45 protein-coding genes, 1 tRNA gene and 1 pseudogene (1 of these 47 running past the window's edge) are annotated in these 57,671 nt (G+C 46.9%); 17 read left to right on the top strand and 30 right to left on the bottom strand.

Translation table 11 applies throughout. The annotated features are described in order from the left end of the window. A protein-coding gene (locus QUB56_RS04895; protein WP_332953653.1) for an nSTAND1 domain-containing NTPase crosses the window boundary here: on the top strand, positions 1–3,743 show its 3' portion. The gene continues 1,048 nt to the left of window position 1, outside the view; only the last 3,743 of its 4,791 coding nucleotides appear in the window; its start codon lies beyond the left edge, outside the window; it ends in the stop codon at positions 3,741–3,743. 184 nt (positions 3,744–3,927) lie between these two features. Here QUB56_RS04895 and QUB56_RS04890 read toward each other — a convergent pair whose 3' ends face one another. From QUB56_RS04890 to rpmH, 13 genes are all read right to left on the bottom strand, one after another. Next, entirely contained in the window at positions 3,928–5,055 is a 1,128-nt protein-coding gene (locus QUB56_RS04890) for a DUF4419 domain-containing protein (RefSeq protein WP_332953652.1), read from the bottom strand. A gap of 167 nt (positions 5,056–5,222) precedes the next feature. Further along, positions 5,223–6,959: a hypothetical protein gene (locus QUB56_RS04885; protein ID WP_332953650.1), complete on the bottom strand. Its 1,737-nt coding sequence runs from the start codon at positions 6,957–6,959 to the stop codon at positions 5,223–5,225. A gap of 145 nt (positions 6,960–7,104) precedes the next feature. Then, positions 7,105–8,436 carry a hypothetical protein gene (locus QUB56_RS04880; RefSeq protein WP_332953648.1) on the bottom strand — a complete coding sequence of 444 codons (1,332 nt, stop codon included), beginning with the start codon at positions 8,434–8,436 and terminating at the stop codon, positions 7,105–7,107. Between the two features lie 142 nt (positions 8,437–8,578). Then, entirely contained in the window at positions 8,579–10,762 is a 2,184-nt protein-coding gene (locus tag QUB56_RS04875; RefSeq protein ID WP_332953646.1) for a lipoxygenase family protein, read from the bottom strand. Between the two features lie 639 nt (positions 10,763–11,401). Then, positions 11,402–11,539 (bottom strand): hypothetical protein, encoded by a 138-nt coding sequence (locus QUB56_RS04870; RefSeq protein ID WP_332953643.1) that lies wholly within the window; start codon positions 11,537–11,539, stop codon positions 11,402–11,404. A gap of 425 nt (positions 11,540–11,964) precedes the next feature. Next, positions 11,965–12,426, bottom strand: coding sequence for an SH3 domain-containing protein (locus QUB56_RS37115; protein ID WP_445243310.1), 462 nt, complete (start codon positions 12,424–12,426; stop codon positions 11,965–11,967). A gap of 315 nt (positions 12,427–12,741) precedes the next feature. Beyond that, entirely contained in the window at positions 12,742–14,250 is a 1,509-nt protein-coding gene (locus QUB56_RS04860; protein WP_332953640.1) for an AAA family ATPase, read from the bottom strand. A gap of 205 nt (positions 14,251–14,455) precedes the next feature. Next, positions 14,456–14,968, bottom strand: a complete 513-nt coding sequence (locus QUB56_RS04855) for a YceD family protein (RefSeq protein WP_332953637.1) — start codon at positions 14,966–14,968, stop codon at positions 14,456–14,458. Positions 14,969–15,082: 114 nt separating this feature from the next. Then, the gene (locus tag QUB56_RS04850) at positions 15,083–15,556 is read right to left on the bottom strand and encodes a R3H domain-containing nucleic acid-binding protein (protein ID WP_332953636.1); all 474 of its coding nucleotides are present in this window, start codon (positions 15,554–15,556) and stop codon (positions 15,083–15,085) included. A gap of 11 nt (positions 15,557–15,567) precedes the next feature. Then, a complete protein-coding gene (yidC, locus tag QUB56_RS04845) occupies positions 15,568–16,716 on the bottom strand; it encodes a membrane protein insertase YidC (protein ID WP_332953635.1) in 1,149 nt (382 codons plus the stop codon). A gap of 199 nt (positions 16,717–16,915) precedes the next feature. Beyond that, positions 16,916–17,308, bottom strand: a complete 393-nt coding sequence (locus QUB56_RS04840; RefSeq protein ID WP_332953633.1) for a PH domain-containing protein — start codon at positions 17,306–17,308, stop codon at positions 16,916–16,918. Beyond that, positions 17,280–17,684: a ribonuclease P protein component gene (gene rnpA, locus QUB56_RS04835; protein ID WP_332953631.1), complete on the bottom strand. Its 405-nt coding sequence runs from the start codon at positions 17,682–17,684 to the stop codon at positions 17,280–17,282. The genes QUB56_RS04840 and rnpA overlap by 29 nt, the downstream gene beginning before the upstream one ends. 42 nt (positions 17,685–17,726) lie before the next feature. Then, on the bottom strand, positions 17,727–17,864 hold the full coding sequence (gene rpmH / locus QUB56_RS04830) for a 50S ribosomal protein L34 (protein ID WP_193974120.1): 138 nt from the start codon (positions 17,862–17,864) through the stop codon (positions 17,727–17,729). A gap of 248 nt (positions 17,865–18,112) precedes the next feature. Here rpmH and QUB56_RS04825 point away from each other — a divergent pair, with 248 nt between their 5' ends. Then, a complete protein-coding gene (locus QUB56_RS04825; protein ID WP_332953628.1) occupies positions 18,113–18,490 on the top strand; it encodes a DUF433 domain-containing protein in 378 nt (125 codons plus the stop codon). After that, positions 18,487–18,879: an ACP S-malonyltransferase gene (locus tag QUB56_RS04820; protein ID WP_332953626.1), complete on the top strand. Its 393-nt coding sequence runs from the start codon at positions 18,487–18,489 to the stop codon at positions 18,877–18,879. Before QUB56_RS04825 ends, QUB56_RS04820 begins: the two co-directional genes overlap by 4 nt. A 181-nt stretch (positions 18,880–19,060) precedes the next feature. On the opposite strand, the gene QUB56_RS04815 is transcribed toward QUB56_RS04820, so the two are convergent. From QUB56_RS04815 to QUB56_RS04805, 3 genes are all read right to left on the bottom strand, one after another. Further along, positions 19,061–19,990, bottom strand: coding sequence for a type II toxin-antitoxin system HicA family toxin (locus tag QUB56_RS04815; protein ID WP_332953625.1), 930 nt, complete (start codon positions 19,988–19,990; stop codon positions 19,061–19,063). 210 nt (positions 19,991–20,200) lie between these two features. Continuing rightward, positions 20,201–21,886 carry an HlyD family secretion protein gene (locus QUB56_RS04810; protein WP_332953624.1) on the bottom strand — a complete coding sequence of 562 codons (1,686 nt, stop codon included), beginning with the start codon at positions 21,884–21,886 and terminating at the stop codon, positions 20,201–20,203. A 185-nt stretch (positions 21,887–22,071) separates the two neighbouring features. Beyond that, positions 22,072–22,542, bottom strand: a complete 471-nt coding sequence (locus QUB56_RS04805; RefSeq protein WP_332953622.1) for a MarR family transcriptional regulator — start codon at positions 22,540–22,542, stop codon at positions 22,072–22,074. Positions 22,543–22,730: 188 nt separating this feature from the next. On the opposite strand from QUB56_RS04805, the gene QUB56_RS04800 reads away from it, so the two are divergent. The 9 genes from QUB56_RS04800 to QUB56_RS04760 all read left to right on the top strand — a co-directional run bounded on the left by QUB56_RS04800 (position 22,731) and on the right by QUB56_RS04760 (position 32,485). After that, the gene (locus tag QUB56_RS04800) at positions 22,731–23,393 is read left to right on the top strand and encodes a class I SAM-dependent methyltransferase (protein WP_332953621.1); all 663 of its coding nucleotides are present in this window, start codon (positions 22,731–22,733) and stop codon (positions 23,391–23,393) included. A gap of 124 nt (positions 23,394–23,517) precedes the next feature. Beyond that, positions 23,518–23,754 carry a DUF433 domain-containing protein gene (locus QUB56_RS04795; RefSeq protein WP_332953618.1) on the top strand — a complete coding sequence of 79 codons (237 nt, stop codon included), beginning with the start codon at positions 23,518–23,520 and terminating at the stop codon, positions 23,752–23,754. Further along, entirely contained in the window at positions 23,754–23,972 is a 219-nt protein-coding gene (locus QUB56_RS04790) for a DUF5615 family PIN-like protein (protein ID WP_332953615.1), read from the top strand. Before QUB56_RS04795 ends, QUB56_RS04790 begins: the two co-directional genes overlap by 1 nt. A 158-nt stretch (positions 23,973–24,130) precedes the next feature. Further along, on the top strand, positions 24,131–24,841 hold the full coding sequence (locus QUB56_RS04785) for a M15 family metallopeptidase (protein WP_332953614.1): 711 nt from the start codon (positions 24,131–24,133) through the stop codon (positions 24,839–24,841). Positions 24,842–25,748: 907 nt separating this feature from the next. Then, positions 25,749–26,822 (top strand): glucose-1-phosphate thymidylyltransferase, encoded by a 1,074-nt coding sequence (locus QUB56_RS04780; protein ID WP_332953612.1) that lies wholly within the window; start codon positions 25,749–25,751, stop codon positions 26,820–26,822. 115 nt (positions 26,823–26,937) lie between these two features. Continuing rightward, entirely contained in the window at positions 26,938–27,516 is a 579-nt protein-coding gene (locus tag QUB56_RS04775) for a hypothetical protein (RefSeq protein WP_332953610.1), read from the top strand. Between the two features lie 101 nt (positions 27,517–27,617). Then, a complete protein-coding gene (locus QUB56_RS04770) occupies positions 27,618–29,756 on the top strand; it encodes a glycosyltransferase (protein WP_332953607.1) in 2,139 nt (712 codons plus the stop codon). 485 nt (positions 29,757–30,241) lie between these two features. Then, positions 30,242–31,312, top strand: coding sequence for a glycosyltransferase family 1 protein (locus tag QUB56_RS04765; protein WP_332953606.1), 1,071 nt, complete (start codon positions 30,242–30,244; stop codon positions 31,310–31,312). A 90-nt stretch (positions 31,313–31,402) separates the two neighbouring features. Beyond that, positions 31,403–32,485 (top strand): glycosyltransferase family 1 protein, encoded by a 1,083-nt coding sequence (locus QUB56_RS04760; RefSeq protein ID WP_332953604.1) that lies wholly within the window; start codon positions 31,403–31,405, stop codon positions 32,483–32,485. 244 nt (positions 32,486–32,729) lie between these two features. Here the strand turns inward: QUB56_RS04760 and petG are convergent, their stop codons facing one another. Further along, positions 32,730–32,849, bottom strand: a complete 120-nt coding sequence (gene petG, locus QUB56_RS04755) for a cytochrome b6-f complex subunit V (protein WP_015174208.1) — start codon at positions 32,847–32,849, stop codon at positions 32,730–32,732. 181 nt (positions 32,850–33,030) lie between these two features. Between petG and QUB56_RS04750 the strand changes: the two genes are divergently transcribed. Then, positions 33,031–33,411 (top strand): c-type cytochrome, encoded by a 381-nt coding sequence (locus tag QUB56_RS04750; RefSeq protein ID WP_332953601.1) that lies wholly within the window; start codon positions 33,031–33,033, stop codon positions 33,409–33,411. A gap of 90 nt (positions 33,412–33,501) precedes the next feature. Here QUB56_RS04750 and QUB56_RS04745 read toward each other — a convergent pair whose 3' ends face one another. The 5 genes from QUB56_RS04745 to QUB56_RS04725 form a co-directional block, all read right to left on the bottom strand. Then, the gene (locus QUB56_RS04745) at positions 33,502–38,541 is read right to left on the bottom strand and encodes a DUF4347 domain-containing protein (RefSeq protein WP_332953599.1); all 5,040 of its coding nucleotides are present in this window, start codon (positions 38,539–38,541) and stop codon (positions 33,502–33,504) included. An 820-nt stretch (positions 38,542–39,361) separates the two neighbouring features. After that, positions 39,362–39,721 carry an NIL domain-containing protein gene (locus QUB56_RS04740; protein ID WP_332953598.1) on the bottom strand — a complete coding sequence of 120 codons (360 nt, stop codon included), beginning with the start codon at positions 39,719–39,721 and terminating at the stop codon, positions 39,362–39,364. A gap of 148 nt (positions 39,722–39,869) precedes the next feature. After that, positions 39,870–40,748, bottom strand: a complete 879-nt coding sequence (gene cysW, locus QUB56_RS04735) for a sulfate ABC transporter permease subunit CysW (RefSeq protein WP_332953595.1) — start codon at positions 40,746–40,748, stop codon at positions 39,870–39,872. Continuing rightward, positions 40,738–41,598: a sulfate ABC transporter permease subunit CysT gene (gene cysT, locus QUB56_RS04730; protein ID WP_332953592.1), complete on the bottom strand. Its 861-nt coding sequence runs from the start codon at positions 41,596–41,598 to the stop codon at positions 40,738–40,740. Before cysT ends, cysW begins: the two co-directional genes overlap by 11 nt. A gap of 241 nt (positions 41,599–41,839) precedes the next feature. Beyond that, the gene (locus QUB56_RS04725) at positions 41,840–42,988 is read right to left on the bottom strand and encodes a sulfate ABC transporter substrate-binding protein (protein WP_332953591.1); all 1,149 of its coding nucleotides are present in this window, start codon (positions 42,986–42,988) and stop codon (positions 41,840–41,842) included. Between the two features lie 384 nt (positions 42,989–43,372). Here QUB56_RS04725 and QUB56_RS04720 point away from each other — a divergent pair, with 384 nt between their 5' ends. Together QUB56_RS04720 and QUB56_RS04715 are read left to right on the top strand one after the other, a co-directional pair. Further along, a complete protein-coding gene (locus tag QUB56_RS04720) occupies positions 43,373–45,532 on the top strand; it encodes a WD40 domain-containing protein (protein WP_332953589.1) in 2,160 nt (719 codons plus the stop codon). Positions 45,533–46,049: 517 nt separating this feature from the next. Next, positions 46,050–46,122, top strand: a tRNA-Thr gene (locus tag QUB56_RS04715). A gap of 475 nt (positions 46,123–46,597) precedes the next feature. Here the strand turns inward: QUB56_RS04715 and QUB56_RS04710 are convergent. The 8 genes and pseudogenes from QUB56_RS04710 to QUB56_RS04675 form a co-directional block, all read right to left on the bottom strand. Then, entirely contained in the window at positions 46,598–47,140 is a 543-nt protein-coding gene (locus tag QUB56_RS04710) for an EF-hand domain-containing protein (RefSeq protein ID WP_332953588.1), read from the bottom strand. A 386-nt stretch (positions 47,141–47,526) separates the two neighbouring features. Continuing rightward, complete coding sequence (locus tag QUB56_RS04705; RefSeq protein ID WP_332953587.1) at positions 47,527–49,425, bottom strand: aminopeptidase P family protein; 1,899 nt, start codon at positions 49,423–49,425, stop codon at positions 47,527–47,529. Positions 49,426–49,441: 16 nt separating this feature from the next. Then, a complete protein-coding gene (locus QUB56_RS04700; RefSeq protein WP_332953586.1) occupies positions 49,442–50,611 on the bottom strand; it encodes a pyridoxal phosphate-dependent aminotransferase in 1,170 nt (389 codons plus the stop codon). Between the two features lie 251 nt (positions 50,612–50,862). Then, complete coding sequence (locus tag QUB56_RS04695; protein ID WP_332953584.1) at positions 50,863–53,904, bottom strand: SMC family ATPase; 3,042 nt, start codon at positions 53,902–53,904, stop codon at positions 50,863–50,865. A 216-nt stretch (positions 53,905–54,120) separates the two neighbouring features. After that, complete coding sequence (locus tag QUB56_RS04690; protein WP_332953583.1) at positions 54,121–55,296, bottom strand: exonuclease SbcCD subunit D; 1,176 nt, start codon at positions 55,294–55,296, stop codon at positions 54,121–54,123. Positions 55,297–55,315: 19 nt separating this feature from the next. Continuing rightward, a complete protein-coding gene (locus QUB56_RS04685) occupies positions 55,316–55,444 on the bottom strand; it encodes a hypothetical protein (protein WP_332953582.1) in 129 nt (42 codons plus the stop codon). A gap of 3 nt (positions 55,445–55,447) precedes the next feature. After that, positions 55,448–55,759, bottom strand: a pseudogene (locus QUB56_RS04680) (DUF433 domain-containing protein). A gap of 91 nt (positions 55,760–55,850) precedes the next feature. Then, positions 55,851–56,744, bottom strand: coding sequence for an ion channel (locus QUB56_RS04675; protein ID WP_332953580.1), 894 nt, complete (start codon positions 56,742–56,744; stop codon positions 55,851–55,853). A 112-nt stretch (positions 56,745–56,856) separates the two neighbouring features. Here QUB56_RS04675 and QUB56_RS04670 point away from each other — a divergent pair, with 112 nt between their 5' ends. Further along, positions 56,857–57,201, top strand: coding sequence for a hypothetical protein (locus QUB56_RS04670; RefSeq protein ID WP_332953579.1), 345 nt, complete (start codon positions 56,857–56,859; stop codon positions 57,199–57,201). A 275-nt stretch (positions 57,202–57,476) separates the two neighbouring features. Continuing rightward, positions 57,477–57,671, top strand: a 195-nt coding sequence (locus tag QUB56_RS04665) for an RRXRR domain-containing protein (RefSeq protein ID WP_332953577.1), incomplete at its 3' end; no start/stop codon positions are given.

The following is a 57,671-nucleotide window of genomic DNA, read 5'->3' as shown; positions in this document are numbered from 1 at the left end:
ACGATATTGCTGTCCCGGCTCTGTTCAGTCGCTTAGGTGGGCGTCCCTTATTTAGCGATCGCCTCAACGATCGGGAGTTAACCGACGAGGAAATCGAGTATGGCATTGAAAAGCTGAGCAAACTCCTGGCAGAACGCGCCCCTAATGCCGACGTACTCAAGCAGAGGTTTAAAACGCAGGTAGAGATCCTCAAATATACCCAGGGAGCCGAATCACGCACAGCGCGCGAACAGCGCCAGCAGGCAATAGTAGAGATCGATAACCTGTGCGATCAAGTCCTGGAAATTAGCTTTGATGCTCTCTCCGCTTTGGGCAAAGAACCACCAGCATACAAGGCGGAGTGTCCTTTTCCCGGTCTATCATCCTTTGCCGAGGAACAATACCACAAGTTCTTTTTTGGGCGCGATGAGCTGATTAGAGATTTACAAAAGGAACTGGCGAAGGATAATTTCTTAGCTGTTATCGGCACTTCCGGCAGTGGCAAATCATCGGTGGTACTAGCTGGACTGATTCCTAAGCTTAAAGAGCAGGAGCCAAGCCTACAGTCGGTTCGCATCACACCGAGCAACGAGCCGCTGAAACAATTAGAAATACTGTTAAACGTATCCCAACAGCATTCAATATTGGTGGTAGACCAATTTGAGGAATTGTTCACCCTCTGCGAGGATAAAGCCAATCGGCAAGAATTTATAGACAAATTGTTTCACCTTGCCGAATGCCAAAAAGTTGTCATCACGATGCGGGCGGACTTTTTAGGAGAGTGTACCTTCTACCCCCCACTGAGAAAGCGGATTGAAACCCGACAAAAATTGGTTGGGCCGATGGAACCTGCGGAACTGATCACAGCTATGAAGATGCAGGCCGACAGGGGAGGGTTGCGCTTTGAAGCTGGCTTGAGCCACTCGATTCTCAATGATGTGCAAGGAGAGCCAGGGGCAATGCCACTGCTGCAATATGCGTTGCAGGAGCTGTGGAAGCGACGGCGGGGACGCTGGCTGTGCGGTGAGGAGTACCAAGCGATTGGTAAAGTCCAGCAGGCGATCGCTAAAACTGCTGATGACTTTTACAATAGCCTACCAGCTCAGAAACAAGAGCAAATCCAGAATATTTTCTTGCGCTTAACTCGCCTGGATAAGAATGCCATACAGGGAGAGAAGCGACGGGACACCCGCCAGCGAGTGGAGTTAGAGGATCTCGTGCCCAGTGGGAGCAATCTGGCAGAGACTAAGAAGTTGGTACAGCAACTAGCTGGTGAAGGGGTACGGCTAGTCGTCACCAGTCGGAATGAAACTACAGGGAAGGAAGAAGTAGAAGTCGCCCATGAAGCTTTAATCCGCTATTGGCCAACGTTGCAGGAATGGTTGAGCCAGAACCGCAACGACTTGCAACTGCGAGAAAACATAAATCAGGCGGCAGAAGATTGGCACCAGCACCGGGAGCAGCCAGACAAAAACAGCTATTTAATACATCAGGGGGGAAGATTAGAAGATGCACAAGTGTTGTTGAAACACCCCAAATTTGTTCATCTCAATCAAGAAGAAGCAGAATATGTCTTGGCTTGTTTGGAATTGCGCGATCGCATCCGCCGGCAAGAAAAACAACGCAGATATCGCCTGCTTTTCGCCGCTGTCAGCTCAGCTTTTGTCTTTGCTGGATTTGCTATCTTTGCTGGATATCAGTGGCGGCAAGCAGAATTTGAGCGAATTCAGGCATTAAGTACTTCCTCAGAAGCTAAGTTGGAAGTGGATCCATTAGAGGCATTAATAGGAAGTTTACAAGCTGTCAAAGAAGTTAAGCAACTGTGGCTGCCACAAACAACCTTAACGAATAAAGTAATGGGCAGGCTGCACAAAGTAACTTCTGAAATCAGAGAAATCAATCGCCTAGAAGGGTATGAAGGCTCTGTTACGGATGTCAGTTTTAGCCCAGACGGTAAGATGCTGGCAAGTGCTGGAGTTGATGGCACAGTTCGTTTGTCAGATTTACATGGCAAAGAACTAATTAAATTTGGAGTGATGAGTGAAGAGCGTGTGAGGAATATATACTTTAGCCCGGATGGTCGGCTACTGGCGACTGGTGGTGAAGATGGGACTACAAAATTGTGGGATTTGAAGGGAAAACTAATCAGGGAATTTCCTAAGCAGAAGGAGGGGGTATTTAACATCACTTTCAGCCCTAATGGTAAGACTATCGCCACTGGTTCTGGAGATGGCATGGTTCGCTTATGGAGTTGGGAGGGCAAATTATTAAAAGAATTTTCGACCCATAATACCAGTAAGAATAAAAAAGTGTGGGGCATCAGTTTTAGCCCTGATGGTAAGACTATCGCTACTGGTTCTGGAGACCGCACCGCCAAGTTGTGGGATTTGAACGGAAAACTATTAAGCGAATTTAAAGGGCATAAAGATACGGTATTTAGTGTTAGTTTTAGTCCCAATGGTCAAAAACTTGCCACTGCCTCTATGGACAGCACTGTCAAGTTGTGGGATTTGAACGGAAAAGAGTTGAGAGAATTTTCAGGACATAAAGACTGGGTGTTTAGCGTCACTTTTAGTCCGGATGGTCAGAACCTTGCCACTGGTTCAAAGGACGGGGTTGTTCGCTTGTGGGATTTGAATGGAAAAATCTTGAAGGAATTTAAAGGGCATAACGACTCAGTTAGGAGTGTTATTTTCAGCCCAAATGGCAAGCTTTTGGCAAGTGCGGGATACGACAACACTGTCCGCTTGTGGGATTTGCAATATCGCCCGCCGCTAACTGAGTTTAAAGGGCACAAAGGGGAAGTGTGGAGTGTCAGTTTTAGCCCGGATGGCGAGAGCCTAGCGACTGCGGGAGCTGATGGCACTGTCCGCCTGTGGGATTATTTATCAGGCGAGCAGTTGGAGGAATTCAAAGGTCATAAAGGTACAATTTGGAAGGTAATTTTTAGCGCGAATGGCAAACTTTTGGCTACATCAGGACAGGATGGCACAGCTCGCTTGTGGAATTTATTTGGTAAGCAACGGAAAGAATTCAAGGGTCATAAAGGTGGTGTTTTGAGTCTGAGCTTTAGCCCGGATGGTAAATTTTTAGCTACATCAGGAAACGATGGCACTGCTCGCTTGTGGGATTTGTCTGGTAAGCAATTAAGAGAATTAAAAGGTCATAAAGGAGCCGTCCTGAGTGTAAGTTTTAGCCCGGATGGCAAACTTTTAGCTACCGCAGGAGCAGATCGCATAGTTCGCTTGTGGAATTTATCTGGTCAGAAGGTAAGAGAATTCCGCGCGCATAGCGACTGGATCAACAGCGTCATTTGGAGCAATGACGGTCAAAAACTGGCTACAGCTAGTAGCGATCGCACTATCCGTTTGTGGGATTTGTCAGGTAATCAATTAAATGAATTAAAAGGTCATATAGGTGCGGTTCTGAAACTCCGTTGGAGTAACGATGGTAAGCTGCTAGCGAGTGCTGGAGCTGATTCAACTGCTCGTCTGTGGGATGTAGCCGGTCAAGAGGTAGCTGTATTCAAAAGTCATCAAGGGGAGGTCAAGAGCGTCGGTTTTAGTCTCGATGGCAAGCTTCTAGCTACGAGTGGTGAAGATGGAACGGTTAAGTTGTGGCCGGTTGAAGGATTAGATGAGCTGATGGTGCGGGGTTGCACTTGGGTACGTGACTATCTCAATAATCCTGATTCCGAACTTATGCCTGAAGAACGTCACGTTTGTGATGGTATTGGCACTGCTAGTAATTTACCAAAAAAGTAGGAAGCGTCAGACCTAAACGAGGACCCAAGTCTTCTGTTGCGATCGCCCTATAACAATAGACATCTCTAGAATGACAATAGCTAATTCCGTAAGGGTTGTGGGTATTTAAAATGGTTGGCTTATTTCCGCTCACCTGTAGCAGCATTTGTAGGGTGCGTGGAGACACACCCTACAAATACTTTATTCACTTCGTCGGGAATGCCTCCCTTTCTGCTTCCATTACTACCCAGCCAATTTCTGGTCGCAGACACAGAGATTCTGGTTCTTGACTGACACCAATTAATCCAGCAACAAACTCCATTTCGTAGACATTCCCGAGGTAATTCCACTTGAATGGAGCCTTAGACGGCAGGTTGGGAAAAGCACCCCGTGCTTCTATAGCTGGTGACAGATCAGAATTTAACCAGGGATTGCGTAGATATGGTGGTTCAGGAGTTTTGCCTTCAAACATTCGTTCCCACTTTGATGTTTGATTATTCAAAATGTAGGGGAATAGTTTAGCAACCCATCCAGTAATATAGGGCGAGCCACTTCCCTCAGGTCCTTGGTACTTGTAAATGGAATCCCAAAACTCGGTACTAACACTGCCTTCAGCGGCCGCTACAAATTCCTTTAGAATCGGTCGTAACGGCTCAACCCACCACTCCAAACCAAAGCGAGCAAACTCTTCCACCCTCTGTGCCATAGAACGCCAATCCTCTACCGTTCCCTCCAACTTAATCGTAGGTATACCACACAAGCTGATTACCTCGTACTGACAGTAAGACTGCATTGCATCTAGCAATACGACTTCCGAGGCAGCACGTTCAATAGGGCCTGTGGTTGAGAAGTTAGCCACAATTAACTCGTGTGCTTTGCCAATATGTTGGTGAATTTGTTCGGAAAATTCCCCAAAAACTTCTGCCCAAGGGTTGTCAGCCGAACCCTTCACAAAGTCATCACGGCGAACCTTAATCTTCAACTTTCCCGAATGCTGCACAAAGTGATGACGAAGTTCTTCGGCATTCATGTTAATGTGCTGTGCTAGTCCCTGTGTTAAGGTTAGCCAAATTATGTCAGGGGAAAGGCAAATTGGATGATGAAAGGCAAAAGCTGTATGTAGTGCGCCAATGAGTGGATGATACGAATCAACACTCTCCACCAACTGCCCGCGATATCGAGAACAAGCCTCGATCGGTCTACTTAAAAACTCTGCAACTGCTTCATAGTAAGGAATTTCAGGCAAGGGGGTTGTTGTGGGAGATACCTTTGAAACAGCAAAAGTTCTGGTCGCGGTGCTGGTAGCTTGAGAATTTGTGACTGGATTGTACATAGATCGTAAATCACTCGTATACTCCATATCTTAGACTCAGCTTCATATACCCAAGTAGCACTATGCGAACCAAAACCAGGACGGCAGTCTGCTGTTCCACCCTCCCTAACAACCTAAAAGCTGCGCGGGAAAAGTCCCGGCAGCCGTTCACTTAAGGGCGATCGCTATTAACTCAATCCCTTCAACATATTCAAGAGCTCAGTGGCTATTGACGTTGCTGTTTGCAGGCTTTCGGTGTTATTAGCTGGAGCTTTTTGGACGGTATCGACAAATTTCTCTAATGATGATAATAGTTGCGTCTGAACTTGCTTCAGAGCAGCTTCATCAACAACTTGCTCTGGAGTTTCCTCAGCCGAACCCTGTCCCGACTGGGCAGAACGGAAAAGTACAGGTGGTTCACAAGTGCGGCGAGTGGTACTGGCATCTTTACTACTACTGACCACTAGCCGCACTGCTGGATCGCCGATAATCGCATAATTGCGGGCGTCATTGTTAGCTGTCCACATCCCAGCCAAACTCTGATTATTGGGAACCGCGCCAAACTTAATCTCTTCTAGCTCAGAGCTGAGGTCGGAGGAGATTTCGGCATAGCGCTCGTCAAAATACTCCACTGCCGATCCTACTGGATGCCCTTCCAGCAGACGCTTCACGCTACTTTGAAAAACTGCTATCTGCCGTTTGTCGGCACTTGAACCGCGAATATCTGAACTAGAGAAAGAACAGCCCCAAGCTCGATCGACATGACCAATGACAGCCAGGGCACCTCCATTGGGATGACTCAGAAGTTTCTGCGGCAAGCGGGCAAGAAAGGGATACGGCGCAATATCGGGTCGTTCGGAAAGAAATTTAGAGTGACCGTCGAATTCATCCTTTTGGGGACAGCCAGCACCATAGCAGGCAAAATGAAAAGCAATCATTCCTAAAACCTCCGCTTGTTCGCCAATATCGTCCCCAGAAAAGTAAAAATCTTCCGGGATCGGCTTTCGTCCCCATTCGCGACCCGGCCAGTCTTGGCACAGCAGTGCGCCTTGGTGGGGCAACTGACGCGGATCGCCATTGGGAAAGCCCATGCCGTGACTGGCAGTGAAAAGCAAACTAGGTGTTTCAGTGCCTCCTAGCAATTGCCCCAAGCGGGCTTTGGTTGCTTCTTCTTTGAGAATCGTTTTCACATCCCAGTCGGGATGTTCCTCGACAACCCATTCAGATAAGGGCTGAATGAGGTCTTGAGTGCTGAGATTAGTGGCAGCGTCTCCTGGGTTGCACACACCGAAAAAGGCCGCGCTACGGGATAGGGATAAATTGCTGCTAGTTTCAGCTTCTACTACACTGTGAGCGTACTGCCTGTATTCCTGTAGCGTATCAAAGTAGATGCGACCCACTGCGTACTGAACGCTGAGCTGGGACTGAAAGCGATAGGGAATTGTTGCTGGATCTCCAACAATCAGCAGGTAATAGGGCATTTTGTCCGGATCGGCTGGACCTGGCCCTACTCCCTGACGTGCCAAGAAATTCTTTTTTGACTCGTACTGATTTTTTGCCTTGTCGTAACGATAGCCTTGGGGACCTTTGTATTCCTTATAGTAATTCTCGTGCTGTTGAATGGCTTCCTTTTTGCGATGGTCTAACAGCTCGCTGAGAGCCTCTCGAATTGCCGGATCGGCATCGTAAGCGAAAATTACCCCCCAACCTGTTTCTGCGAGGTTTTTGCGATCTACTCCCTCTATCGGAGCAAAGTCAGGCTCTTCTATTTGCCGCTTTTTTAGCCGGATATCTTCTAGATTGTCTGGATCGAATTCTTCGCCTTGGGCAATCTTAGATAATTGCTCGGCGCTCAATGGCGGTAGCAAATAATCACCGCTAGCGCCATTAATCCCATTGAAAAATAGCAAGTCTTCTTCGTTCATATTTTTGGTTCCTTGTTGGTTGGGCGAATAATCACAATTTGAGTTTTGAGTGAATCAGATAGAAACCCCACAAGCTTTTTTAACAGCGGCTTTCTGAGTCTCTATCTGTTCTCGCAGGCTAATAAATTTGGTCTAACTCTGACGGTTAACTGGGATAAGCTGCCGACCACACAGCATGGGCGACTTCCGGCTTGGCAATGTCGGAATGGGCACCCATTGTTGGCCCTCCCAGGTTCGCACAAATAAACTTGCTGCTTTCGAGGTTGTAAATTTTGCCCGGTTTAAAGTGATACGAGGCATCGCAGGGGAGCATATTTATGTTTTCCGCTGCGAGGTCATCTCCACCTAGACCAAAGCTGCCAATTCCGCCATATTTAGGCAATTGACCGGGGGCAAAGTCCACACTGCTAAAAGCCGTCTTTCCAGCTAGGGGGTACATCCGACCGACTGCATAGTCGAACTGCGAGTGAGTTGTCACGATCGGACCTGCGACTTTCCCTTGAGCGATGATTGTATTAAAATAACCGGGGCGATCGCGTTCGTATGAAATCTTTGAACAATAACACCAGAGCGATACAGCGCCTTGTACCAACGCCAGAGAATTCACAGGGCGGACTAACGTACCCTTCCCCTGCGGACCGTTGAGCATGGAAGAGACAACAACGCATCCGAAGCTGTGACCCATCAGGTGGAATCGCACCGTTTCAGCAGCATTCTCTTGCAGTGTTTTTAACAAGTTGAAGCCACTGTTCTCACCGATTTTGCGAGCGCGTTCTTTCATTTTCCAATAAGACAGTACCCGCAAGGGATCCAAAATCTTATCCCAGATTGAGCTGCTGTCGGTACTGAAACTTACTGGTTCATCTTTACTCGCTTCATAGATGGCTTCTGGATCGAAACCTTCCCAATCCGAACCTGGTGCCGCACCTTCACCTTCGCTACCCAAGTCCGCCTCTTGGTTCAACACTTGGTAGGCATTCAGTACCTCTGGTGGCAAGCTATCAAGTGTGTTGTCTTCGCTCGCCGCCCTGAGAATTGTTTGCAGGGCTTGGCGTGCTGCTTCAGTGTTAGCGATGCGCGAGGCATATTCATCAACTAACTGATCGAGTGGATCTTCGTCGTTCACGTCAAAGGACACCGAACTTGTCAAATCTTCATTGCCCCAAGGCTTGCTAGGCCAGTGCAGCCCAATCATTAAGGGACGAAATCCCGATCGCACCTCTTTGATTTTTTCAATATCGGCTGTTTGTTTAGCCATTGCGCCAATCCACTCGTTGTACTGCTGTCGCGCTGCGGGAACGTCACCCATCCACCCGTGGCTCATAAGAAATACATCTGTTATTGGCTCATTGGCTAGTGCTGAGAAGATTTGTTCGCTCAGTTTCTTCCCATCAGCTTCATCGCGTTCGTTACCATCCTTATCAAAGGCAATCAGGTAGTAATTCAAGGAAGTATTAGGTACTTTTTCAAGAGGCATGGCATTTACTCACTTAAGAAAAACTGGTTCAACGGTTGCATAAAGAAACCGGGGTTATAATGGCGGTGTTTTGTTTCCGCTTCGGGGTCTACGTTATCAGGCAGCTACTTTGGGTAACGCTGCCTGAATCAATAAAGTAGAGCTAAATATTGATACTTTGCGGAATCTTTGAAGGTAGCAAGAATTCGTAAGGCATGAGCCGGGAAAGGTTTCTCGTGTTAATCTCAACTTCAATCTGTTGTAGCTTATTTTGAAATTTCTCCAGATAGGGCAGGACTCGTTTATCCTTAAAGTATCCTTGGTCGTAGTGACCTAGCGTCGTGTAATGTACCGCACCAAGTAAACCAAGTACCTGAATTTGGTTTTGGGCGCGGTCTACAGAAGGTAGCATACTCATAAAGTTCCCTTTTTCCTCAGCACTTGTAGGTGCTGGAGAGTAGAGGGCCAAAGGAAAAGCCGGGGCATAGCTCATTAAATCGTATTGAGGGAAATTTACAGCCGCGTGCTGAACACTTGCCGTAAAAATGACACTAGAGACAGCCTCTATTAAATATTCTCGTGTTTTAATCGCACCTGATTTATCTTCTCCAAAGTTCTTTAAGCGGCCTCCTTGCTCGGAAACTAATTCCTGTGCCCATTGTTGTAACTGTTTGTCATTGACTATGTGTTTGTCGCTAGGGTAGTGAAACTTTAAATAATCACTAACCCAGGTTTTTATAGCATCCCAAAGCAGCAGTCCATCATCTCGATAAGGATAATCAGGTAACTGATGGCTGTCGCTGACACCGTGACTTGTCAAGGTTTTGGTAAACATTACATCATTGAAGTTCTGCAGATAGCTTTTTGCTCCTTCAATGGCAAGAAGTTGCTCGTTCTCAATAGTGCTAGCCAGAAGCTCATCTACTTGTCCTCCGGGAGCAATTAAGCTTTTATGAGTCCCGTAATTGATTAATATAGTTCCTTCAAAGTGAGGATCTAGCAAAATTCTTAAGGGGTGATGTTCTATCAAATTATTCTTCAATTTCCGCTTAGTAGCTAGAACAAAAGGTTCTACAAATAAATGAGTGCGACCTAAATGACTAACTAACTCGTGGTAGTTGCTATCTGCCATATTAACAATAGTTTTAGCTACCATCCAGTTGGATCCATCTAGCGGCGTAAATACTGGCGGATTTTCACTTCCAGAAGGTTGTTGGCATTGAATAGCTACTGGGATTAGAGAACGAGATGAACTATTAACTGGGGGAACCGCAAATAATGCTAAAGGCGCACCAGGGTATTTTGTGACCTGGTTTGGGAAACTCCCCTGTTCCATGTCTTTTAACATGGAATAATCGGCTTTATAAAGTCGGCCTTCTTGCAGAGCAGCTTCAAGTGAGTCGGAAAACTTAAATCTTTCGATTATTTGCTGATATTTTTCGTTGGTAACCTGCAAAGGTCGATCTGTTTCGGATAACTGCTGGAGCATAAGTGGGTTTGGCCCAGCAACTCGCATATAGGCAAAAATCAAATCTTCTTGAAAGCGTTTGCTAATCTGGGGTAAGGGGATATCTACAAATAAGCTATTGTAACTCTCCAAGCTGGGAGAAGCTTGAAATCTTGCTGTCGAAAAATCTACATTTGAACTTTGATCCCTGTTTAAATCTAACAACTTTATGTTTTCTTTAATAATTTCCTTGAAAGCTAAGTCAAACGATTCTCCTGACGTATCTTGCAAGTCAGAGCTAATACTAAACTCTAATGCCTGTGAAGTTTCACTAGATTGGTAGGCTTGAGCAAATTGCTCATCTATCTCTCTAAGCTGCTCATCAATTTCCGAACTTTCTACTGATTCACTACGACCTACGCTGAAAGATACTCCATCAGGAGAAAGCTCTTGCCTAATTTGTTTGGCAGCAGAGGCTATTTTCCAAGCAATATTTTTCAAATCTTCCTTACTATCAGCCGCGTCAACTTCTTGTTCAGTATTTTTTAATACTTCTATAGGGTGCTCTACCCCTGAATTTTCTTCTGTACTGAAACCAACGCTAAAAGATACGATGCCTTTCTGAGAATGTCGAGCTTTATTCGCATTCAAAAGTGTTATTTGGTTTGTGACTAGCAGGAGCCATTCTTTACTGGGTAGCTCTTGACCTGGTATGTAGAGATTAATCCAAGCCAATTCATTCGAGGTCGTCATAGCCAGGCCGGGAATATAATCATAATTATAATTATATTCCCCTGGAATAAAATTTAAACCCCATTTGACTAACTTATAAAGTGTTAAGAGAGTATTGATTAGGGTGTTGTCCGAAGGAGAATTTTGCTTTTGCGAAAATAAAGGCATATGCGCTCCTGTAGTGGTGAGAGACTTATTTAGCGAGCAAGCTCAAGCTTACCATATCGTTTTATGCCAGCGGGTAACTTTATGTAAAGTTGCTCATTTCACCGCGTGATATTGGAGTGCGGTTTGGTAAGCAGCGATCGCATCATCAAAGCGATTTTGCCGGCGCCAAAGCATTACCTAACTGCTAACGGCTTACAGCATCCTCTCGCTTAATTGTCAATGCCTAATGGTAAAGTTTCATGTAGTCGGGGTTGGATGCGATGCGAGAGCGATCGTAGCTCATTATCCCCTGTATTCCCTGAGTTTGTTGGAGATAAAATTTGAGTTGTGTTAATTACTCGGACCCGTTTCAATTAACACCTCATTCACCCTGAATCACATTGTCCGCGAGTCAATCTCTATCTTATATGCTTGAGTTCTATTTGAAAAAAAAAGCAGACTGCGATCGTGGAGCGGGGGATTCCCTACGGGATAGCTTCGCTCGCGCGAGCTTTTTTGCCACTGGGGGACGTGCGGTTTTTTAACGCCAGCGGGTTGTTGGCTGATATACTTGTGGGAATTCCTCCACTGTACTCACCGTTCTGGCGTGGTAACTTACTGTCAACTGAGTCACCTCTTTGGGCACAGTTTCTTGAAGTTTTAGGAGATGCGATCGCCAAGAGTGTGGGGTTTGTTAATGATTCCTAAAAATAGATGCAGTAAATAGGGGACATTCTCACGAGTTGGGTCGAACACAGCGATCGCCCCCATCAGGAAATTTCTCGATCGAACTTTCATAGAAATAATACTGATACCAAAATTCTGCTACTTCCAACAACAACAAGAACACAGATTCAGCAACGATACCCGAACCAGACTGCAATCCATAACGTTCTACATATTCTGCAGCTAGGGAAGTAAGCCGAATAGGGAAAGTTTTCCTCTACGAAACAGCGCAGCCCATACTCTAGCTTAAGTAAATCTTCAGTGCGGACAAAGCGCACCGTTGTCCATCTAAAATTGCGGTAGTCATCTCCTTGCAACCATCAATGTTTTTCAATAAGTTTCTGAGAGATTGCCGATTTTCGTAAAATTTTCTAAGTATAGCAACCGCTTTTGTCGCCGCCGGACGCCAGGAAAATAGTCGGCGTTGGTGAACAACCTGCACACTGCAATTGCTTCGCTGGCCTCACAATGAGAGGAGTAGATTTTTTGTCTAAGTCCTATTCGCCTTCAACTTTTTCTGTATTGCCGCCTTTGACCCAACCTTCGCGATTGCCATCCTCAACTCGAATTCGCTGCCACTCTTTATCCGGCGACTCTTCCAAAACCACGACTTTTTCCTTGTAACCAACACCACCAATGCGGTTCGAGTCTCGGCTACCAGTATCCCGGAGAATTAAGCCGATCGGCTGAGTCACCAGAGCTCGGTAAGCTCCCGGTTCCAGCGGTTTCGGAGACGGGGCATCGCTAGATGTAGAAACAGGGCTAGCCTGGGCTGTTGACTTCGGCGCAGTGCCTGCAATCTCAACAGGTGTTTTGTCGTTAGGAAAAACAGGTCTTTCTGGCACAGTCGTTAGCTTAGCGGCAAAGTAAAGTGCAGCCGCCACGCTAGCACCTGCCATCAGGACGATCGCTAGCAGAAAACCCACTAAAAATTTGAAAATGCTATATAGACTGTTCATAAAACCGCAAATGAAGGAAGAAGGAAGTTCGGCAACAAAGCCGGGTACAAGATTTAACGGATTTAAAGGATGGATTTTGAGATCCAAAGGAAGGGTCCGAGGGAGGGGAGAGTGGGAGAGGGGTCCGAGGGAGGGGAGAGTGGGAGAGGGGGAGAGTGGGAGAGGGGTCCGAGGGAGGGAAGAGTGGGAGAGGGGAGAGTGGGAGAGTGGGAAAATTTCTACTTCTTCCTTCTTCCTTCTTCCTTCTTCCTTCTTCCTTCTTCCTTCTTCCTTCTTCCTTCTTCCTTCTTCCTTCTTCCTTCTTCCTTCCAAAGCTTACCCTTGAATCCGGCGGCTCAAACTGCCGTATCTAGAAGCAAGGCGAGCTTTTCCAGCAGCGGCCCAATCTTGGAGAAACTGAATTTGTTCTTGAGCCGTTCTGGCTAAGGGCACCATCTGACTTGCTGATTCTAAAATATCATCTGTGGTAAAGTCTCGATTTTGGCTAAACCCAATGTGCATTGCTTCTATCAAAGTTTGCTCGATTTCGGCTCCTGAAAAATCGGGAGTTTCGTAAGCCAAGCGCTCTAAATCGTAACTTTTGATGCTGTGCGATCGCAACCGCAACAAATGTACCTCAAAAATCGCCCGCCGTTCCTCCTGGCTGGGCAAACCGACAAAAAATATTTCGTCAAACCTGCCTTTTCTGAGCATTTCTGGGGGCAAAGACTGGATGTTGTTGGCTGTTGCTACTACAAACACCGGGGAAGTTTTTTCGGCCAACCAAGTAATAAAAGTCCCGAACACCCGGCTGGTTGTCCCGGAATCTCCTTTACCGTCCAATCCCCCAAAAGCTTTGTCAATCTCGTCAATCCACAGCACGCAGGGGGCCAAAGCTTCGGCTAGCTGAATCATTTGCCTGGTGCGCGATTCCGATTCTCCGACTAATCCGGCAAACAAGCGCCCGACATCCAACCGCAGCAAGGGCAAATGCCAGTGGTGGGCGATCGCCTTTGCTGTTAAGGATTTTCCGGTTCCTTGAATTCCGACTAACAACAAACCTCTGGGATGCGGCAAACCGTATTGGCGGGCTCGTTCGGTAAAAGCACCGCCGCGCCGCAGCAGCCATTCTTTGAGATTGTCCAAACCGCCGATATCGGAAATATTTTCGCGGGCTGGGTAAAAATCCAGAATTTGAGTTTGGCGAATTGTTTGGCGCTTTTCTTCTAAAATCAGTTCCGCGTCGTCGGGATGGAGTTCGCCTCTGGTGGCGATCGCCTTTGCCAAAACTCGGCGGATTCGTTCGATCGACAGGCCTTGACAGGAGCGCACTGTTTCGTCCAGCAAACGCCCTTCAATGGCTTGTCCGGTAGCCCCTAACAGCCTTTCTACCTCAATTTTGATTTCCGCCGCCGCAGGCAGGGGAAATTCCAAAACTGTCATGACTTCGCTGAGATCTTCCGGGATGGAAATTAGAGGAGAGACGATGACAATATTTTTGGGGACTGATTTGAGGAGTCTCGCCAAATTCCGCAGCTTGCGGGAAATCGAGACATCTTCCAAAAACCGCTGAAAGTCGCGCAGAATAAAAATTGCCGGCGCGGAGGGGGGCAATTTTTCGAGAAATTCCAAAGCTTGCAGCGGGTTGCGCTTGCCAAAACCAGCATCGTTGGGATTGCCTTGGTAGCCATCAACAAAATCCCAGATGTATACGGCGCGAGAACCTTGTTTTTTGGCACTTTGGGCGATCGCCGCTTCTACGCGCTCTTCTTCCCGTGTGGGAATGTAAATTAGGGGGTAGCGCGATCGCAGCAGCAGTTCAAACTCGTCGCTAAAAATAGTCATTAGTCATTAGTCATTGGTTATTAGTCATTAGTCCTTAGTCCTTAGTCCTTAGTCCTTAGTTATTAGTTATTGGTTATTAGATGTTAGCCGATGTAATTTTTTTTCAGTCCTTATTCCACAGTTATTAGTTCTTAGCTACTGACTGCTGACTGCTGACTAATGACTAATGACTAATGACTTCTGACTATTGACTTCTGACTATTGACTAAGGCAATTGCCGTTTTAGTGCTGCCAGAGACGCCCAGCGACTGTCCCCTGCAGATTCTGACTTTTCTGTCTCTTCTGCATCATTTAAACTTATTCCCGGACATTGAGCATCGCATAGCTGTTTGTGCGGCAGTTCCAAACACATGTGCTCGTACACCCAATCGCCCGGAGAGAAATAGCCGCTAGGCGACAAATTTTCCACCAAATCTTCTAAAGCCACTTCTATTTCTGCTGAGCTTGAATCTGTCTGATTTGCTGTTTCCTCGAGCCAGATTAGTTCAGATGAGTTGAGTGCCAAACGGTGATTGTATTGTTTCAAGCATCTGTGGCAGGTGAGAGTAACTATTGTTTCTGCTTTCGCCTTCACCTCAAGATAATTCCCTTGGTGAGTCACTTGTAGTCGCCCCCGCACCGGAGTAAGAGTTTCTAAATCTGGGATAAATTCTTCAAAATCAATCACCTCTTTCCGCTCTGTTTTTGTGAGGAGATGAGGGATATAAATTGTCTCCATAATAATCTCTCGCCGTTTTATTATGTTTGTCTCAACGCACAAGTCAAAAGTCAAAAGGAATAGCTAATTTTTCGCTTTTTCCTTTTTCCTTTTTCCTTTTTTCTCTTTTTATTGTCAGCGCAGGCGGACTACCAAACGCCGATCGGGTTCTTGTCCTTGACTGTAAGTTTCTATGTCCTGACATTCGCTCAAAAAGCTGTGGACTTGACGGCGTTCTGCAGAAGACAGCGATTTGAGTTCAAATTCAACTCCCGTCGAGCGCGCTTGATCTGCTGCGTACTCTGCCATCGAGCGCAATTGGGCTTGGCGGCGGATGCGATAGCCATTGAGTTCAACGGTATAAGGAAGTGACTCCTCTACTTCCTGACCTATATTCTGAACCGTGTTGCAGAGGTACTGAATGGCATCTATTACATTACCCTCAGGTCCGATTAAAATTGCAACTTGTTCTGCAGTCAGATTGCTTTCATCTATTGTCATCCAATAACAATCTTTTTGTTGTTCGCATACCACTTTTGACGGAAGGGCGGACAGTTGTAACAATTCTTCTAACCATTTCTGTCCGCGCTGCATTTGAGAGTCTTTCATTGTTGTTAAAATCAAGCCTTTTTCTTGGCACGCTTTGGCTCAAAGGGCATGGCATCTAACCCCTGATCTTTTTTGGTTTTCGCCTCTGCTTCGTCTACTATTTTTTGAAGGTTTTCGGGCAGCGGTTCTCGCGACAAAATAAACGCCTGAACTGTCTGGAAGATGTTAGCAATCAGCATATACATCAACACGCCAGCAGGCAGTGGGAAGAACAAAAACATCCCCGAAAATATGACTGGCGTCAGTTTGTTGACTGTAGCCTGTTGGGGGTTGTCGTTTGGTCCTTGTGCTTGTCCCGAAAGAGTTTGGTTGATATACAAACTGATGCCGAAGCCCAAGATCATCACCAAAATATCCCAGTGGATTGTACCGTCTGAGTCGATCGCGCCAACGCGGCCTAGAGCTTCAATAAACAGGAATCCTTTGTTAGTAGCCAATCCGGGGATTGTGCCTTGAACTGTGGCTTCACCGGGCGCTAAAGCTACGATGTTGCCCTGTTCGTCTACCTTGACGATTTCTTCGCCTTTGATGACTTTCCAGCGGGGTTCAAAGTCGATTTCGCTCTTATTTTCTGCTGCTAAGGCTTTGAGAGGTTTGCCCTCTGGGGTTTGAAACTCAATCTTGGTTGTGTCGCCGACTGCGATTTTGTCGCCGCCTGGCATTACGCCCACAAGTGGAGCATGAAAAGTACCGGTGACGTAAATATTTTGGGGCGGTGTAGCAAAAGCTTGCGGTTGAACAGTTTCGATTTGTTCTTTCGGCAAAACTTGAACGTTGACGCTGTAATTTATGTCAGAAAACGGCGAACCCCGTAGGGTTGCAAACAGTGCAAACAGCACTGGCATTTGCAGCACCAAGGGGAAGCATCCTGCTAGAGGATTGCCAAATTCTTTGTATACTTTGCTCATTTCCTCCTGCTGTTTTGCAGGATTTTCTTTATAGAGTTTTTGAATTTGATCTACTCGCTCTTTCATCAACGGCTGCGCTACTTTCATGCGCCGCATATTGCGAAGAGAGCCTGCGTTGAGAGGATAAAGAGCAAAGCGAATCACGAGCGTCAGTGCTACGATCGCTAAACCGTAGCTTGGCACGATCCCGTAGAAAAAATCTAGGATCGGCAGCATGAGGTTGTTGGAGAGAAACGAGATACCAAAATCCATTCGCTTTGAGTTAATTTAGCTGCTCTATGTTTGCTGTTGAGAACTATTTTTACCCGCTGAAGGCGAGCCGCCTCAATTTTCAGGGTTTTGTCTCTATCTTAGGACATTACCCGTCGATCGACCGCCCGCTAGCGGTTTTTTGTTGAGTTTGCCAATACTCGCACTCACTTCACCCTGATTTGAGGGCGAAGCGGTTCGGTTATTTAGCTTGGGCCGCATTTGCTTTTTGAGCGGCTGCGGGCAGTTTTTCGTTAATGTAGTCATACACGGCTCGAAATTTCGGCATTGCTCTGAGTTCCAAGCGGCTGCCATTTTTCATGGTGAGTACCATGTCTCCGTAACTCCCGAAACCGCGGGGTACTGTGACGATTTTGACTATATCTGAGTAGATAACGTCTGTGCGATCGCCCCCCATCCAACCGCTAGTTACGGACACTCGGCGATTGGTGATCCGATACCGCAGCCACAGAGCCCGGACAATTCCTCCTACTGCGAGGGGGATGCCGACGACTGTCAGCCCTAGGAGTAAGTTGATAATCAAGTCTGCAGGGGCTGGGCCGCCTTCATAATACACTTCCTCTCGAATTCCCATCTAGCACCTCGGCTTCTACCAACAACTGCTCTAATTCTTGCAGAATTTCTGCATAATTGCACTGTTGTGCGATCGGACGCACGACAATTACTAAATCCCACCCTAATTTTAATCGGGGCAATAGGTGTCGCAAAGCTGCCCGAATCTGACGCTTAATCCGGTTGCGGACTACAGCGCGCTTGCTAACTTTCAGGCTGATAGAAATGCCTGTGCGAGTTGGCTGCAAGGATTTTTCGGCTGTCGGTTTGCTTAATTCGACGCTTTTGGGTTTACGCAGAGCTCTTAAGCTCAAATGAGCGGAGTTGCGACGAATTCCCTTGCGGTAGACGGCGCTGAAGTCTTTTCGGTGCTTGAGTCGGTTTGTCTCGGGCAACATGGCGTAGGGCGATCGTTGAGGCTTCTCAACCTTGATGCAGTGCTAGACTGCGAGGCGGTGGCGACCTTTGCTGCGGCGGGCTTTGATTACCAATCGACCGTTTACGGTGCGCATTCGGGCGCGAAAACCGGATGTTCTTTTTCTTTTGCGGCTGGTTCCGTGCAGGGTTTGCTGTGTCATTTTGATTTCTCCGGGCTTGTTACTTTACTTTTGATTAATATTCACAATCTTCTAGTTTACCATAGAGTTGTTCAGTTTACAAATAATTTTAAATTCATGATATTAGTTTGTGGGTAATTCCCAGAAACCCGGTTTCTTTCGAGATATTTCGTATCCCAATTAAGATTGTCCAAGAAAGCGGGTTTCTTAGCCTGTGGGTAATTCCCATAAAAAGGTAATATGGATGTAGTTTTTGGAGGGTTAGGGATATGACTCCACAACCTAATGGAAAAGTGACGATCGTCCGCACAGAAAGGGGGCTTACGATCGCGGGGACACGCATAACCCTTTATGATGTAATAGATCATCTCAAAGCCCAGTATCCCCCTAAATTCATTCGTGACGTATTTAACCTTACGGATGAGCAGTTACGCGCTGCCCTCTCCTACATTGAGGCGCACCAGACAGAGGTAGAAGCTGAGTACCAAGAAGTTTTGAAATCAGCCGAAGAAACCCGGCAATACTGGGAAGAGCGCAACCGCGAACGCTTTGCTCGCATCGCGGCAACTCCTCCTCGCTCTGAATATGAAGCTGTGCGAGTCAAACTTCAGGAACGAAGAGCGCAGCGGGAAGCCACAAAGCAATGATTATTCTGGCTGACTACAATTTGAATCGGCAAGCTCTCTTGCTTTCGGGAAGTCTGGTGGCAGGAGGGTGGTTAGATATTACTCCCATTCGGTTAGTGACATTTCAAGACATTGGCTTACCATCTAATAGCGACGATCGAGTCGTTTGGAGATTCGCTCAATCTAATCAGATGCTTTTATTGACGGCAAACCGTAATGCAAAGGGTGAAGACTCTATGGAACAGGTGATGCGGGAAGAGAATGAGCCAACTTCATTTCCAATTATTACCATTGGCGATCCAGATCGGGTTAACGAATATGATTATCGAGAGCGTTGTGTTGAAAAGCGTGTAGAAATCGCGATCGATATCCAATACTATATGGGAGCAGGTAGGTTATTTATTCCGTAAACATATCTATTAGACATCTCCAATAATTATTGTGGAACAGGCAGGATGCCTGTTCAAAGCTTGCTTTTCTGGAGATGTCTATTAGAGAAAACAGAACAACAGCACGACACGGATAGCACGGAATACACGGATGATATTGTAAGAGCGATCGCCCTTAACCGAAAACATCAGATCCTCGCAGCTAAGGCGCAGTCAGCGCGATCGTCAGCGCGAGTCCGGTAGTGTCGTGGTAGTACGTCCGGTTCCTCCCGAAGCCCACGGCGAAATCGATCGTATCGCCCTGAAGTACCGCCAGATTTCGATCGTATCGCACAGCGCTATCATCGCCAAAGCCCTCAACAAAGTTGTCGAAGATAGACTGATTGTTGTGGAAAATGTGGACATCAGTCGTTGTTGGCCCGACAAAATTTAGACCAGTGAATACTGAGGCGATCGAGATATTACCAGCTTCCGGTGCAGTCCAGCGCACCAAGCCATACTCACCGGCCGGCCCTGGATGTAAAGCTAATTGGCCGGGTTCAAAGCGGGTCGTAGTGCCAAGTACGATCGGGCTGCCAGTTGCGTTGTGATAGACACCGGGGTTGCCATCGGGGGCACGGTTGCCCCACCAGGAGTCAAGACCTTCCCGGACTCTGGGAGTGCTGCTGAGGATAAAAGGCGATCGCAGAGTTACCGCCCATCCGTAACTCCAAACCCCGTTGGGATTCTTAGTGCGAGAGAAATCGGCAGCAACATCCGCAGATTGCTGGGCGATTTTGATCATCAATGCTCTCAAAGTTCCATATTTCCCATCTCGATCGCGATGAGCAGGAATTGACAAAATTTGTTTGAATTTGAGGTTTTCATAGATATGATGACTGTCAGTAATGCTTCGCAAAAACCAACCTTTTTGCATTGATTCATCCTGCAATGCACTAACAACCAAATCTAACCCTGCGTTTCCATATTTCAGCGCTTCAGAAAGTGCGGCGATTCTGACGGAGAGTATGGTCGAAGCTAAGCGGCTTTTCACACCGGGGATGCCTCCTAAGACTGCTGCACCTATGGGAGGTTGATTTTGACCGCCGAGAACGGCATCATATTCTCTGGGTCGATTTTCGGGGTCTGGCATGGCATTTTGACCTTGACATGATTACCAATTGTGGCATTTTTTGGGGCGCTCGCCCTTAACCCAAAAAAATCAAATCCCCGGCTTCTCAAACTTCTCAAACTTCTCCAAGAAGTCGGGGATTTCCCATGCAAGTCGCACTCAACCGAAAAAAATCAAATCCCCGAGTTCTAAACTCATCCGTGTATCCGTGTCAACATCCGTGTTCTTCCCTTATTTCAGTTCAACATTTACTGTAGCAGACATCCCCGGTGCAATTCGCGATTCATAGCCTTTAATACTTTCGGGATCGAACACAACTTTTACCGGAATCCGCTGCACAACTTTGGTGAAATTGCCCGTAGCATTATCGGGAGGCAATAAGGAGAATTGAGCGCCAGAAGCTGGGGAGAAACTATCGAGACGACCCTCAAACTTGCGACCACCAAAAGCATCTAATTTGATTTCTACTTTTTGGCCTGGTTTCATGTTTGCCAGTTGCGTTTCTTTGAAGTTGGCAACTACCCACAAATCGTTACTGACGATCGCCATTAACGGAGTTCCCGGCTGCACCCGCTGCCCGACTTCAACGGATTTGCGGCCGATTTGTCCGGCGGCCGGAGCAGTAATATTCGTGTAGGAAAGTTGCAGTTGAGCGTCTTTAACCGCAGCTTCCGATTGTCCGATCGCAGCTTTAGCAGCATCATACTGCGATCGACTGACTTTAGTTTGTTCCCCCGTCGCTTGCGCCTGTTGCAATCCGCCCTTTGATGCAGCCAGTTTGGCTTCGGCGGTGCTGATACCTTCTTGTGCTAGGGCGACTTTAGCTTGAGCGCTGGCGACACCGACTTGGGCGCGCGCTACTTGGGCTTGGGCTTGTTTTACTCCTTCTTGAGCTTGGGCTACTGCTGCTTTGGCTGCGGTTACGCCTTCTTTGGCTTGAGCTAAGCGCGCTCTGGCTTGGGCAACTCCTTGTTGGGCTGCGGTGCTTTGGCCGGCGGCTACTTCGTAGGCGGCTTTGGCGGACTCTAGTTGCTGGCGGGCGATCGCACCTTCTTCCTGCAAGCTTTCGTACCGTCTATAATCAGCTTGCGTCTTGACTAGATTAGCTTGCGCTTGTGCTAGCTGAGCTTGCGCGGCGGCAATCCCGGCTTCGGCTTCCCTCACTTTAGCTTCAGCTTGGGGAATTCCGGCTTCGGCTTGGGCGACTTTAGCTTGCGCTGCGGGTACGCCGGCTTCGGCTTCTGCGACTGCGGCAACGGCTGCGGGTACGCCTTGTTGCGCTTCTCTAATTGCTGCTTGGGCGGTGGAAATGGCGGCGTTGGCGCTGCCGATGTCTCCTTGGGCTTGGGCTGTTTTGCCTTGGCTGGTTTGAGAGGCTAGGGAAATATTTGCCTCGGCTGCTTCGGCTTGGCGGCGGGCGTTTTCTAAGGCTGCTTGGGCTTGTTGGACTTTAACTTGGTAGTCGCGGGGGTCGAGTTCGATCAGCAGTTGTCCGGGTTTTACTTGTTGGTTGTCTTGTACTAAGACTTCGGCGACTGTACCGTTGACGCGGCTGCTGATTTGGTGGATGTGTCCGGCAACTGTGGCGTTTTCGGTTTCTTGGTGGATGGAGGCGTATTGCCAGTAGCGGTAGCCGAAGCTGCCTGCTGCGATCGCCCCTAGGCCCAGCGCTGCTAAGATCAGCGCTTTCGGCGCTTTTTTCTTCGGCGTTTCCCCAGGCGACAGGGGTGCTTGCAGTTCTGTTTCTGCGCCTGTTTTGACCTCGGCGGGGGCGCTGATTTCTGTTTCTGGGGCTGGTATGACCGGCACCATTTTAGCTTGGGTGTTGTCGTCGATCGGCTTTTCTAATAGGGCGACTGCTTTGCCGTTGCCGTTGCCGTTGAATTCTGCTGGGTTGATTTCGTTTGGGCCTTTCATGTTATTTGACTCCTGATTCTTTAGTAAGATGTCGTTTGTTTAGGGTACGTAGTTTTTATTTAGTAAGACGGCTTTTTTTAAGAGTGCGTAGTATTTTGCGGTTATTTGTGTAGTATTTTGCGGTTATTTGTAATGTAGTGGAGGTAGATGCGGCTGCACTTCACTCAAAAGATTGATTTGTCGGTTTAGGAAAGATTCAGGATCGCTCGATCGATCAGTTGGGAAAAGAGTTTTTGATCGGCCTCTGAAAAGCCCCCGACAGCTCGATCTCGGATGGCAGCTACCAGCGGGGGCAATACCTCTTGCAGTTCCCTGCCGGAGTCTGTCAGCCAAATGCGCCAAATGCGACGATCGCGAGTGTCTCTTTCGCGGCGGACGAGGCCTCTTTCTTCCATGCGATCGAGCACGCCTGTCAGCGTCCCGCCTACCTGTTGCAGTTTGTCGCCAATGCTGGAAGTCGGCAAACCGTCTTCTTGCCACAAGCAGCACAGTACCAGCCAGTGAAAAGCGGTCAATCCAAAGGGTTCAAGTACCTCTTGCAGCCTGCGAGTGCCTAGCTGTGCCAGAAGTTTGAGACGGTAGCCCAGGCTGTGGGGGGCGAGAACGTCGTGCCACTGAGCTAGATGTGTGCGATCGACAGTGGATGTAGTAACCATCGGCTTATTACTTAGCGTTCGTATTATTAGTGTAAAATGCTTTTTGGGAGCTGTCAAGGGGGTGCAAGCAGGTTTTTTGGCGATCGAATGCGACGCTAAAACCGGGAATCCGCCCTCTGCCGGAGATGTTAACAATTCTTAATTGTTCTTAAACTAGAAAGAGTAAATCTAGTTTGCGATCGTAATTTATGTTGCTTCCAGCCGACAAACGCACCAAGTTAGACGACACCGACGACAACTTGTTCTATTCCTATCCCCGGTTTGTGACTCACGTAGACGATGGATTCATTCAGCAACTAACCGATGTGTATCGGGAACGGCTGAAGCCGAATACTCGGATTTTTGATATGATGAGCAGTTGGGTTTCTCACCTCCCCGACGAGATGGAATTTGCCCATGTCGAAGGACACGGCATGAATGAAGAGGAGTTGGCAAAGAATCGCAGGCTGAATCATTATTTTGTGCAGAATTTGAACGCAAATCCCAAATTTCCACTGCCTGATGCAGAGTTTGACGCGGTTGTCAACTGCGTTTCGGTACAGTATTTGCAACAGCCCGATGTGATTTTTGCCGAGATTCACCGCATTTTGAAGCCGGGCGGCGTAGCAATTATCAGTTTTTCCAACCGGATGTTTTATCAAAAGGCGATCGCGGCTTGGCGGGAAGGATCGGAGGGCGATCGGGTAGAATTAGTCAAGGGTTACTTTGATTCTGTCAAAGGAGCGAATATACCCGGATTTAGCAAGCCGGAAGTAATAGTTCGCAAGGCTAACTTGCCGAGTTTTATGCAAATGCTGCGAATAGGAAGCGGCGATCCGTTTTATGCGGTAGTTGCTTACCGCCAAAGTTAGGATTTTTTGGCAGTAAGGACTTTAGGACTTTAGGTGGAAATTGAAAGCACTAAAGTCCTTACTACAAACCGATCGAAAGCTACGCTCTTTAGGTTAGGATATATTTAATATTTGCTCCTAAAATATGGAAAATCAGCTTTGGCAGCGCATCACACTCGATCCAAATATCTGTCACGGAAAACCATGTATTCGCGGTCTCCGATATCCAGTCGAATTAATTATTGAATTACTCAGTTCTGGTATGAATGCTAAAGAAATTATAGATGACTGTGACGATTTAGAAAATGAGGATATTCTCGCTGCTTTGCTATTTGCCGCGCGGCCAACTCAAGTGAAAAGCATATACCGAGTATTAGTGTAATGAAGTTTTTGGTAGATGCACAATTACCACTACGTCTGGCGCGCGTGCTGCAATCTGCTGGTTGCGATACTATTCATACTAAGGATTTACCTCGACGAAATGCAACTCCGGATTCAGAAATTAACTTGCTTTCCATCCAAGAAATCAGAATTGTTATCACTAAAGATAGAATTTTCTCGATTCATTTATGCTCGCTCTGCCACCTTACAAGCTGTTAATATTGACGGCAGAAACCATAAATAATAGCAAACTTATAGACGACTTATTTATGAATGAATTGCCTCAGTTTCCTGAAAAATTTTAGAAACATTACTTGATAGAAATAAATTGCGATATCATTGTAGTTAATTAGTAACAAAAAAGGTAAATTTTTGATATGAAACCATATCATCAAATAGTGATAGACGAATGCGGCGAACCTTTAGTCCCTATTCCAACAGAACATTTTGCCTTTCAAATACCCCACCCTTATCAAAAGTTGGGTGCTCCCTATCACAACAGCAAAGCGGATTCGCCTTACTATTTGCGACAAGGAGTTGTAGATAGTTTAATCGCAGCTCAAACTGAGCTACAGCAAAAATATCAAAATTGGAAAATTCTGATATTTGACGCTTATCGGCCGGTGGAAGTCCAGCAATTTATGGTAGATTATACTTTTAATCAAATTGCCCTAGCTCAAGGCTGCGAATTTCCAGTTTCCGAAGACAAACGCCAAGTGATTATAGAACACGTATATCAATTTTGGGCTGTACCGAGCCTCGATCGCGCGATGCCTCCCCCTCACAGTACAGGTGCAGCTTTAGATGTAACTTTAGTGGATGAAAATAATCGGCTAATTGATATGGGTTCTCCGATTGATGAAATATCAGAACGTTCTTATCCCGATTATTTTGGTAAGAGCAAGGAGCCGCAAAAACTGGAATATCACCGCCACAGGAAAATCTTAAAAGATGCGATGATAGCTGCGGGCTTTCAGCAGCATCCTAAGGAATGGTGGCATTTTTGTCTGGGCGATCAGATGTGGGCTTGGTTGACAAATCAAAACAATAGTGGTAGTCAATTTATGGCCCGATACGGTCGCTATTAAAAGGGTACGCAAGTGAAATACCTAGCACTGACCAAAAATTTCAAAGGTGGTACAAGCCCCCGGATTTATCCGTGGAATCAATCCCTTTTCGAAAATCTAAAATCCTCAAGCCCCCGCATTTATCCGTGGGGTCAATCTAAAATCTAAAATCTAAAATCTAAAATCGACATGACCTTCGGTGAGCGTGTAGGCTTCGTGTATCATCTGCCGTTGCGGGCGTTGGGTATCTCATTACTGAGATTCGTCACAGAAGACGATCCGAGTCTGACACCGCATAAGAAAGCTTTGCAGCCTTTATCCCTTCTTCGGGAACCCACGCAGAAGTCCTGTTTCCCAAGACCAAAAACTGTTTTCGTACAACAAACATGGTTTATATTTTACGGTAGGGCGTTACCTTGCTTTCCCAGCGGTCTGTTTTTTCCCTTTTTCTCTCGCAGTTATCCAAGGTCAAGCATACTACTGCTACTGTGACCTGTTGTTTTCTGTCGAGTGGGTGGGTCGCAACCACTTATATCTTACAGGTTTTTTTGCTAGAGAAACAGTAAATTGTCGCTCTTTTTCATATACATTGGTTGGCTTATATCGCAACGCCCAATTGAGTACAATTACAGCGTGGGACTTGCGCCAATTGAGTTAAATCGGGACTGGCGCACTCTCGACCTTTAGAAACCTGGTTTATTGACAAAAAAACCTCAGCTTTTAGCTGCTTCCTCCAGCAAAAAACCTGGTTTCTGAGACTCTGTGCGTCCAGGAATATAAAAGTTGGAGCCAAATAAATCATTTGTATCAGGATACACGGCAACTATTGCCAGCGGGGTAGCAGTGGTTTAGAATCAACGAGAGCGAACAAGTGCAGGCAAATCGAGCCAGCACCGCAAACCCTAAAGGATAACTCAGAGTTCACCCAATGAAAGCACTCATCCTCTCTGGCGGCAAAGGAACACGCTTGCGTCCCCTCACCTATACGGGTGCTAAGCAGTTGGTTCCTGTAGCAAATAAGCCGATACTGTGGTATGGAATTGAAGGAATTGTGGCGGCTGGGATTACGGATATTGGAATTATTATTAGTCCCGAAACCGGGGAAGAGGTGAAGACGAAAACAGGAGATGGATCTCGCTTCGGTGCAAAAATTACTTATATCTTGCAAGAAAAGCCGGCGGGACTCGCTCACGCGGTAAAAGTTGCCAGACCATTTTTGGGCGATTCTCCGTTTATTATGTATTTAGGAGATAATTTAATTCAGAATGAGTTAGGTCCGTTTTTAGAGATTTTTAACAAGCAGAAACTAGACGCTCTAATTTTGCTGCGTCCAGTCGCCAATCCCTCAGCTTTTGGTGTGGCAAAAGTTGATGATAAAGGAAGAGTTTTGCAGTTAGTAGAAAAACCACAAGTTCCGCCATCGAATTTAGCACTGGTGGGGATTTACTTTTTTGCTCCTACTATTCACGAGGCGATCGATCAAATTAAACCCTCGGCCCGCGGCGAACTCGAAATTACAGACGCTATTCAACAGCTCATGAATCAGGACAAACAGGTAGAAGCCTGCAATTTAGAGGGCTGGTGGCTGGATACGGGGAAAAAAGACGATTTGCTGAGTGCAAACCAAATCATTTTAGATAGCTGTATCGTAGCTTCAACTGAATTAAAAGTAGACGCCAAAAGTCAAATTATCGGACGAGTACAAATAGGTGAAGGAACGGAAATAATTAATTCTACAGTTCGCGGACCGGTGGTAATTGGGGAAAATTGCCGCATTGAAAATTGCTTTATCGGACCTTACAGCAGTATTGCCGATCGCGTGACGATGATTGATGCTGATATCGAACACAGTGTAATATTGCAAGGGGCGAAAATAGTGGGCATTCACCAGCGAATTGTTGACAGCGTGATCGGGCAACGAGCTCAACTCACAAATGCGCCGGCTCGTCCAAAAGCTCTGCGGTTTATGATTGGTGATGACAGTCAAATTGAGTTAGCTTAAATTGAGATTTGCACCATTCTCGCAGAGGTAATTCAGGGGATGGTGCGCCTCAGCGCACACTACATTTACGGGATGGTGCGCCCATAAGTACCCTACATTTAGAGGAGGCGGAAGATTGCAGTACGAAGAAATACCAACTCAACAGATAATAGATAAATTGCGGCAAACTTTGGAGCCGCGAATTGGTATTGCTGAGCCGTCGCTGCCGGGAAGAGAAAATAGTGCGATTCCCTACCCTTCGGGAACCCCCAGCGGGAAGATAGCTTCGCTTCACGCCCGAGATGAAGATGACGAAGACATCGCCCTTTTAAAGGCGGGTTTCGACATTTATAACATCCCCATTACCTCTTACCAAAGGCGGCTGGGTTCCGCAGTAATTGCCGTTAGGAAAATAGTCAGAAAATTGCTCAGACCCGTACTCGAACGCCAAGTTATTTATAATTTTGCTAATACCCGTGTAGTTCAAACATTGAGCATTCAATTGCAAAAATTGCAAGAAAATCAACAAAATCTAGAGAAAAAAATTAAATCGGAATTCATCAGCGGATTTCCCGAGGTTACAGCACAGCTTGAGACTCAACAAAAGGCGATCGCAGCTTTTCAGTCTGAAATAGAGCAAATTAAAGTAGTGCAGCAGCAACATACTGCTATTTTAGAGAAGATTACCGCTCAATTGCTCGATCGACAACAATAAAGCATTAAAGATCACCCAAAATAGTTTGGTCACAAGCCTGCCGATTTATGCGCGAGAGCAATTCTTCAATCTAAAATCTAAAATCTAAACTCCAAAATCCAATGACCGCACTGCCAATATGCTCGTTAATTATAGTCAACTATAACGGTCTGCGCCACACGAAAGATTGCTTAAAATCTCTACTAAAACTTGCGTATCCCGAACAGCAACTAGATTTAATTGTAATTGATAATTGCTCTAAAGACGATTCCGTTAATTCCCTGCGCGAACTCTTCCCAAAAGTTCGCATTTTTGTCAATACTGCCAACAACTTTGCTAAAGCCCTCAACCTCGGCATCAGCCAAGCGAAAGGGCAATATATCGGCTTTATCAATAACGATGCGATACTTGACAGTCACTGGTTAGAGATTCTTGTCAAACGGCTAGAAACTGATAATAAAATCGGTGCAACTAGCGGCAAATTGCTGTTTAAAGACGGGCGAATTAACAGCGCAGGCATTCAGCAATTACCTAATTTTTATTGGCGAGATGTCGGCTTTGGCGAGAAAGATTCGGGACAGTACGATACAGAAGGAGAAGTCGAGGGGCTTTGTTGGGCGGCGGTGCTTTTTCGGAGAGAATGTCTGGAAGATGTCGGGCCAATTGATGAAGATTTTGTAATGTATTTTGAGGATGTAGAGTTTGCAAAACGCTGCCACAAAGGCGGTTGGAAAATGCTTTATACTCCCGCAGCTATCGCCCATCACGAGTATCGGGGTTCGAGTAAAGGAAGCAAACTTACCGAGTATTTCTGCAATCGCAATCGGTTTTTGTATTTGGCAAAACATGAACCTTTTCAATTAGTTTCTTCAATTCATACTTCGGATTTTTTTACCCATAAGCAGTACGATTTGCTGTTTGAGAGTTTATTTGTAGCGATTAAAAAACTTCGAGATTATCAGAAACCAGCAATCATCGCTACTGTATTGCCGCAGTTGTCGGAAAAGTTGGCGGTGATTTACAGTCGCCTGAAGGTCGATCGCCTTTTGTCTCGATTGCAGGTGGTTGGGGGCGATCGCAAAATGTCGATCGCCATTTACGATCACGGACTGCATTTTATTGGTGGCGGTCAAAAATACGTCGCTACCATCGCCTCGCTGTTACAAAATGAATTTGACATTACTTTTATCGCCAACAAAGCAGTTGCTGTTTCCGACTTAGAAGCGTGGTACGGACTCAACCTTTCAGGATGCAAAATTAAAATTATTCCCTTGGGGTTTTACGAGAAACGCGGAATGCAGTGCATCGATTCCAGCATCATTGTGGAGGATATGGACAATCCCTTTGATGAAATTGCCAGAGAAAGCAAAAACTACGATATTTTCATCAACGCAAACCAACTGGAAAAAGTAAAACCGCTGTCGCCTATCTCAATATTTTTCTGCCACTTTCCCAATACATTCCGCAACCGTCATTTTGCGGTTGATGACTACACTTTCATTATTGCCAATAGCCAATTTACTGTCAAGTGGTTGGATAAACGCTGGCATCTAAAGCCAACTTTTTTGCTTTATCCGCCCGTGGAAATGGCAACAGTTAAAGTGCCGAAAGAAAACATAATTTTGGCGGTGGGACAGTTTGAAGCTGGGGGAACAAAAAAGCAAATTGAATTAATTCAAGCTTTCCGCAGTTTGCTAGCGGATTATCCCGAAGAAGTTCAAGGATGGCGGCTTGTTTTAGTGGGAAGCAGTATTCCCCGCAATCCTTATTTAAAGACTGTTCAGAATTTATTGAAGCAAGATTCAAGGGCGATCGAGGTAAAAGTTAATGCTGACTTGGATGAGGTAAAATCGCTTTATGCTAGAGCGAGCATATTTTGGCACGGCTGCGGTTTGGGTGAAGTCAATCCTCAAAGATTTGAACATTTCGGGATGGCGACTGTGGAAGCAATGCAAAACTGTTGTGTTCCGATTGTTTTCAACGGCGGCGGCCAACCGGAAATTGTCGAACATGGGCGATCGGGTTTTTTATTCAATACCGTTGAGGAACTTTGCCAGCATTCACGTCAACTAATTGTTAATCCCGATTTGCTAGCAGAACTTCAAGCTGGTGCACAGCAGCGCAGTCAGAACTTTAGACTTGCACGTTTCGAGGAAAAAGTCAAGAGTTTTTTTGAGATTATTTACCAAGAATATGCTACAATTCGGCTGCCAAATCCGGCGGATGTAGCTCAAATGGTGGAGAGCGATCGCGATCGATAAATTGCGTAGGGGGGCGTTTTACTAACAAAATTTGATGATGAAAAACAATTTATATAAACCCGCCCCCACAGCACTAATAACTTACATTAACTTTGACTTCTATGCAATCGGAAAAATGTACATTTTGATTTTTCGTTTGGTGGGGGCGGGTTTACCAGATGATTCGTTTGAGATGTAGATGGTTGGTACAACCCGCCCCTACAATAGGGATAAATTTTTGTTTGGTGGGGGCCGATTTACCAGATGATTCGTTTGAGACTTAGATAGTTGGTAAAACCCGCCCCTACAATAGGGATAAATTTTCGTTTGGTGGGGGCGGGTTTACCAGATGATTCGTTTGAAACTTAGATAGTTGGTAAAACCCGCCCCTACAATAGGATAAATTTTCGTTTGGTGGGGGCGGGTTTACCAGATGATTCGTTTGAGACTTAGATAGTTGGTAAAACCCGCCCCTACAATATAAATAAATTGTGTTCTAGCCCATCATGTCTAACCCACTTTTAATCAATTTATCCTTCTTAAGCCCTGAACCAACGGGAATCGGAACTTATGCAGCTAATCTTTTCCCGCAACTGCAACCGCTAGAACCCACATTACTTGTTTCCCAGCCAATTGACAATTATACTTGCTATCAAATCCCCGAAACTCTGACACCGGATCGAGGGCCGAAAGGACAAATTAACAGGCTGCTGTGGACTCAATTCAACTTGCCAAAAATTTACAAAAGATTGCAGTCAACCCTGATATTTTCCCCAATTCCAGAAGCACCTTTGTATTCTGGCTGCCGCTACATCGTCACAGTCCACGATTTAATTCCTTTGCGATTTCCCCAACGGTTTTCTCGTTTAACAGCTTATTTCCGCTACTACATACCGCAGGTTTTGGGGCAAGCAGAACACATTATTTGCGATTCTCAAGCAACGGCGGCGGATGTTGCTAACTTTTTCCAGATTCCGCGTCAGAAAATGACTGCAATTCCCCTAGCTTGCGATAATATTAATTTTAGATATCTCGACTTGCCAGCCAAAAATTATTTTCTTTATACCGGCAGACACGATCCTTACAAAAACTTGGAAAGATTAATTGCGGCATTTGCGAGTTTGCCCGATCGCGCAAATTACGAATTGTGGCTAGCAGGGCCTCCCAATGCCTACACGCCGCAGTTGACAGCACAAGTTGAAGAATTAGGTTTAGAATCTTTGGTAAAGTTTCTCGGTTACGTTCCCTATTCTAAATTGCCCGTACTAATGAATCAGGCGATCGCCCTAGTTTTCCCTACACTGTGGGAAGGATTCGGCTTACCAATTTTAGAAGCAATGGCTTGCGGCACACCCGTCATCACATCCAACCTGTCATCGATGCCAGAAGTAGCCGGAGATGCCGGATTATTAGTCAATCCTTACAGCGTCCCAGAAATAGCAGAAGCCATGCAAACAGTAGCCACAGATTCAAAAGTGCGATCGAACTTAAAAACTGCTAGCTTAGCCAGATCATCTCAATTTAGCTGGAACAAAACCGGAAAAGCAACCGCCAACATCTTACAACAATACCTTTAAATCTTCCCTCTCTTCCTCTCTGCGCCCTCTGCGCCCTCTGCGGTTCAATAAAAAAATCCCACCAAAAAACCGCAATCTACATATTATCCCATGCCCAATCTCCAATCCAACCTGCTAATCAACCTCTCCTTCCTAATTTCCAAACCAACCGGCTTAGCCATCTACGCCAAAAACCTATTTCCCCACCTAAAATCCCTCAACCCAACATTACTAACAGCAGAAAAATTTCCCAATAGCAACTGCTACCAAATCCCTGCCAACCTAACACCAGAACAAGGAACCAAAGGACACATCAACCGATTGCTGTGGACACAAACCCAACTACCCAAAATTTACAAAAATCTAAAATCTAACCTGTTATTTTCTCCAATTCCCGAAGCTCCTCTATTTGCAGGTTGCCGCTATATCATTACGGTACATGACTTGATAGCGCTGCGATTTCCGCGTCGCTTCGATCCTCTGACACCTTACCACCGCTATTACATTCCCCAAGTGCTGCGGCAGGCTCAACACGTCATCTGCGACTCTGAATCAACTGCCAAAGATATCGCTAATTTTTGCAAGATTCGTCCTAATTTAATTACGCCAATTTTCCCCGGGTACGATAGGAGTTTTTTCCGTTTTTTAAACTTACCAACCAGCAATTATTTTCTTTATATCGGTCGCCACAATCCCTATAAAAACGTGCAGCGAGTTTTAGCAGCCTTTGCTGCTTTGCATCATAATTCCGAGTGCGAATTGTGGATAGCAGGTTCGGAAGACAAACGCTATACGCCGCTGCTGAAAGCGCAGGTTCAAGAATTGGGATTGTTCGATCGAGTAAAATTCTTAGACTACATTCCCGCGGCCGACTTGCCCAAAGTCATCAACCAAGCGATCGCGGTGGTTTTTCCCAGTCTGTGGGAAGGATTCGGCCTCCCCGTGCTCGAAGCAATGGCCTGTGGCACTCCTGTCATCACCTCTAACCTGTCTTCAATGCCAGAAGTGGCGGGGGGTGCCGCAGTATTAGTCAATCCCTACAGCGTCGAGGAAATTGCCGCTGCTATGCAAGAGCTTGCAGTCGATGCCAAAGTTCGATCGCACTTGCGGGAGCTCGGTTTAGCCAGAGCAAAACTATTTAGCTGGGAAAAAACAGGGCTGCAAACTGCTGCTATTCTCGATCGATATATCTAATTTTTCTATGCTGAGGGCACAGAGAATCGTATTTAGGGTGCGATCGCATTTAGGGTGCGATCGGCACCGGTATCAGCAGACATCTGGGAAATAGAAGCTAAAAGCCCGATCTGGTGTCTGGCGAATTAACAGCAATTAACCTCAGGGACGGGTTTTGTAGAGGCGGGTTCGCCAATATCTACGATTGAGATCCAGGGTATTTGTCAACCCGCCATCCCCGCCCCTGGGGGCAAAATTCGCGCTTTTACTTGTTGATACCCAACTGATCGCCGCGCTTGTATTGCTGATAAGCAGCAAAAAACAGCCCCGACAGAGTAACAAAGATTAGACCCAGAACAATACCTGAAAGTAGCGGTTCTACCATGAGATCTCCTTAACGTTAAGATTTAACAACCTATTTTTAATATTACCAGCACTTACACAGATGAAATTTCGCATTCATAGCCATTCAGGGGGTCTGTAAGCTTGCTCTCCCCGCTGCGAACGATTAAGCTATGTTATGAGAAATAAATTTTCTTGTAGATAGTTTTTTAAATTGAAATCCTTTGAATCACCAACTTGCCAGGAATGAAATTAAAAACCCGATCGAGCGACTTGGCATATTTGCGCTAGCGGTATTGCTTGCCATCATGTTGGCGAGTATGACAATTCGTCAGTTTCAAGTCGCCGATCCTTACGTCAAAAGCGTACTATCGCTCACGGGCAACCCGTTTCAGGGTTCCGCCATCTTTCAAATGAACTGTGCCGGGTGTCACACATCCGTTTCAGATAGTCAAGTCGGGCCCAACTTGCACGGAGTGTCCGATCGCAAATCCGAATTCGATCTGATCCGGCAAGTCACCAGCGGGCAAACCCCACCAATGCCCCAGTTTCAGCCGAGTCCGCAAGAAATGGCCGACTTGCTAAAGTATCTCGAACAAATTTGACCAAAGAAGGAGAAGGGAAGTCGTTCCCCTTCTCCCCATTGTCCAGGTAAGAGTAAGGTGCGCCACAAGCACCCTACTGCTTGTGGCGGACTAACCGAGCAACCTAAAACTGCTCGCCGATAACTGGCTAGGCTGCACGCCGGCAACTATGGCCAAAATCTCGTTGCTGTTGGCGATGCCGATCGCAGTTGAGCCATTAGTTTCGGTCAATGACAGTTGATTGAAGTCCAAGCCTCCCGCCAAGGCGATCGCATCAACCCCTAGAGTGAAGTTAAAAATGGTGTCGATTCCCCCGCCCGCTGCCAAGACAAAGCCATTGCTGCCAATGCCGCCAACGAGGGTATCGCTGCCAAGGCCGCCAAATAGCAAGTCAGCCTCGGTGTCACCAAAGAGCAAATCATCGCCACTGCCGCCAATTAAGGTATTTCTACCGTCGCCGCCGCAGAGAGTGTCATTGCCTTGATCGCCAATTAGCACGTCGTCGCCAGCGCCTCCCAACATTACGTCATCGCCTTTGCCGCCGTACAATAGGTCATTGCCTTCGTCGCCCGAGATCGAGTCGTTGCCGCGATTGCCATAAATCGTATCGTTAGAGCGATCGCCAAAAATCAGGTCAAAGCCTTTGCCGCCGAAGAGAGAATCGTTATCTATGCCTCCGTAGATAGTATCGTTGCCCGTATTGCCATTGATGTAGTCGCCGCCGCCTCGGCCAAAGATCAAATCGTTGCCGCCCAATCCGAAGATAGAGTCAGTGCCAGCAGTACCCACGATCGTATCGTCGCCGTTAGGGCCGTTGATCACATTACCCCCTGAAGGAGTGCCGGGCTCATTGGGAGTAGCAATCCTGGGGAAGTCCTCAGGGCAAACCAAATCAGTCAGCGTCGGTGTCGGCGGTGTCGGCGTCGGCGTCGGCGTCGGTGTCGGCGTCGGCGTCGGCGTCGGCGTCGGCGTCGGTACAGGTTCCGGTGTCGGTGCAGGCGTCGGTGCAGGCGTCGGTGCACCCGGTGTCGGCGGTACGGGTGTCGGCGTCGGTGTCGGAGTCGGCGTCGCCGTCAGCGTCGGGAAGTTCCCGAAGTTGATGTCGCTGACAATAGCGCCCGAAGCGAGGGCGATGTCGGCGGGGTCGGGGGTGCTTTGGGTGAACCCAGTTTGGTTGACCTCCCGGACGCGGTAGGTTCCCGGCGCTAGGTTCGCAAACAGGTAGTTGCCGCTGCTATTTGTAGTCGTAGTAATAGGAGTAGCACCCACTACTCCGGGCGTGACGTTGAGTAACCGAATTTCGACATTGGGCAAACCCGGTTCTCCAGCATCCACAATGCCGTTGTTGTTGCTGTCTCGGAACTTCAGTCCTTGGATCGTCCCGGGTTGGGGCAGGAAATTGCCGAAGTCAACGCCCGTGACGTTATTTGAGAGAGTAACGGTAACGGGGGCGGGGTTGGGGGTGGTCTGGATCCAGCCGTTTTGCTGGACTTCCCTTACCTGGTAAGTACCTGGGGGTACCTCGGCGAGAGTGTAGTTGCCGTTGGCGTCGGTGATGGTAGTCAGTTCGCCCTGATCGAAGACTCCATTTGGTGGGTTGCTGTCGATGAAGATTTGCCAATTTTGCAGCCCGACTTCCCCGGCATCCTTGATTGTGTTTTGGTTGAGGTCATTGAATTTTTGACCGCTGATGGTGCTCGACTCTAAGAAGTTGCCGAAGTTGTTGTTTTGGGAGTCGAGGCCGCTGGTGACGGCGATCGTAAACCCGCCGGAAAGAGTAGGCGTGGCTGCATTGACGGGGGGCACAGTTTGCCTCCAGCCAGTTTGTGGCACTTCCCGCACTGTATAAGTGCCGGGTGTAAGGTCGTCGATCTCATACCGACCCGTAGCATCGGTGATTTCGCTTTCTTCATCAGCATCGAAGGTGCCGTTATTGTTGGCATCCACGTAGATTGTCCAGCCTCCTAGGGGTTGTTCTGCTGGCAAATCTTGGGTGCCATTTTTGTTGCGATCGTTAAATTTTATCCCGCTGATCTTGCCTAGCTGGAAGTTGCCGAAGTTTAGACCCGTAATGTTGGTGCCGCTGGCCGGGTTAATTGTATAAAAAGCCGGCCCGGCGGTTTGTGAGAATTCCTCCTGCACGTCTTCTCTCACAAAATGCCGACCGGAGCCGACGTTGGTAAAGCTATAAGTACCAGCCGCTGCTGGCGCTGCCCCGGTAACTTGAGAGGCGATTTCCGCATCACCGCTATCTAAAGTGCTGTTATTGTTAGTATCTTTGAACAGGCGAACGGTGGTGCCGTTGAGGGGGGTGTCGTCAGCAGAGAAGCCGTTGCCTGTGAGGTCGGTGAATTTGGTGCCGCTGACGGTGATGTTTTGGAAAACGCCGAAGTTTTGGGCGGTGACCGCAGTACCGCTTGGGGCGGTAAGGAGAATTGGGGCAGCGGGGAAAGAAATACTGGAGTTGGCTGGGGGAATGGCTTGTATCAGGTAATTGCCCGGGCCGATATCGGAGAAGAGGTAATCTCCTGCTCCCGCAGTCGTTTGCGGAGTGCCCACTGCAGTATCTGTGCCGACATCTAGGGTGCCGTTGGCGTTGGTGTCTTTGTATAAGTTAACGGTGATGCCGTTTAATACGGTGTCATCGGGGGTGAAGCCGTTGCCCCCGATGTCGCTGTAGGTTTTGCCCGCGATCGATGTTTTCTGGAAATTACCGAAGTTGGCACCGGTGACATCAACAATACCCGTATTTGCCGGATTCGGACCGACAGTCTGCACCCAAGCTGTCGCAGGGGTTCCAGTGGGCGGCGCTTCTGTAATCGGAGTAGCTGTTTTTACGTCGCGGATGGTGTAAGTGCCGTCGGCTGCGGTAGTAGCGCTCTTGGTGCCTACAGAAATCACCCAGCCCGATAGACCTGGTTCAGTTGTCTGCCGAACGCCGTCACCGTTAAGGTCGTTGAATTTAACGCCAGTGACGCTCGGGCCGTACTCGTAGGCGCCGATATCCACAGCAGTGCCGATCGTCCGAGGAAAGCCAGCACCCCGCTGGTCAGTCGTCCCCGCAGCCGCAGCCGCAGCGTTGCTGCCGCCGTTGATGGCCGGATTAGTGACGGTGGCAGTGCTGTCCGCCAAAGCATAGGTAACAGGAACGCCTGTAGCTCCGTTCAATGCGGGTTGGTTAAGGGTCACCAAGACATTTGTTAGAGGAACGGTCAGTTGCTGGGCGATAGGTAAATTGCTCTCAATACCAACGCTCCCGATCAAATTGTTGGTGCTGGTGGCAGTGAAGGATGTCCCGTACACGTCGGGACGGACGCCACCAATATTGCCTGCGACGATCGAATTTCTGAGATTAACAGTACCGCCGTTAGTACCAATTCCCCCCCCGTAAGCAAGAGTAGCAACAACAGGAGCAGGAGTAGGACCAGCACGGTTGGCCGTAATGGTGTTGTTAGTGAGAGTTGCAGTAGCGCCGAAGTTGACAAAAATCGCGCCACCCGCCCCAAGACCCGGCGTAGCACTGCCTGTTGGGTCCGTGCCGACCGGATTGCCCCCTATTGCTGTGTTGTTGAACAAAGTGCTGTTGTTCAGGGTCAAACTGCTGCCAGTATTTACAAAAATTGCGCCTCCCAAACCAGCACCGCCGCCGCCAGTGACTGGGCTACCAGTGCCACCTGGGGTAAAACCTCCGAGGGGCGTGCTCTGTAATACTGCTGCACCGCTGCCGCTACCTCCACCGAAGCCACCGACACCGCCAGCACCGATCGCACCTGCGACACTGCCAGTACCGCCACTGCCGCCACCGCCGCCACCGCCACCGAATCCGGCAGCGCCGCCAGCGCCACCAACGCCCCCAGCGCCTGCTGTGCCCGAACCTGCTGTGCCGCCGGGGCCGCCAGCCCCACCGCCACCGCCACCGCCACCCAAGCCTCCAGTGCCACCGCTGCCGCCGAGGCCTCCAACTCCGCCATTAGTACCGCCCGGTGTACCGCTGCCACCAACCCCTCCCGCGCCACCAACTCCGCCGTTGAGACCGGTTCCTGGCAATCCGCCAGTGCCAGCGCCACCACTGCCGCCGGGGCCGCCAGGCCCACCTGCCGCGCCGTTATTTACCAAGCCCGGGAGGCCTGCTTGACCGGCGCCGCCGGAGGCAACGAAGGGAAACAGGCTTGCAAAATCGGTGTTGCCGCCAGCGCCTCCGGCGGCGTTCGCCAGGCGGGCGCTGCCATTGCCACCCGTAGCGCTGTTGTCACTGAAGGTAACGCTATTAACTGTGACATCACCGCTGTTGATAAATAGTGCGCCGCCCATGCCGGCCGCACCGCCACCGCCCCCCGTACCGGCACCGCCTTGCGCTCGACCACCGGTCAATGTCAAGTTGGAAAAGCTGACTGGGGCAGTCGCGCTGTCTACAAAAAAGCCCCGGTTATTACCGAAATTTAGGGTGAAACCGCCGCCAGTAAACGTGATGGGGGTGGAAATTCTGGGCAGGACCTGTCCGGCGGCTAAGTTGATGTTGCCGGTGATGGCGATCGTGTCTGCATTCGGCAAAGCGTTAGCCAGAGTTATCGCATCTCGCAGTTGGTCAAATGTGGCGACTAAAACTTCGCTGTAAGCTTCCCTCGCCTCTGCAGAAAATGCTAAAGGTGTTTCTATTTTGCCCGTAGTCACTTTCAGCACCCAGTCTCCACCCAGTGCCGCACTGCCGGTCAAGTTATCGGAAGCGGCAATATTTGCCCCGGTGAGCTGGCTCAGCCTTTGGACGAAGGCGACACCGGCTTCTGTGGCGGCGACGTTGCAACCGTAAAGTAGAATTTCCGGTTTAGCGGTCATTGAAGTGTTCGAGTTTGCTTCGGCTGCTGGCAAAGCAAACCATTTTTCTAAATAATTGCGGTAGCTTTCAATGTTGCACAGATTTAGTTCTGTGCCCCCCAGTTGCAACGTGGCTGCTGCGCCGTGAGACAAAATGTGGACGGCTGCAATGTTTTTCCGCTGTTTAAGTGTTTCGGCGATTTGCTCGATGCCGTCGCGATCGGCTTTGAGAATAACAATTTCTGTATCGGGATGGGCTGTTTCTGTTAAACTTTCGCAATCTTTAACTTGTGAATCTGCAAAAACTATCTGGTGTTTCCGTTCTTTATAGAGTTCCACGCTCAAATTCTCCTGGTACACGCACACAACAAATTCATAGCACAAACCAACCGCAGCAGCGATCGCTCTTTTTCCGGTGCGGCTGAGAGTCGATCGCCCCTCACTTTCACTTTACCTAACTTTTACCTAAATTGAATATTGACAAAAACGTTTCTTTATGATCGCCTAGCCTAACTGAGTTAGTTTGATTGTTGAGAAGTTTTAAAGGGGGATATTGTTCCTGCTGTTACAAAAATGTTGGAGAAGACTTGGGTGCTGTTTTCTGAGCTACCAGAGATGGAGAGAATACCAGATTTTATCAAAATAGTCAATCTAATAATTAACCGATGGCGATCGATATTTGTTAGTCAAGAGTCATCAGTCACGGTTATTAGCTGTAAGCTAATATTATTTAGTAGTGCTTAGCTGCTGAATGATAGGGATGTGCGATAGAACAACCGCTCTCACATAGGTTTCTAGTGAGCAATGCAAGTCCTCATAAAACTCAGAGGACTTGCATTTTTCACTAGAAACGTGATAACGGTTATTTTACAGGAATAGATATGATATCAATTCCGGTTGCACCGGAATTATTGTTGACTGTTGACTGTTGACTGTTGAAGGAGGGGTCTAAAAACTGAATGATAGTTGAGTATTGACTGTTGATTCGATTTTACAATTCCTCAGAAGCGCGGAGTTGATATGACTGATGAATGCTGACTCATGACTAACATTTCTGGAGACTATTAGACTCAATAAACCGCGAATAGGAAAGAAAATTCTGCTTTTGGGTTCAAAATCTTAACTCCTATTCCCGGTTTCTGCCTCCTAGAGTGACTAATTACCAAGTTTCTTCATCGGGCTTATTGGAATTGCTCCAGATTTCTACATCTAAATCATTGAGATAAATCAGACCACTTTCAATCTGTTGACTTGAACCGTTAAGTTCCAAATCAAACCAACCGTCATCTAAAGTTTTGACACCCAACAAAGCAGCATTAAAATTAACCGTCAAACCGTATTCAGAAATCAGATTAGAAATGACAGGTTCCTGATGGTATTCTTTAGGAACACGAATGCGAATGCGGGTTTGAGTTGGTCTGCTGTCGCCAATCTCAGATTTGGGAATATCTGATTCTTGGGTTTTGTGAAAATTGTCGATCGCCTCAAATTCAGATTCGCTAGTGTTGTGAGCTAACATTTGGGCCTCCTAATGTTTGTTTCAGTTTAGATTTTTCACCAATATCTTGTAGAGTGCGGATCGGCGAGATTTTCCAGATTCCAAGCAGATTGTCGATAGATCCGCACCCTACTAATGACTAACAACTGCGCACCCTAATGACTGATGATTATTCTTCAACTTCCTTAATGCTCGTTTTTCGTTCCAAAATCTCCTTAAGCACGAGGGTAACAACTGCTAAAAGACCTAGAACTACCGCCGCTGAAAATGCGGCTTGCGTCGCGTACTGCTTGTAAGCATCCTCTACAAACAAAGGCAAAGTTTGCGTTTTTTTAGCAATATTTCCCGACACCACAGAAACAGCTCCAAATTCTCCCATTGCCCTAGCATTGGTCAAAATTACTCCGTAAAGCAATCCCCAGCGAATACTGGGAAGCGTGACATTCCAGAAAATTTGCCAGTCATTTGCTCCCAAAGTTTTCGCCGCCTCTTCTTGATCGGTTCCCACTTCTTCCAAAACAGGAATTACTTCGCGGGCAACAAAAGGCAAGGTAACAAAAGCAGTAGCCAGCACCATTCCAGGGAAGGCAAAAATAACCTTAATATTGGCCCCCTCCAGCCACGACCCGAACCATCCCAGCCGACCGTAAAGCAGTACAATCATTAAACCTGCAACTACGGGAGATATGGCAAAAGGTACGTCTAAAAGGCTGATTAATAGCGTCCGACCCGGAAATTTGTTGCGGCCAATTACCCAGGCAGCACACAAACCGAAGACTGTATTTACAGGCACAACAATCAGAGAAATTATCAGGGTTAGTTGCGCTGCGTGCAGAAAATCGGGCGAGGTTAAGTTAGAAAAAAATGGCTCAAATCCCTTTCTGAAAGCTTGGTAAAAAACATTGAGCGCGGGGATAAATAAGACAAGAGCGAGATAGCCGATCGCAATTGCGATTAAAGTTGGTTTTACCCAAGCTTTTTCCTGACTCCGACTAGAACCTGCGGGCGGAAATTTGTAACCAGCGGGTGAATTGATATTAGCCGTCATAGCGTCTTCTCCATGCTTGTAAGAGATTAATTGCGAACAGCATTGCCAGGGAAATAGCTAACATGACAGTACCGATAACTGTTGCTCCTGCATAGTCGTACTGTTCCAACCTTTGGAAAATTAAAACCGGGGCGATTAAATCTTTGAACGGTATGTTAGAAGCTACAATTACAGTAGACCCGTACTCGCCAACCGCTCGCGAAAATCCGAGTGCTACTCCGGTTAAAATAGACGGAAATAGCGGCGGTAAAACTACTCGCCAGAAGGTTTCAAATTGAGAAGCACCTAAGCACCAAGCTGCTTCTTCGATATCTTTTTCCATCTCGTTTAAAACGGGCTGTACGGTTCTAACGATAAATGGCAAGGAAATAAATATCATCGCTATGCCTACGCCCAATCGAGTAAAGGATATCTTGATTCCCAAAGGTGCAAAAAGCGAACCAATCCAGCCGTTATCGCTGTAAACTGTGGCGAGAGTTAAACCTGCAACAGAGGTGGGCAGTGCAAAAGGCAAATCGACCACTGCATCTACAATCCGTTTTAAGGGAAAGTCGTAGCGGACTAATACCCAAGCAATTAATGTGCCGAATACTCCGTTAATTAAGGCCGCAATTAATGCCGTAAAGAAGGTGACATCGTAGGCGGAAAGGGCGATCGGACTGGTGGCAATTTTCGCAAATTCGACGGGGTTTGCTGTGCTGGCTTTCAGCAGCATTGCTACAACTGGGAGGAATAGCATTAAGCTGAGGTAGCCTAGAGTGATTCCCCAAGGTAATGTTATTTTGCCGATCGCCTTTTTGATATTTTTGATCGGAGGTTGAGGATTACTGATTGCAGATGATCCAGCCATAAGTCAATAGTTTTGAGTTAGAAAGAATAATTGCTGTCGGGGCGGGTTTTACCAAAAATAATTGCCTAAAACCAATCATCTCGTAAACCCGCCCCGACCGATTAGATAGATGTAGGGTGCGCCGCCCTCCTAGAATCTGCAAGGCGCGATCGAATATCTAGCAGCGACGCACCATACCAGAGACGGGTTTTACCGATCGTATGTGACTAAAAGCAATCATCGCGTAAACCCGCCCCGGCCACTACTGTTTAATTGAACCTTGGATTTTGTCAAAAACAGCTCCGTCATCGAAGAATTTCTTCTGAATATCTCCCCAACCTCCTAAGTCTTGAGCTGTAAATAGGGTTTTGATGGGCGTATATTTTTGGACAAATTCTGGTTCCGCCGCTACTGTCGCATCTACTGGGCGGAAGCCTGCTTTGGCAAATTCTCGCTGAGCTTCTGGGGAGTAGAGAAACTTGACAAATGCTTCAGCGACTTCGCGAGTACCGTGTTTATCAACGTTTTTATCGACAACGGCAATCGGATTGTCGATCGAAACATTGACTTCGGGAATAATATAAGTCGGTTTTTCGCCTTTCTGACCCGCCAAAATAATCTCGTTTTCGTAGTTAATTAAGGCGTCACCTTGCCCTTGTTTGAAAAATACATCGGTGGCTTCGCGGGCATCTTTAGTCAGGATGGGGACGTTTTTGTAGACTTTAGTAGTAAAGTCTAATGCTTTGGTTTCGTCTCCTCCTGTTTTAACAACCGAGCCCCAAAGTGCGAGGAAATTCCAGCGTGCAACGCCTGAGGTTTTAGGATCGGCGGTGATCAATTTCACTCCGTCTTTGCTTAAATCTTCCCAGGTTTTAATGCCTTTGGGATTGCCTTCGCGGGTGACTATTGCTCCTACGGATTTGCTGACTATGCCTTCGTTGGGGACTTCTTTTTCCCACCCGGGCTCAATGAGTCCGGCTTTTTCGATTTTGGCAGTGTCGAGGGCGAGGGCTAGGTGTACAATGTCTGCTTCTAAACCGTCAATTACGGCCCGAGTTTGGGAACCGGAACCGCCGTAGCTTTGGTTGAAGGTGACGGTTTGACCCTTTTCTTTTTGCCACTGTTCTACGAATTTGGGAATTATCGCTTCGTGGGCGGCTTTGGTGACGGCGAAGGATACTAGGGTTAATTCTACGTTGCCTTTGTTGGCTGCTGGGGTAGCACCGTTTGGAGTGGCTGCGGGATTGTTGTTGCTGGTTCCCTGGCCGCAGGATGCAACGGCTAGACTTAAAGTTATTCCCACTAAAAATAGCGACACAAATCTTTTCAGCGCAGTCAATGATTTATTTGTACCGACTGGTGGCTGCTGCGGCCAGTGAAGGTGTTGAGTTAGGCGTTGCCACGGACTCATTATATTTGTTCCTCTAGAGAAAGTACGGTTTTTAGGTCGGAATACCGTAATTATGGTTGTGAAGTACGATTATAGACAAGAGCGAGTCAAATGGCAACAAAAAAAACGAATGGGGGGAACTCAGGGTCGATCGAATATCCTAAAGTCTTTTCCTTCGGTGCTTTCGAGTCAGATTGGCGCTAAAATGTGGACTATCTATAGAGATACTATTATTGAGTTAGGGTGCTAAGCAGGCGCGGCTGCACGATAGGCTTGCACGATAGGCCTGCACGACTACCATCGGCAGATCGCCCAAATGTAATATACCTGCCAAGAGAGCCCGCCTAAGCGGGCCTATGCCTGACTCGCGCGATCGCCCTTAAGTAAGAAAAAGTTTTAACTGGTATGATGTCCTTACCCCGCCCCGTCTCAGACACCCTAATTGAACTGTTGAAGCCTGTAGCCTGCGAATTGGGAGAAAGATTGGGAGCAAGCGCTGTCAACGAACGCTATGGAGAAATTGAGCCGTCTGGTTCTGGTGCTTTGAACCAGCAAATCAAAAAAGACCCCCGCTGGATTAAAGCACAAGTTAGATATTTGCAGGGGCAGCAGACCAGAGAACAAGAATTAATCGCGCTCGTCGATGCAGAAGAAAGGGTAAAGGAAGAACGCGCTAATCGAATTAAATCACAAGAATTGAGAGATAAGCGGGCAATTAGCAGGCTTTGCCGCGACTTAATGCGGGAGTTTCAATCAGAAGCAATTCGAGTTAAGCTGACCGAAATTCAAGCTATTTGGGACAGGGACAACTGGTTTTCTAATTTGAGCAGGCAGGAAACTGAACAGATTTTGCAGCAGCAGCAGCACCGATTGCTGCTGTTAGTTGCTCCGGCAAAGATTAGCCAAGATTGCCCGTCTTCGTTTCGCCACAATCTGAATATCGAGCTGCCGGCTAAGTTGAGAGCTTTTTTGAACCAGCACTACCCCCAGCACGGAGAATTGTGTCCGGTTCAGTTTTACGGAGACTATTTCAAAAAGGCGATTTCTGATATTGATGTGGAGCGGTTGCAGAGCGTTTTGTCTCCCGTACCTACAGCTATACTGTACAGCGATATCAGCGATTATGAAGTTAATTTTCATGTCGGTTTTTGGGGAGTCATAAATCAAAACGTTTCTTTAGTCGCGATGCAGCCTTGGAATTGGGAAGAGGTTTATCACCAGTTGGAGGCCGAGGGGAAAGACCAAAAGGTGAGCCTGCGGATTATTCGGCAAATAATTGTGACAATTCATAAGTTATTGGCGGCTTTTTTAGCTGATTTGTATTATTTAAATATCGATTTTGCTCACGAACCTCAGCTATTTAATTTAGAGGCGGAATTTTCTCAGGAATGGTTTTCTAAAGATTGGGCCATACCGTATATTGAAACTCTTAAAGAAATTCAGGAGCAGCAGCGAATAGTCTATAAGGGAGAGATGCGGCGGCTGGCGCTTCGAGAGGCGAAAGCTAGGGCGGAACGCCAGCGTTTGGAGGAGGCTGAACTCAAACGGAGAGAGGAAGTTAAGGCGGCATCTCAGCGGGCGAAGGAATTAGCTCACAAATTAACACATCTGAACTGGCGGTGTGTATTTACGCTGCCGGGACATTCATCGTTTGTGAATTCTCTGGCGATTAGTCCTGACGGCAAAATTCTGGCTAGCGGCAGTTGGGATAAAACTATTAAGATTTGGAATTTAGAAACAACGGAATTACTTGGCACTCTGACGGGACATTCCGATCGCGTAAATTCGGTGGCTATTAGCTATGACGGAAAAATGTTGGTCAGCGGCAGTTCGGACGAAACCATTAAGTTTTGGAATTTGCACAACGGTGATTTGCTGTGTACTTTTCCGGGACATTCTATGGAAGTGAATTCGGTGGCGATTAACCCGAAGCGCCAGATAATAGCTAGCTGCGGCGGGGCTGATAATACGATTAAGCTGTGGAATTTGCGGACTGGTGAGTTGCTGCGGACTTTGAAGGGTCATTCGGACAATGTGAATTCGGTGGTTTTTAGCCCGGACGGTAAAATATTGGCGAGTGGCAGTAGTGATGCGACGAGCAAGGTTTGGGATGTGGAAAGCGGCAAGTTGCTGCGGACTCTTTCGGGGTTGAAGGTTGGGGTGAATTCGGTGGCGATCGCGCCGGACGGTCAGATTCTTGCTAGCGTCAGCAATGATTATACGATTAAGCTGCGGAATTTGCATACGGGCAGTTTGTTGCGGATTTTAAATACTAATTCTGCCAAGGGAAAGGGTGTAGCGAATTTAGGAACGAATGAGGCGCTGCATATTTTGAAGAATTATGTGAGTCGGGGCGAGTCGGTTGCTATCAGTGGGGACAGTTTGACTTTGGCGAGCGGGGGCGATGATAATACGATTAATATTTGGAATTTGCAGACGGGGGATCTGTTGAGGAGTCTTAAGGGACATTCGGGTACGGTGTACTCGGTGGCGATCGCACCAGAAGGCAAGATACTTGTCAGTGGTAGTGCGGATGAGACGATTAAGATTTGGCGCTGCGATTAGTTAGTCATTAGTCATTAGTCATTAGTCAGTAGTCAGTAGTCAGTAGTCATTAGTTAGTAGTCATTAGTTAGTAGTCATTAGTCTTATCGTGTTGGGTAAATTAACCACAATACTTGTAGGGGCGGGTTTTACCAACAATCTATAATTCCCACTAACAATCTACATAAACCCGCCCCCACCGAGCGACTAGATCTCAGATAATCTGCTTTTGCCGCGAGTCTGGCTGGTTTCAACCCCACAGCGAGAAACTAAACAAAACTTACGGATGGAAGCGCTTATTCCCGGTTTCTACGAAAACTTGGGTTGAGCAATCAGAAATATAGGAAGAAACCGGGTTTCTGAGATCGAGGTGCGTAAGTCCTGCCCAACTCCTCTAAAAGAGGAATGCGGGATTTAACTAGACATGGAGGATAATTCCGGTTTAGCCCTTGCCCCGAGGGGTTTTGGGCGAATTTGAAAAAAAATTGGCTGGGGGGGTTGCGCTAATGACTATAAGTTTGCTATATTAAGTTTCACTGCTGGTGTAACTCAGTTGGTAGAGTAGCTGATTTGTAATCAGCCTGTCGCAGGTTCAAATCCTGTCACCAGCTTTATAGCAGTTTTCAATCGGATTAAATACACTTTGAGTTGGTCAGTCAAGATAGAATCTTGGACTTTCCTAAGCTGCAAACCTAGGGAAATTGCTCGCAACTGATTTAGGATTGGTATATTTGACATCCAATTTCTGGGCTTGGACTCGATCGACTGCCGTTTAACCCTTGACTCGAGCGCGACTGATGAGAATGACTTGAATATCTCTTTGTGCCAGGAAAGCGGCACGTTTCCAAACCTAATCCGCGATTAGCAGCCGTTACAACTGCGAGCTTTTTCATAAGTCTAAGCTTCTCTTGCCTTAGTAAAAAAATCACGCTTGTTGCTTGACCAAGGCAGGGAATTTCTATTCTGTAAAAATCCCCTACCTCGATCTAAATAAAGATGTTGCTTTCAGAAGAACTCTCTGAAACGGTTCCTATTTCTGCCAATTCTAACCGAGAGACGGCCCAAGACTCTGAAGCCGGGTGGCGATTAATACGAACCAAAAAACCAGTTGGCGGGCGCTTGGGGATCGTTACTTGCGTGATATTCGTACAGGGCGATGGAAAATTCATCTCGGGAAAGTTTCCCATCTCCGTTCGTGTCTATTTTGGAAAAAGCGATTTTAGCGTCTTCTTCTGAGCGGCCTAATGACTTCAAATAGATTGTATACTCTTTTAATGAAATCTCTCCATTCCCATCTATATCGACACAATCAAAACAGCCTTTATCAACCCTAAATTGTGTTTTTTCGCCTGTATTTGCCGCAATCAAGATATCGGCGGACTTCAGGTATTCATCCAATGTGACTTTATTGTCTCCATCTGTATCAGCAGGTTTCCAAAAAGTTTCCCAGCTAGCGACAGAGGCGGAGAGGATTTTCTCATAGTCTGTTGAACCGGGTTGAATCCCCCTCAGTTCAGCAAGCTTTTGACCATGTTGTTCAAAGTCTGCTAATTCTACGATTCCATCCTTCGACGTGTCAAGCATATAAAAGCGCAAGGCGAGCTTTCTTTTTTGAAATTCACTCAGCATAAATAATCTTCCTTGTTTTGTGGTTTAATGTTTTTTTCAACTGTTGCAATTGCTGCTGATTATAATACACCATCGATTGCATTTTTTTTTAAGGTACAATAATATTTACAATCCCAAATTTTACTGGCAGCTTAAAATCAGCAAATGCGTTTCAGGTCCGGATTGAAAACCGCCCGCTTTAACTCACGAGGGTCGGGGTTCGACTAGATTAACTCATTCAAGTCGGCTAGCATAAATAACTAATTCCCAGAAAACTGCTCCCTCTATATTCTCACCACTGATTTATGATTGCTATATGTGCTATTTTGTATCTTGGGGGCGGGCTCGCGTGTCCACCCCACAAGAGTTTCCCGAAAAATAGGTACACAAGTTAAATCTGCGACAAATTACAAGGCTTTACCTAAGGCAGTGCAGGCTTTTTTCAACCATTCAATTGCTGCTGCATCAAGTACGGGTTCCAGTTTCTCGACTACAGCAGCATGATAATTATTCAACCATGCTAGTTGAGCCTTTGAGAGCCGATCGACATTTATCAATTTGCGCTCAAACGGAATATACGTCAGCGGTTCAAATCCGTACCAAACCGAACCGTTTTTGGATGGCATTTCCCTGACAACATAGAGATTTTCGATGCGAATTCCGCCCCATCCCGGTTTGTAATATCCCGGTTCAATGCTGGTTACCATTCCGGCTTCCAGGGGATACTGCACAGATTTGCTGATGCCGTTTGGCCCTTCGTGACCGGCTAAAAACGCGCCGACTCCGTGCCCTGTACCGTGTCCGTAGTCTAGCTGTTCTTGCCATAATACCGCACGGGCGATCGCATCTAATTGCGCTCCCGTTGTTCCTTTGGGAAATTGCTGCATTGCACAGTTGATGTGCGCGATTAACACTGTTGTGTAGTGTTCTATTTGTAGCGCCGTCGGTTCTCCGATACTTACTGTTCTCGTATCGTCGGTTGTACCTGCTAAATATTGCGCGCCGGAATCCAGTAGCAACAATTCTCCGGGTTTTAAGGTGATTTCTGGGCTGGGGGTTCCGTAATGTACGATCGAGCTATTGGCTCCCGCACCCGCGATCGTTCTAAAAGTTAAAGTCTGAAAATCTGTTTCTTGGTGGTAAAATCTTTCGATAGTTTCTTTGACATCAAACTCTGTCACTACCTTACCATTCTCTAGCTGTTCTGTCAACCACTTTAAAGTCAAAGTTTTCGCTCGACTTGCTTTGAAATTGGCTGATTTCATCTGCTCGATTTCTACAGGATTTTTGCGAGCTTTCATCCCTTCTACCGGATGTGCCTCAAAAATTATTTCAATGTTGTAAAACTGCGCTTCTTGCTGGTTTAAGAGTAACTGGTACGTGCCCGCTGTGCTGTGTTTCGGGTCTAAAAGTACCCGAACTTTATTGGGCAAATTTACGCAAGTTTCTAATGTATGCGGATAGTCTGCGTAGGGAAGCAAAGTTACATCCGCCCGCAATTCTTGCTTGATTTCTAGCGGAATTCGTTCGGGATTTGTAAACAAGAACGCTGCATCTGTGGTGACAATGGCATAGGCTATGAAAATGGGAATGTGGGGAATATCCGAGCCTCGGAGATTGAACAGCCACGCTATTTGATTCAGGTTGGTAATCGGAAGCACATCGATATTGGCGAGTTGCATCGCTTCCCTGACTCTGGCTAATTTTTCGGCGGCGGTTTCTCCTGTCAGGGATACAGGTAAGCTAAATATGGGCTCTGCATCAATCGCGGGTAACGTCTCTGCTGTTTTCCAAGGATTTTGCGATCGCACTTTGTCTGTCAAATTCTCCGGGATTGGTATGAGCTCAATCTCCGCCGTCGCAAATTTTTTCACCCAATTTTGATATTGCTCTGTCCCTAGGGTAAACGGGTCAAAACCCAGGCGAATTTTCGTCGATCTTTGTGCCGCTTCTACAGCCAGTTTTTCTAAAGTTTCAACCGAGGTTAAATTTCCTTCTAAGCCGAGTTTCGATATTTCGATGAGTCCAGGGTCTACTTGCAATTCTGCTTGTTCGTAGTAGCGGGAATCCACAAACAACCAAGCGGAATCTTTACCAACCAACAAATCGCCGGCGGAACCCGTAAAACCGCAAATCCAAGCTCGCCGTTGCTTGGCTGCTGGAACTGATAAATTTAAGTGTTCGTCAACCGCTGGGATGAAATAGCAATCTACGTCATAATCTGCCATCAAATCGCGCAAGTCTGCCAGTTTTGCCGCAGAGGTATCTTGGAGATTTTTATTGGCTTTCAAGTTAGTGGCAACCATTTTTTATTTTCCTATTTTACTTGTTTAAAATTGTCTTCAAACCTTTAACTAATCTCCTAATACCTGCGGTGGCAGTTGCTTTCTCAAAAGCACCGTAACCAACCCGCAAATAGCAGCCGCTATCCATACCGAAGGTTGTACCGGGAAGGACTGCTACGTGATATTCGCGAATTAATTGTTCGACTAATTGCATTGTATCGAGTTCAGTATCAATTTTCAAGAAAAAGTAGAATGCTCCGGCGGCCGGGGAAATTTGACAGAAGTTTTGAATGGTATTGAGTTCCTCTAATACGAGTTGCCGCACAGATGCGATCGCCCTAAGATAATTATCGCAGTAACCTCTACCAACTTGCAAGGCTCCCAGGGCTGCATACTGAGAAATGACCGGCGGACAAATTAAGATTGTATCTTGAATCTTTTTCACTGAAACCAGCAAGTGTTCTGGTATTACCATATACCCAATTCGCCAACTCGCAAAACCGTAGGCTTTGGAGAGGGTAAACAGGGAAATTGTATGTTCGCTGCTATTGGGAAAAGCGGCGGGCGAACAGTGTTTGACGCCGTTATAAGTAAAATACTCGTAGGCTTCATCGCTGATGTGATAGATGTTGTGGTGGCGGCATATTTCGTTAACTTCCCGCAATGCTTCGGAAGGATAAACGGCGCCGGTTGGGTTGTTGGGTGAAACGGTGACAATGGCTCGCGTTTTGTCGGTAATTGCTTTTTTTATAGCATCGATATTAAGTTGATAGTTGGCGTCGGTTTCTACTATCACTGGTCGGCAATTTGCCATAATTGCCGCCATTTCGTGGTTGAAGTAATAAGGTACTTGGATAATAACTTCGTCTCCAGGCGAGGTAATAGCGAGAAGGGCGTTGGTAAATCCCATGTTGCTGCCGGCGGTAACAACTATGCAGTTTTTGCTGTTAATTTCTATGTTGTTATCTGTTTTGAGTTTGGCTGCGATAGCCTCATGTAATTGTGGAATGCCTTCGACGGCTTTGTATTTGTGATTGTCAGGAGTTGCCAAGAATTCGGGGATTTTTTCAAAGGATTCTTGGGGCGGATTGTAGTAAACTACACCTTGTCCTAAGGATATCGTTCCCGGATTTTGGCGGATCAGTTCGCCAATTACTGGAATTATTGGCGACTGTACCGATTGCATTCGAGTTGGGTGATTTTTCATTTAATTTAGCTCGGTTTTTAGAATAAAATTGTTTGTAGTCAAGACTTGACTCAAGTAGGGTGCGTCAGCGGGAAAAGTTTCTATCTGCGATCGCAACATTCAGCCCGAAGCACACCCTACAATCACTAACTTAGTTAACTGGTGCGCCCTGCACACCCTACATATATGCTTTGTAGGGTTCGCACTGTGAACCGAGATCGCTATAAAGAGCGAGTCCAACTACTTTTTGCCTAAGTCTTATTATATTATAATTAAACTCTTTCAACTTCAATTTTAGAACCTTGTGGCGACTTAAACACTTTAACTTGTGCGGGCAATCTTTCCCCCAATGCTCGAACGTGGGTAATCACTCCTATCAGCCTTTCTCGCTGCCGCAAAGATTCTAAAATTTGAGTAACGCTTTCGAGAGTTTCGGTATCTAAAGTCCCAAATCCTTCATCGAGAAACAAGCTGCCCAAGTGAGATCCTTGAGACAGTTTCTCTGACAAAGCTAAAGCCATTGATAAGGAAGTGGCAAAGGTTTCGCCGCCGGAAAGAGTCCGCACTCGTCTAGCTTCGCCGCCGTTCCAATTATCTGCTACCCAGTATTCGCCGTCTTGGTTTCTTAGTTTGTAGCGATTTTCGGTTAATTCTTGCAAAATTAATGTGGCGCTGCCCACTAATTCTGCTTCTAAATGTTCTAAAATATATGATTGAAATTCGTTGGATTTGAGATTCTGCGCTAAGGTGTGATAAGTTTGCTCTTGTTCTGCAAAATTGGTGATTTGCTGTGACAGTCTTTCGGCTTGTTCGAGATTTTGCGCTGCTACTTGAATCCAAGCTAAAAGTTCGGCGCGGTTGTTGTTGGCTTGTTTGAGGTTTTCTTGGGCGGTATGTTTTGCCGATCGCACTTGTGCTAAATTATTCTCATCGGTAGTTCTGCCGGAGATCGCCTCGCTCAAATCTTTCGCCCGCGTCTCTAACTGAATTTTGGATTCGCGGTGAGAGCGAATAGCATTTTGCCATTCCGATTGTTCCTTAACTGTCGCAACCGCTGCTAAAAATGTCTCTTCTGTGAAATCAGCCGCTGTTAATTTTGCTGACCAATCCTGGTTTAGCTGGTGTTTGTGAGCCTGGGCTTCTCCAAAAAACTCTCCAGCTTGTTGCTCTCTCTCTGCTGCTTGAATAACCGTATTTTGAGCCCTTTGATAAGATTTTTCGGCAACTTTCAGCAGATTTGCCAAGGCTTGCTTGTCTTCTTCTAAGGCTTTTACTAAATTAGGATAAGGTTGATATTCGGTAATTTCATAAAGCGCATTTAGACAAATTTGCAACTGCTGCTGCCGGCGGTCTAATTCGGCACTCGCCTCTTGATATTCTTGCTGTTTAGCTGCTTGAGTCGCCACAGCAAAATTAAATCTTTCCTGAAATTTTTCATATTCCAATGATGCCAGTTGGAACTGCTGCTCGATTTCGCGGTATTGGCGATCGCTCTCTTGAAGTCTTGCCAGTTCCTGGTGCAACTGCAACACTTCCCACTGAGGATCTCCCAAAACTTGAGTGATATTCTGCTGCAATTCGGCAAGTCTATTCGCGGTTAATTCCAGCATTTGAGAAATTTCCGACTCTTTTTGCAGGCCGGCTGAAACTGCACTTTTCCCCTCAGCCGCCAAGCTTTGAGCAGCTTGAAAAACCTTAGTTGCAGCCGCCAATTTCCGCCGCAAACCAGCGACATCGACAATATTAGAATTCGGCAAAGGAGGGAGGAGCTCGCTCTCAGGATGCACCCCTCCGCACACCGGGCAAGTCTCGCCAGAATTCAGGGACATTCTGATAGCAGCAACAGTCTCTAAACGTGCCGCTTCCGCATTAGCGGTTTGGGCCGCTTCTAACTCGCGATCGCACTCTTTTAGCCTGAATTCTGCTGCTTCTAAATTAGTGGCAAGCTCCACATAGTTCTGTTGAGCGCTTTCCTTCTCTGCGATAGATTTCTCTAACTGTTGCTGCTGAGTTTTTTCCTGATTGGCAATTAGCTGAAATTCCATCAATAAGGGTGCAATTTGCTGCAATTGCTCTAAACGCTTTCCTCCCGGCAAAGACTGTGCGAGCTGCGTCGCTATTTGAGTAACTCGAAAACCCGCACTTTTAATTTTAGTGTTAGCAGCTTCCACTTCTTTATCTGCTGCTTGAAAAAAGCGGAGCTTTTCCTGTTGATTTATTTGGGCAAGCGCCACTTCTTTTTCTAATTGAACGCGCTGTTCTTCATATACTTTAGCAGCAGCCAGAGCATCTTCGCGAGCCTTGATTTGTGGCGCTAGGGTCTCTTCTTTGGCTTTAGCCTCGTCAAGTTTCTGCTGCTCTTGGGCCAGCTCGTAGCGAGCTTTAACTAACTGCGTTCGCGCTGCCACCGAGGCACTTTCGGCAGTTTCATACTGACTGCGCGCCGATCGCACTAAAGCCCAATCTCCCTGTAAATGATTGGCAGCTTGCGCTTTTTCTAAACGCTGTGCTAAAATTTTCATTTCATCGGAATTAGCATTTAATTGAGCCAGTTTTTGTTGCAGCTCTTGCCAGCGAGCGATTTGCGAAAATAGCTGTTCCTCTTCATCTAGAGCCTTCTGAGCTTTCATAACGGCGCGATCGAACTCAGGCAACTGCTGCTCTAAAATCAAAAGTTGCGATCGTCTTTGAGCCACCTCATCCGCCGTCGGCGCACCCAACTCAGCTAGCTGCCTTTCCACCATTTCCCGTTCCTGTTTCAGCAACTTTGCCAGCTCATTTGTTTCCTTCCGCATCTGCTCAAAAATCTCAAATCCCGCTAGCTGCCGCAAAATTTCCCGGCGTTTTGAAGTATCCCCTTTAATAAACTCATCAAACTTGCCTTGAGGCAGAACAATTGCTCGCGTAAAAGTATCAAAATCCATTCCTAAAATCTGTTCAATCGTATTTTGAACAGCAACGATACTCGTCCCCAAAGTTTCCCATTCGCCATTTTGCCAGTTGTCCAAAATCACCTTATTTTCGGGATTTTTTGGACGAAAACGCCACCTTCGCGTCACCCGATACTGTGCCGAACCCACAGAAAAACGCAACTGTACTTTTAAATTTTCGCTACCTTGACTTACCAAATCACTTACTTGTTTGCCGCTGCGAGTAGTAGTGCCAAAAAGAGCGTAAGTCATGGCATCTAGCAGTGAAGATTTGCCCGCGCCTGTAGCACCAGTAATTGCAAACAAATCTAGTTGAGAAAAATCTAAACGCTGTTCCTGGCGGAAGCTGGTAAATCCTTCGAGAATAAGTTCGAGTGGACGCATACTGATTTTAGATTTTAAATGGTGGATTTCTCTTACTCTTTACCAGGCTCTGCCTGGTAACGCATATCCGGAGGCTCTGCCTCCAATTTTCCTATTTAAGCGCGAGGTAGAGCCTCTAGATATTTCCAGACGGAACCTGGAAGTTAAAGCGCGAGGCAGAGCCTCTAGATATTTCCAGACGGAGCCTGGAAGTTAAAATAAGGGGGAGAACAGTATTTAATTGTTAACTGTTTCCTTAAACTTCTTGTACAAATTTTGAAATTCCTCCAATACTGCCGGTTTCGGTGTCGTTCCCAATCTGTTTTGATAATAGTTGCAAAACTCGGCTGCCGGATCGAAATTATTGGGATCGATATTAGTTATTTCTGTTGGTTCTAGCGCTGCCTCTGGATAGCGCGGTTCAATTAACAGGGCTTGAGAACAGATTTGACGCACCCGATCGGCAAGTCCGATTTGCGGACTGTCCATTTCGACAATTACTTTCAAAAAACCAGGATGATACTGATGAGCTTGTAAAGTTTCATCAAGATTGTCGTTATGACATTTAAGCACTTTTAACGGCTTGTGGCAAGTCACCGGGTTAAATTCCACCTTTGCCTGACTTCCCGGCTCAACCTCGATCAAGCAAAATCCTTTTTCCTGTTCCGCTTCTCCAAAATCTAACTGAATCAAAGAACCCGAATAATAAGCGGGAGAAGTCTCTGAAATCCGCTGATGAATGTGGATGTGCCCGAGGGCAACATACTGAGCTTCCGGCGGCAGAGTTTGCGAGGACAGCAGGTATTTTTCTCGCGTGTAATAAGCGACTTCGGATTTTGCCAATCGAGCGCCGTCAATGCTCATGTGTCCCATGAGAAAATTGACAGTATTGTCTCTAAAATCCCTGGTTAAATCTTCGAGTAAATATGCTACAATTTCGCGGTAATCTTTGCGACGTTCCGCATCGCCAGACTGCCAGAGAGAATTAGCATCTAACAGTCTTTGTTCGGAAGCAAAAGGCATCGCTCCTACACAAAGTTTACCGCTTTTGGTATTAAGAGTAATCGTGCCGCCGTCTGCCGATCGCCTGGGCTTGCCTAAAGCGCGCACACCGGCGAGGGAAAGCAATTGCGCGATGCTGTCTATGCGGGATGCCGAATCGTGATTGCCGGCGATCGCAATTGCGGGAATTCCTGCTGCTTGGAGTTGGCAGAAAAAGTTATAAGCAATGCGTTCGGCGTAAGCCGTGGGGTTGGGCACGTCGAAAATGTCGCCGGCGACGAGCACAGCATCGACATCCAAGGCTTTTGCTTGCTTCAAAATCTGTTCGAGGGCGATCGCAATTTCCCCAGTGCGATCGATTCCTCGAAAACGTCGCCCTAAATGCCAGTCAGCAGTATGAATTATTCGCATAGTACGAGGAGTATTTTGTTTATTTTAACTGAGATGCTGTACCATTTTCAAGAACTGGCTCTTCGGCCAGTTCATAAAAGCCTGATTTAAAATGGTAAAATATTTCTGTTATAATGCTTTGTGCGATCGCCGTATAAATATCTGCCAAAGTTTATGCCTCTTCCTGTTCTCTAATTGCTCTTTCAATCTCATCAGGATCTGCCTCAGCATAACTAAAAGCATTCACCAAATCTACGGCATTCCGCTCGGGATGACCTTCTAAAATATGAGCATCGGTGGCACTTTGACGGCGATAACTTACCAACAGCCAAACAGGAATCCGAGTTTTTCGGATACAGGCTTCTGTGCCCGTGACACCGGGGGTCTTTTGAATTCCCGGTCAAAAGTTGCTTAAACTTTGAGCTAGGAATTGTATAGCTTGAGCCTTTTCTTCGGGAGTTAAAGCCAAGAGTTGCGGTTGCAATTATTTGAGTGTCATCTTCGCAGTAACTGAAGTCATAAATATCAAGTTTGGTCGTCCTAGAGGTATCCTAGCACTATGATACTCACAACTTTTATTCCACAGGCTTCACATCGTGAAACCGAGTATAATCAACCACCCGCCCTCCCGTCGGCGGTTTCAAAATAATATCTACAAACCGCATATTCCACAGGATTTCCGACGCCACAAAAGAATGTCGCGCGTGAATAGTTTGCGAAACAGTTTCGTCAAGTCCTGTTAACGTAATTACAATTTCCGCTTGCTGTTCCATCAAGTCTTTGGCAGTAAGTTGGTACAAAGGACTGCTCTCGTCAATTGCGTGCATAACCGTCCAAGTTAATGCAAAAATCGGAGAGTGACTCCGCACCAATTGCAAATCGTAAAAACGCCGCATAAATTCTCCTTCCGATGTTACCTCGTCGCGGATCAAAGTAGCTCGCTGCTGCGCTTCTAAAATTTGGTTGAAACGCTGATTTGCCGTGCGGTACATCAGAGTTGGAACACCGTTGAAAGGAGCGATCACAGCTACGCGGCTGAACATAACTCTAGCTGTTGGTCTGGAAAATCTCGCAAAAGCCAGTCCCGTAATCATCGCGACTCCCCACAAACCAAAAAGCGCTTGGATCGCGACTATTGTATTAGCGTAATCCGTGCGCGGATACATCGCGCCGTAGCCGATCGTCGCCATTGTTTGCACGCTGAAATAAAAGGCATCTTGGAAAGAACCCGGCCGTGCGTTAGCAATGCAATCTCCTCCCGCCAAGTAAGCTAAGGCAAATAAAGAATTCGTGACTGTATAGGAGAGACAAATGAGCAGGAAAAATTGCGGCCAAGAAAGAGTTAGCAGCCTGTGGTAGAGGTCGGCAAAATGCAGGCGAGGTACTCCCAACTTGACAATATTTAAGGGGAATTGTCCTTTGCGGCTGACTAAACGAGCTTGTGGCTGGCGGTTGCGGTGAATTTTCATTGCGATTTGTAACTGGGGCTGTTTCAATTTGTAACTATTGCTTTGAGCGGGAAAACTTATCCTTTAGACTGATGTCTGATTCCAAAAATTCGGATAAAAGCGGAGTTTAGAAATGGTTGAGCTTAACTGGCATGACTATCTCGTTATGGTTTCTTTTGTGGCTTCTATTGCGGGTCTAGTCCTGCTGGGCGATAATCGCAACTCGCAGCCAACGGACGATTCCCTACGGGATAGCTTCGCTTCGCGTACTTTGAGCGAAGAAATCCTAATCAAGATGAGCTTTACTTACTGGACAGTCTACTGCATCTCTGTTTTCGGGCTGAAACTTCACCTACCAGAGGATAGCTGGTTATTGCTCAGTTTGAAGCTGACTACTGTTCTTTCTTACTTATTGACTGCTTCTAGCATACTCAGCCTGCCGCTGCAACGCATGGCTGTCCGACAAGTTGAAGATTAACAAAAGGTGTTTGTAGTAAGGAACCCCACGCTTAAAAGCGGGGGCTTTTGGAAAGTCCGGCTCGTTTCGAGCGGTTCGAGAAGAAAGCCCGAACCTTACCAGAGACAGGATTAGACCTACGTTTTTAGAGTCATGATACCGGAAAATCCGTCGCTAGTTTTCCGCTCTATCGCTAAAAGTTAAACAGGCTCGGGCGGGGTTAAACCAGTGCTTTTGGCATAACAAGCTCATAAAACATTCAAGGGAGCGAACTTTACCCAGCAATGGAGGACTTTATGTCTAATTTTGTTTTTGTACTTGATAGTCACAAACGACCGCTCAATCCAATCCGCCCTGGAATGGCTCGCAAATTGTTAACGACTAACAAAGCTGCTGTTTTCAGAAGGTATCCATTCACCAAAGAACTGGGTCTGAAGCCCCGTCCTTCTAGGACGGCTTTAATTCTCTTCGATTTTTCTCGATTGTATCAA

The organism is Microcoleus sp. AR_TQ3_B6 (genome assembly GCF_036702785.1).
Lineage (GTDB): Bacteria > Cyanobacteriota > Cyanobacteriia > Cyanobacteriales > Microcoleaceae > Microcoleus.
The sequence above is the reverse complement of the archived record's forward strand: the minus strand, read 5'-3'. Positions and strand labels throughout refer to the sequence as shown.

What these genes read in the sequence shown, in the direction of transcription:
- QUB56_RS04890 (WP_332953652.1), bottom strand. Translation starts at nt 5,055, where the DNA reads ATGTACAATCCAGTCACAAATTCTCAAGCTACCAGCACCGCGACCAGA.
- QUB56_RS04885 (WP_332953650.1), bottom strand. Translation starts at nt 6,959, where the DNA reads ATGAACGAAGAAGACTTGCTATTTTTCAATGGGATTAATGGCGCTAGC.
- QUB56_RS04880 (WP_332953648.1), bottom strand. Translation starts at nt 8,436, where the DNA reads ATGCCTCTTGAAAAAGTACCTAATACTTCCTTGAATTACTACCTGATT.
- QUB56_RS04875 (WP_332953646.1), bottom strand. Translation starts at nt 10,762, where the DNA reads ATGCCTTTATTTTCGCAAAAGCAAAATTCTCCTTCGGACAACACCCTA.
- QUB56_RS04870 (WP_332953643.1), bottom strand. Translation starts at nt 11,539, where the DNA reads ATGAAAGTTCGATCGAGAAATTTCCTGATGGGGGCGATCGCTGTGTTC.
- QUB56_RS37115 (WP_445243310.1), bottom strand. Translation starts at nt 12,426, where the DNA reads ATGAACAGTCTATATAGCATTTTCAAATTTTTAGTGGGTTTTCTGCTA.
- QUB56_RS04860 (WP_332953640.1), bottom strand. Translation starts at nt 14,250, where the DNA reads ATGACTATTTTTAGCGACGAGTTTGAACTGCTGCTGCGATCGCGCTAC.
- QUB56_RS04855 (WP_332953637.1), bottom strand. Translation starts at nt 14,968, where the DNA reads ATGGAGACAATTTATATCCCTCATCTCCTCACAAAAACAGAGCGGAAA.
- QUB56_RS04850 (WP_332953636.1), bottom strand. Translation starts at nt 15,556, where the DNA reads ATGAAAGACTCTCAAATGCAGCGCGGACAGAAATGGTTAGAAGAATTG.
- yidC (WP_332953635.1), bottom strand. Translation starts at nt 16,716, where the DNA reads ATGGATTTTGGTATCTCGTTTCTCTCCAACAACCTCATGCTGCCGATC.
- QUB56_RS04840 (WP_332953633.1), bottom strand. Translation starts at nt 17,308, where the DNA reads ATGGGAATTCGAGAGGAAGTGTATTATGAAGGCGGCCCAGCCCCTGCA.
- rnpA (WP_332953631.1), bottom strand. Translation starts at nt 17,684, where the DNA reads ATGTTGCCCGAGACAAACCGACTCAAGCACCGAAAAGACTTCAGCGCC.
- rpmH (WP_193974120.1), bottom strand. Translation starts at nt 17,864, where the DNA reads ATGACACAGCAAACCCTGCACGGAACCAGCCGCAAAAGAAAAAGAACA.
- QUB56_RS04825 (WP_332953628.1), top strand. Translation starts at nt 18,113, where the DNA reads ATGACTCCACAACCTAATGGAAAAGTGACGATCGTCCGCACAGAAAGG.
- QUB56_RS04820 (WP_332953626.1), top strand. Translation starts at nt 18,487, where the DNA reads ATGATTATTCTGGCTGACTACAATTTGAATCGGCAAGCTCTCTTGCTT.
- QUB56_RS04815 (WP_332953625.1), bottom strand. Translation starts at nt 19,990, where the DNA reads ATGCCAGACCCCGAAAATCGACCCAGAGAATATGATGCCGTTCTCGGC.
- QUB56_RS04810 (WP_332953624.1), bottom strand. Translation starts at nt 21,886, where the DNA reads ATGAAAGGCCCAAACGAAATCAACCCAGCAGAATTCAACGGCAACGGC.
- QUB56_RS04805 (WP_332953622.1), bottom strand. Translation starts at nt 22,542, where the DNA reads ATGGTTACTACATCCACTGTCGATCGCACACATCTAGCTCAGTGGCAC.
- QUB56_RS04800 (WP_332953621.1), top strand. Translation starts at nt 22,731, where the DNA reads ATGTTGCTTCCAGCCGACAAACGCACCAAGTTAGACGACACCGACGAC.
- QUB56_RS04795 (WP_332953618.1), top strand. Translation starts at nt 23,518, where the DNA reads ATGGAAAATCAGCTTTGGCAGCGCATCACACTCGATCCAAATATCTGT.
- QUB56_RS04790 (WP_332953615.1), top strand. Translation starts at nt 23,754, where the DNA reads ATGAAGTTTTTGGTAGATGCACAATTACCACTACGTCTGGCGCGCGTG.
- QUB56_RS04785 (WP_332953614.1), top strand. Translation starts at nt 24,131, where the DNA reads ATGAAACCATATCATCAAATAGTGATAGACGAATGCGGCGAACCTTTA.
- QUB56_RS04780 (WP_332953612.1), top strand. Translation starts at nt 25,749, where the DNA reads ATGAAAGCACTCATCCTCTCTGGCGGCAAAGGAACACGCTTGCGTCCC.
- QUB56_RS04770 (WP_332953607.1), top strand. Translation starts at nt 27,618, where the DNA reads ATGACCGCACTGCCAATATGCTCGTTAATTATAGTCAACTATAACGGT.
- QUB56_RS04765 (WP_332953606.1), top strand. Translation starts at nt 30,242, where the DNA reads ATGTCTAACCCACTTTTAATCAATTTATCCTTCTTAAGCCCTGAACCA.
- QUB56_RS04760 (WP_332953604.1), top strand. Translation starts at nt 31,403, where the DNA reads ATGCCCAATCTCCAATCCAACCTGCTAATCAACCTCTCCTTCCTAATT.
- petG (WP_015174208.1), bottom strand. Translation starts at nt 32,849, where the DNA reads ATGGTAGAACCGCTACTTTCAGGTATTGTTCTGGGTCTAATCTTTGTT.
- QUB56_RS04740 (WP_332953598.1), bottom strand. Translation starts at nt 39,721, where the DNA reads ATGTTAGCTCACAACACTAGCGAATCTGAATTTGAGGCGATCGACAAT.
- cysW (WP_332953595.1), bottom strand. Translation starts at nt 40,748, where the DNA reads ATGACGGCTAATATCAATTCACCCGCTGGTTACAAATTTCCGCCCGCA.
- cysT (WP_332953592.1), bottom strand. Translation starts at nt 41,598, where the DNA reads ATGGCTGGATCATCTGCAATCAGTAATCCTCAACCTCCGATCAAAAAT.
- QUB56_RS04725 (WP_332953591.1), bottom strand. Translation starts at nt 42,988, where the DNA reads ATGAGTCCGTGGCAACGCCTAACTCAACACCTTCACTGGCCGCAGCAG.
- QUB56_RS04720 (WP_332953589.1), top strand. Translation starts at nt 43,373, where the DNA reads ATGATGTCCTTACCCCGCCCCGTCTCAGACACCCTAATTGAACTGTTG.
- QUB56_RS04710 (WP_332953588.1), bottom strand. Translation starts at nt 47,140, where the DNA reads ATGCTGAGTGAATTTCAAAAAAGAAAGCTCGCCTTGCGCTTTTATATG.
- QUB56_RS04705 (WP_332953587.1), bottom strand. Translation starts at nt 49,425, where the DNA reads ATGGTTGCCACTAACTTGAAAGCCAATAAAAATCTCCAAGATACCTCT.
- QUB56_RS04700 (WP_332953586.1), bottom strand. Translation starts at nt 50,611, where the DNA reads ATGAAAAATCACCCAACTCGAATGCAATCGGTACAGTCGCCAATAATT.
- QUB56_RS04695 (WP_332953584.1), bottom strand. Translation starts at nt 53,904, where the DNA reads ATGCGTCCACTCGAACTTATTCTCGAAGGATTTACCAGCTTCCGCCAG.
- QUB56_RS04690 (WP_332953583.1), bottom strand. Translation starts at nt 55,296, where the DNA reads ATGCGAATAATTCATACTGCTGACTGGCATTTAGGGCGACGTTTTCGA.
- QUB56_RS04675 (WP_332953580.1), bottom strand. Translation starts at nt 56,744, where the DNA reads ATGAAAATTCACCGCAACCGCCAGCCACAAGCTCGTTTAGTCAGCCGC.
- QUB56_RS04670 (WP_332953579.1), top strand. Translation starts at nt 56,857, where the DNA reads ATGGTTGAGCTTAACTGGCATGACTATCTCGTTATGGTTTCTTTTGTG.